Here is a 56,107-nt window from a genome sequence, read left to right as displayed (position 1 = left end):
ATCTCGACGACGGTGCGGATCTCTACATGGAGCTGACCGTCAACACCGGGAAGGGCTATGTCTCTGCCGACAAGAACAAGCCCGAGGACGCTCCCATCGGCCTGATGCCGATCGACGCGATCTATTCGCCGGTGAAAAAGGTCGCTTATGACGTGCAGCCGACCCGTGAGGGCCAGGTTCTCGACTATGACAAGCTGACCATGAAGATCGAAACGGATGGCTCGGTCACCCCCGAGGACGCGATCGCCTATGCTGCGCGCATCCTTCAGGACCAGCTGTCGATCTTCGTCAACTTCGACGAGCCTGAATCGGCGCAGCGTCAGGACGACGACGATGGACTCGAGTTCAACCCGCTCCTTCTCAAGAAGGTCGACGAGCTCGAACTGTCGGTCCGTTCGGCGAACTGCCTGAAGAACGACAACATCGTCTATATCGGCGACCTGATCCAGAAAACCGAAGCCGAGATGCTCCGCACTCCGAACTTCGGCCGCAAGTCGCTGAACGAGATCAAGGAAGTCCTCTCCGGCATGGGTCTGCACCTCGGCATGGATGTCGAGGACTGGCCGCCCGACAATATCGAGGATCTTTCGAAGAAGATGGAAGACCAGTTCTGAGGTCTTGCCTCGTAGCATCTGCCCGGGCGGCATCCCGGCCGGGCAAACAAGCAGGGCACAAAGCCCCAAGGTGAGGGCCTGACACGCATCGGGCCCCGGACAAAGCAAAACCGCCCGTAGAGGGCATGATTGGAGAAAGACAATGCGTCACGCAAAAGGCCACCGCCGCCTCAACCGCACCGCCGAGCACCGCAAGGCGCTCTGGGCCAACATGGCCGGATCGCTGATCGAGCACGAGCAGATCAAGACGACCCTGCCCAAGGCCAAGGAACTGCGCCCCGTCGTCGAGAAGCTCGTCACGCTGGCCAAGCGCGGCGATCTGCACGCCCGCCGTCAGGCCGCGGCACAGCTCAAGCAGGACAAGCACGTCGCCAAGCTCTTCGAAGTGCTTGGCCCCCGCTACGCGGAGCGTCCGGGCGGCTATATCCGCGTCCTGAAGGCCGGCTTCCGCTACGGCGACATGGCACCGATGGCGATCATCGAATTCGTCGATCGCGACACCGACGCGAAAGGCGCCGCCGACAAGGCCCGCCTCGCCGAGGAAGACGCGCTCGAAATGGAATGATCCGCGCGTCTCTCTGACGCCGGACAGCGCCCCGCCGGACCTCCGGCGGGGCGTTTTCGTTGTGGCGCCTCGTCCCGGCCCCCGCTTGCAAAGCCGCGGCCCGCGCGACATATCGGGGCCGGAGGTTCCGCTTGCGATGCTGAGATATCTTGCCCTTGTCCTGATCCTCGCCGCGCATCCCGCGACGGCCGAGGAGCGCGTTCCGCAAAGCCCTGTCGAGATCACGTTGACCTTCGCGCCCTTGGTGCGCGAGGCCGCACCGGCGGTCGTCAATATCTATGCAAGCCGCGTGGTGCAGAGCCGCTCGCCCTTCGCGGACGATCCGCTCTTCGGCCAGTTCTTCCGTGAGTTCGCCCCGGCGCGCCCGCGCGTGCAGAACTCGCTCGGATCGGGCGTGATCCTCTCCGAAGACGGGATCGTCGTCTCGAACTACCACGTCGTCGGCGAGGCCGAGGATATCCGCGTCGTGATGAGCGACCGCCGCGAATACGCCGCGCGCGTGCTTCTGGGCGACGAGGAATCCGATCTTGCGATCCTGAAACTCGAGGGCGCAGAGGACATGCCGCATCTGACCCTGCGCCAGGATGCCCCGGTCGAGGTGGGCGAGCTGGTCCTCGCGATCGGCAACCCGTTCGGGGTCGGTCAAACGGTCTCGTCGGGGATCGTATCTGGCCTTGCGCGCTCGGGCACGGCGACGGGCAATGCACGCGGTTATTTCATCCAGACCGACGCCCCGATCAATCCGGGCAATTCGGGCGGTGCCCTCATTGACGTGGCGGGCCGCCTCATCGGCGTGAACACCTCGATCCTCACGCGCTCCGGCGGGTCGAACGGGATCGGGTTCGCCATTCCCGCAGCCCTCGTCGCCCAGTTCGTGGCGCAGGCCGAGGCCGGGGAGACGCGCTTCCAGCGCCCCTGGGCCGGTCTCACCGGACAGCCCGTTGACCAGGATCTCTCCGACAGTCTCGGCCAGGTGCGTCCCGGCGGCATCCTGATCGCCGATATCCACCCTCGGTCGAGCTTTTCCGAGGCGGGCCTCGAGGTGGGCGATGTCATCCGCGCCATCGACGGTGCGCCCGTGAACAGCCCGCCGGAGATGATCTACCACATGTCCGTCGCCGGTATCGGCGCGGCAGCCGAGATCGAGGTGCTGCGCGCCGGCACGCTCGAGACGCTGAGCGTCACGCTGGCCGCCGCCCCGGACACGCCCGACCGTCAGCCCGTCTCGCTTGGCGAGATGGAGGTGCTGCCGGGGCTCGAGATCGCGCGCATCAATCCCGCGGTCAGCGACGAGATGGGCCTGCCGCTTCGGGCCAGCGGCATCGTGGTCACCGATCCCGGCCGCTGGGGTGCGCGTATCGGCCTGCGTCGCGGGGATATCCTGCGTGGGATCAACGGGTTCGCGCCCGAGGAAACCTCCGATGTCGCGCCCGCCTTGCGCGCGGCCGCGCCGCGCTTCCGTCTCGACGTGGAGCGCGACGGTCGGATCGTCGCACTGAGGTTCCGCAGCTGATGGCGGACCTCTTCGATATTGGCGACGAGCCGTCCGGCCCCGCGCCGCGCCCGCTCGCGGACCGACTGCGACCGCGAACCCTTGCCGAGGTGATCGGCCAGGACCAGCTTCTCGGCCCCGATGGCCCGCTGCGCGTGATGCTCGACGCAGGAAGCCTTGGCTCGATCGTCTTCTGGGGCCCGCCCGGTGTCGGCAAGACCACGATCGCGCGGCTTCTCGCCCACGAGACCGACCTCGAATTCGTGCAGATCAGCGCGATCTTCTCGGGCGTTGCCGACCTCAAGCGCGTCTTCGAGACCGCGAAACAGCGGCGCCGCGCCGGGCAGGGCACCCTGCTGTTCGTCGACGAGATCCACCGCTTCAACAAGGCGCAGCAGGATAGTTTCCTGCCGCATATGGAGGACGGCACGATCCTCCTTGTCGGGGCCACGACCGAAAACCCCAGCTTCGAGCTCAACGCCGCGCTTCTCTCACGCGCGCAGGTGATGGTGCTCACGCGCCTCGGCGAAGACGATCTCGGCGACCTCGTGACCCGCGCCGAAGAGGAGCTTGGCCGCGCCTTGCCGCTCGAGGGCGATGCCCGCCGCGCACTACTGGAAATGGCCGATGGCGACGGGCGCGCGCTTCTGAACCTCATCGAACAGATCGCCGCCTGGAAGATCGATGCGCCGCTCGACCAGAAGGCCCTGTCTCAGCGTCTCATGCGGCGGGCGGCGCAATACGACAAGACCGGCGATGCACATTACAACCTCATATCGGCGCTGCATAAATCCGTGCGCGGCTCCGATCCCGATGCCGCGCTCTACTGGTTTGCCCGAATGCTCGAGGCCGGGGAGGATCCGCGCTATCTCGCGCGCCGTCTCACGCGCATGGCTGTGGAAGATATCTGCCTCGCCGATCCCCAGGCGCAATCGGTGTGCCTCGATGCTTGGCAAAGCTACGAGCGGCTGGGCTCGCCGGAGGGTGACCTCGCGCTTGCGAATGCGGTGATCTACCTCGCCCTCGCACCGAAATCGAACGCCGCTTATGCCGCCTACAAGGCCGCACGCCGGGCTGCGAAGAAAACCGGCTCCGAGCCGCCCCCGAAGCATATCCTGAACGCACCGACAAAGCTGATGGAAGACGAAGGATACGGCGCAGGCTACGCTTACGACCATGACCAGGACGACGCGTTCTCGGGCCAGAACTACTTCCCCGACACAATGGAGCGGCCCGAATTCTACCGGCCGGTGGAGCGCGGCTTCGAACGCGACCTCAAGAAGCGCCTCGACTATTTCGGAAAACTCCGCCGCGAACGGGGCGGCTGATCCCGCTCCTTGGGTTGGCTGAAATACCGCGGGAGCGCGAGGGCAGGGCCCTCGCACCGCGCGATGAGCCAAAAGCTCATCGCGCCAGGGCAGACGCCCGCATCGCGGGCGACCGCAGGATCATCCCAGAAGCTTGCGCTTGCGAACGGGGGCAGGGCGCACGCGCTCCTCGATATGATCGTAAAGCCGCCCGGCGATGTTCTTCCCTGTCGCCGTCTCGATCCCCTCGAGCCCGGGCGAGGAATTCACCTCCAGCACCTTCGGTCCGGCTTCGGAGCGCAGAAGATCGACGCCCGCGAGATTGAGCCGGAAGGCCCGCGCGGCCCGAAGTGCCGTGTCGCGCTCTTCCTTGGAAATCCGCACCACCTGAGCCGAGCCGCCCCGGTGCAGGTTCGAGCGGAAATCGCCCTCCGCCCCGGTGCGCTTCATCGAGGCGATGACCTTGCCCCCGACAACGAGGCAGCGAATATCCTCACCCGCGGCCTCCTTCACGAAATCCTGCACCAGGAAGTTCGCCCGCAGGCCCCGGAAGGCATCGATCACCGATTGCGCGGCCTTTTTGGTCTCGGCAAGAACGACGCCCTTGCCTTGCGTCGATTCCAGGAGCTTCACGATCAGGGGCGCGGTGCCCACAAGCCGCATCAGGCTGTCGGTATCCTTGGGGCTCGCGGCGAAGGCGGTGTTGGGCATCCCGATCTTGTGCCGCGCCATCAGCTGGTGCGCGTAAAGCTTGTCGCGCGAGGCGGTGATGCCTTCCGAGCCGTTCACGCAGAACGTGCCGATCGTCTCGAACTGTCGGATCACCGCGGTCCCGTAGGCGGTCACGCTTGCCCCCACCCGCGGGATCACCGCGTCGTAGCGGGGAAGGCGCTTGCCATCGTAGTGCACTTCGGGCGCCATCGCGTTGATCGCCATGTAGCAGCGCGTGGTGTCGATGACCTCGACCGTATGCCCGCGGCTCTCGCCTTCCTCCACGAGCTTGCGTGTCGAGTAATTATTCTCCCGGCTCAACACCGCGATCCGAAGCGCGCGTTTCGGCGCAGCGGTACGCATCCGCGAAGAGGCATAAACCTCGTAGGAGAGCTGCGGCTGCAGGAACCTGTCGGTGGCGACGATCGCGATATGATCCTTCAGCGCCTCGCGTCCCAGAAGCATCCGGCTCGCCATGCCGCCCCGGTTGGTGAGCGTGATCTCGATGGGCCAGCTTTCCTCGCCGACGGTGATCTGCGAGCCGATCACGTAGCGGCTTTCACCCTCGCCATTCGACGATGTGACGACGCGCCGGTCGACGATCTCGGCCGAGCAGGGGATCGACAATTCGGGACGTTCGGGCACCGGATGCACCATGAAACGCACCTTGGGCTTGGTCGCGGACCCGAAGGTCTCGATCTCGGAGGCGTGCAGCGCCGAGGTCCGCGCGCCGGTATCGACCTTGGCCTTGAGCGCGGGCAGGCCAAGATCGGGCAAGGCGACCCATTCCTCCCATCCGAAACGCATCAGATCGGTGGCGGGATCGGTCTCTTCGGTCATCAGTTTTCCTCTGCGCAAGCTGCGACGTGACCCCGAGACCTAGCAGCCCGGACCGGCCACGGCCAGTACCCGGGCCGCGCCTTGCCAATGACACGGGCACGTTTCGGTCTTGCGACAGCGCGGCGCGCGGGGCATCTCACACCCATGACGCAGTTTTCTTTCAGCCTCGCCGCCCGGTCGGGCAAGGCCCGCACCGGAACCATCTCGACCCCGCGCGGCCAGATCCGCACGCCCGCCTTCATGCCGGTCGGCACGGCGGCGACGGTGAAGGGCATGATGCCCGAAAGCGTGGCCGAGACCGGCGCGGACATCCTGCTCGGCAATACCTACCACCTGATGCTGCGCCCCGGGGCGGAGCGGATCGACAGGCTCGGCGGTCTGCACCACTTCATGAATTGGGAAAAGCCGATCCTCACGGATTCAGGGGGGTTCCAGGTGATGAGCCTCGCGGGGCTGAGAAAGCTCACTGAAGACGGCGTGACCTTCAAAAGCCATATCGACGGCTCGCGGCACGAGCTCACGCCCGAACGTTCGATGGAGATCCAGCGGCTTCTCGGCTCCGACATCGTCATGGCCTTCGACGAATGCCCCGCGCTGCCCGCCCCGAAAGAGCGCATCGCGGCCTCGATGCAGCTTTCGATGCGGTGGGCGGCTCGGTCCCGCGAGGCGTTCGGCGACCGGCCAGGCCACGCGCTGTTCGGCATTCAGCAAGGCGGGCTTGAGCCCGACCTGCGCGAGGAAAGCGCCAAGGCGCTGACCGATATCGGTTTCGAGGGATACGCCATTGGCGGGCTCGCGGTGGGTGAGGGACAGGAGGCGATGTTCGGCTGCCTCGATACCGCGCCTGACATGCTGCCCGAGGACAAGCCGCGCTACCTCATGGGCGTCGGCAAGCCCGATGACATCGTCGGCGCCGTGAAGCGCGGGGTCGACATGATGGATTGCGTTCTGCCCTCGCGCTCGGGGCGCACCGGGCAGGCCTGGACCCGGCGGGGTCAGGTCAACTTGAAGAACGCCCGCCACCAGGATGATCCGCGCCCGCTCGAGGAAGGCTGCTCCTGCCCCGCATGCCGCAACTATTCGCGCGCCTACCTGCACCATGTCTTCCGCTCGAACGAGATGATCTCGGGCATGCTGCTGACCTGGCACAACCTGCATTATTATCAGCTTCTCATGTCCGAGATGCGCGCGGCCATCGCAGACGATACGTTTGCGGCTTTCGAGGAAAAGTTCCACGCGACCCGAGCGCTCGGTGACATTGAGCGGATCTGAGCCGGATCGCCCCCCTCGATTGGCGAGACTTGGCCGGAACCGGCCGCCAGCGACGGCGGTTATCGGATAGCAGCCCCCTGAACTCGTCTGACATGGGGCTCCGCCCTAAGACATCGGGTATCGCGATAGAGAAAAAGGAATCGCTGCTATGAAAAAGACATTCACGGTTTTCGCCATCCTCGCCACCACCGGCCTTTCGGCTTGCGGGAACATGACCCAAGACCAGCGCACGGCAGCCGGCGCGCTTGCGGGCGGCGCGGCAGGCCTTGCCATTGCCGATCGGAACGACTCCAGCGACACCGCGCGCGGCGTGGCGACGCTTGCCGGTGCTGCAGCAGGGGCGACCCTCGCGGCGAATTCCGGCGGTGCGCAGAACAACACGACCACCCGCCGCTGCGTCTACTCGGACGGCACCCCGGCACCCTGCCCGGTAGGCTACTGATCGAAGGACGGGCCCGGCCTATGGCACGGGCCCGCGCTTTCAGCTTGGCAACATCAACGGCAGGTCAGCCCTGAGCCGATCCCAGCCGCCAGGTGTCCAGCCCAAAGCTGCAAGACTCGCGCAATCCAGAACGCTGACGCAGCGCGCGTCCCGGTCCGGCGGCGTAGCCGTCGCTCCGGTCAAAAGCTGCACCTCCGCTAGAAGGTCATGACGGTCGAGGACCAGATCCGAGGCGTGCACCGCGCCCGACACATCCTTTTCGAGACAAAGCCGAACGGCCTCGGCAAGATCGGCCCCGTGAAGTTCGGTGCCCTTGCGCGGAGCGATCTCGCGCCCGCCCAGGTAATCCCGGAAAAGCTGCTGCCACTTGTGCCCCGGTCCCGGTCCGTAAATTCCCGTTGCGCGCAGGGACACCGAGCGCAGGGGCAACCGGAAGAGGTGCTCCTCCGCCTGCGCTTTCACCTTGCCGTAAAGCGAGGTCGGACGCGCGGCGAGGTCTTCGCGAAGATCGGTGCCCGGCGGATAGCCGTCAAAGACCGCGCGGCTCGAAAGAAAAAGCGCGACTTCGACGCCAGAGGAGGCAGCCGCCTCGAATAGGCACGCCGTTCCATCCACATTGGCCGCGATGAACCCTTCGGGATCGTCGCCTTCGCCGCCGCGATAGCGCCCCGGCACATGATCTAAGGCCGCGTGAACGAGCGCATCGATCCTTGACAGATCCGGCGCCGGGCCGAGGAGATACCATTCCCTGTCCCGTCCGCGCCCCAGCGTGACGACGTCATGGCCAGCGCCTCGCAGCCCGTCCGCGATGAAGCGGCCGACCAGCCCCCCTGATCCGGTCAGGGCTATGCGCATGTTGGGCCGGGCAGGGCTGCCAGATCGGGGCTCTCACCGCGTTCATAGGCCTGCCACAGCTCGATGAGCGGACGCAGCTTGTCGGCCTTCGCGTGATCCTGCCAGGGTTTCTCGTATTGGAAATGCAGAACGCGGATCTGCGCCCAATCCCAGAGCTCGGGCAGGTTGAACCAGACATATTGCAGCATGTTGTCGAAGACCGGCAGGCCGTGCCAGTCCGGGAAAAAGTCCTGCAAAAAGGTCTGGTCCGTCCGCCGCCAGAACGCGCCGGGCGCGTCGAGCCGCTTCAGCATCGCCTCGAAGGTCGCCTCGGACGGCCGGGCGGTGAAGACGCCCGAATTCATCCGGTGAAAATCGCGGAGGCCTTCATAGACGTTCGGTGCGGCGCAAAATTCGGGATAGTCGAAAAGCCGGTCGATATTCCGCAGCACGATCGTATCGGCATCAAGGAATACGACACGCTCGTAGCCCGTCTGCCAGAGCCGGAGCTTGGCGAAATTGTCGAGCGGGGTGTGGAAGGGCGGCTTCTCGCCCTTGGTGAACGGGTTTCGCCCGTGAATCTGGTCTTTCGCATGGGCGGCGTTGAATGCATCGCTCGTCGGCAGAAGCTCCGTGCGGATGAGCCGCGCGCCACGCGCACGCAAAGGGGCGAGCGCGGCTTCGTCGACGGCTTCGGTATGCAGGACGACGCGGTCTGCCTCGCTGCGCGTCAGTGCAAGCGAATGCAGAAGCGCCGCGGCCCCCCGCGCGAAATCCGCGTTGGTGACGAGCGTGACGAAGGCCCGGTCCGAGCGGGCGGGGCCTTCGGGAACCAGCGCGCTCACGAGACCGATTTGAGCGACTTGCCCTCCGGGTCGCGCTCCACGCGGCTGCCGAGATCGCGCGTCCATGCGGAGACGGCCGGCACGCGGCTGCGGTCGATCCGGTGGGCGTATTTCTTCGCAACGTCAACCACTTCGGAGAGAAGCCCCTCGGCCAGTGTCGTCGGATCGAGGCCGAGCGCGAGGAACTGATCGTTCTTCACGATGAGATCGTTCTCGGCAGCTTCCTTGCGCGGGTTCGGCAGGTACTTGATCTCCGCGCCGGTCAGCTTGGCGACCAATTCGGCGAGATCGCGTACGCGGTGCGTCTCTGTCATCTGGTTGAAGATCTTTACCCGCTCACCCGCAGCCGGGGCATCCTTCAGTGCGAGCTCGATGCAGCGCACCGAATCCTGGATATGGATGAAAGCGCGGGTCTGACCGCCGGTGCCGTGCACTGTCAGCGGGTAATCGATCGCGGCCTGGATGAGGAAACGGTTCAGGACCGTGCCGTAATCGCCGTCATAGTCGAACCGGTTGATGAGCTGCTCGTGCCGGCGCGTCTGGTCGGTATGGGTGCCCCAGACGATGCCCTGGTGCAGGTCGGTGATCCGAAGCCCGTCATTCTGCGCGTAGAACTGGAAGAGGATCTGATCGAGCGACTTGGTCATGTGATAGACCGAGCCTGGCTTGGTCGGATACAAGATCTCCTGGCCCTTTTTTCCCGTCGGCGTGTCGATCTCTACGTCGAGATAGCCCTCGGGGATCGGCGCGCCGACGCTGGAATAGCCGTAGACGCCCATCGTGCCGAGATGCACCACGTGCGGGTCGATGCCCGACTCCACCACGGCGGCCAGCAAATTGTGCGTCGCGTTGGTGTTGTTGGTGACGGTGTAAACCTTGTGACGATCCGATTTCATCGAGTAGGGCGCGGCGCGTTGCTCGGCGAAATGGACGATGGCGTCGGGTTTGTGGTCGATCAGCCAGGATTTCAGCCGCTCGTATTCCTTGGCGAGATCGAGCAGATGGAAGTGCAGGACTTCGCCCGAAACTTCTTTCCAGATCCGGCAGCGTTCCTGGATCGAATCCATCGGCGTCAGCGACTGGACGCCGAGTTCGGTGTCGATCCAGCGGCGCGAGAGGTTGTCGAGGATGTGGATTTCGTGGCCCTGGGCCGACAGGTGCAGGGCGGTTGGCCAACCGACGAAACCGTCCCCTCCGAGAATGGCGATCTTCATGAGGGCATGTCTCCTTCACGTGAACTTCATGCGCGGCTAGCGCGGCGCTGCCCCTGAGTAAAGCGACAGTTTCACGACAGACCTGCGTCAGCGCACATTCGCACGGGGAACCGCGTGCCTATCTTAAGGCTTCGCTCAAGAACGTCCCGAGCAGGAGACAAGATATGTCACAAGAGACCCTTTTCACGCCGTTGCAGGCCGGAGCCATCAAGCTGAAGAACCGGCTGGTCATGGCGCCGCTGACCCGCAACCGCGCCATGAACGACGACGACGCGCCGATGGACATGCATGTGAAGTACTACACGCAGCGTGCCGCCGATGCGGGCCTTCTCATCACCGAGGCGACCCAGATCAGCCCAGAGGGCAAAGGCTATGCCTGGACGCCCGGCATCCATTCGGACGCGCAGGTCGCCGCATGGAAGCGCGTCACCGACGCCGTGCACGATGCCGAGGGCAAGATCGTCATGCAGCTCTGGCATGTCGGGCGGATCTCGCACACCTCGCTGCAGCCGAGCGGCCAGCAGCCGGTCGCGCCATCGGCGATCCGCGCCAATGCGCCGACCTTCGAGGGGGAGAAGATGGTCGATGTCTCCGAGCCGCGCGCACTCGAGCTCGACGAGCTGCCGCGCATCGTCGAGGATTACCGGATTGCCGCCGAGAATGCTAAGAAGGCGGGCTTTGACGGTGTCGAAGTGCATGGCGCGAATGGCTATCTGCTCGACCAGTTCCTGAAGGACGGCACCAACCACCGCGACGACGCCTATGGCGGATCGCTCGAGAACCGTGCGCGGCTCCTCTTCGAGGTGCTCGACGTGGTCGAGGATGTCTGGGGCGCGGACCGCGTCGGACTTCGGCTGTCGCCCTTCTCTGGCGTGAATGACGCGACAGACAGCGACCCTGCCGCGCTCGCCGACTACCTCATCGACCGGCTGAAGGACCGGGGCCACGCTTATCTGCACATGATCGAAGGTCAGACCGGCGGGCCGCGCGATTGGCCGGACGAGGTGGATATTGGCGCGCTCAAGGCTCGCTATGGTGGCGTCTGGATGGGCAATAACGGTTATGACCGCGATCTCGCCATTTCCCGCGTCGCCGAGGGCAAGGCCGATCTCGTCGCCTTCGGTGTGCCCTACATCGCCAATCCCGATCTCGCCAAGCGGCTCGAACGGAATGCGGAACTGAACGCGCCTGACAAGGACACGTTCTATGGCGGGGGCGAAGCGGGCTACACCGATTACCCGTTCCTCGAGCAGGCCGCGATGAACGCGCATATCGCGTAATCGTCATCCCGTGTGGCGCCCGGCCCGAGCCGGGCGCTGCCGATCCACGCTCGATCCGGACATCGACGGGGCCTGTGTCGCCATATCCTGCGGCCTGGGCCTTCTTATCCACAAACTATTGCGTTTTGTGCGGACGTTGTTGTTGCGCGGCTCCAATGGCCGCGCCATGCTGTCACCAAGGCTTGGTGCGGCTTGAAACACCCCCGCATTCGCACCACGTTATTGGTCCAATGGGGACGAAGCGCGCCGCCGGTATCCGGGGCCGGTTCGTTCTGCCAAGACAAGGAACTCGCATGGAACAGCCTCTCAACACGTCCTATCCGGTGCTGCCGCTGCGCGACATCGTGGTGTTCCCGCACATGATCGTCCCGCTCTTCGTCGGCCGCGAGAAATCGGTCCGCGCCCTCGAAGAGGTGATGTCGGACGACAAGCAGATCTTGCTCGCCAGCCAGATCGACCCGGCCGAGGACGATCCCTCCAGCGACCGCATCTACAATGTCGGTGTGCTCGCCAACGTGCTGCAGCTTCTGAAATTGCCCGACGGCACGGTAAAAGTGCTGGTCGAAGGGCAGACGCGCGTGCGTATCGACAAGTTCACCGACAATGACAGCTTCTTCGAGGCCTCCGCCGAATATCTCGACGAGGTGCCGGGCGACGAGGCCGCTATGGAGGCGCTTGTCCGCACGGTCGCCGAAGAGTTCGAGCGCTATGCAAAGGTCAAGAAGAACATCCCCGAGGAGGCCCTTTCCGCGGTCTCCGAGGCGACCGAAAGCGCCAAGCTCGCAGATCTCGTGGCGGGTCACCTCGGCATCGAGGTGAACCAGAAACAGGAGCTGCTGGAAACGCTGTCGATCTCTGACCGGCTCGAGAAGGTCTATGGCCACATGCAGGGCGAAATGAGCGTTCTGCAGGTCGAGAAGAAGATCAAGACGCGCGTTAAGTCTCAGATGGAGCGCACCCAGCGCGAATATTACCTGAATGAGCAGATGAAGGCCATTCAGAAGGAGCTGGGCGACGGCGAGGACGGCCAGAACGAAGTGGCCGAGCTCGAAAAGCGCGTCTCCGAGACGAAGCTGTCGAAAGAAGCGCGCGACAAGGCCGAGGCCGAGATCAAGAAGCTCAAAAACATGTCGCCGATGTCCGCGGAGGCGACGGTCGTTCGTAACTATCTCGACTGGATGCTGTCTATCCCGTGGGGAGTGAAATCCCGCGTGAAGAAGGATCTTGGCCGCGCGCAGAAGGTTCTCGACGACGACCATTACAGCCTCGAGAAGGTCAAGGAACGCATCGTCGAATACCTCGCGGTTCAGCAGCGCTCGAAGAAGCTGAAGGGGCCGATCATGTGCCTCGTCGGACCTCCGGGCGTGGGCAAGACCTCGCTCGGCCAGTCGGTCGCGAAGGCCACGGGGCGCGAGTTCATTCGCATCTCGCTCGGTGGTGTCCGTGATGAATCCGAGATCCGCGGTCACCGCCGGACCTATATCGGCTCGATGCCGGGCAAGATCATCCAGGCGCTGAAGAAGGCGAAAACCACGAACCCGCTCATCCTCCTGGACGAGATCGACAAGATGGGTCAGGACTTCCGGGGCGATCCGGCGTCCGCGATGCTGGAGGTGCTCGATCCCGAGCAGAACGGAACCTTCGTCGACCACTACCTCGAGGTGGAATACGACCTCTCGAACGTGATGTTCCTGACGACGGCGAACTCCTACAACATGCCCGGCCCGCTTCTGGACCGGATGGAGATCATTCCGCTCGCCGGCTACACCGAGGACGAGAAGGCCGAGATCGCCAAGCGGCATCTGATCGCCAAGTCGACCAAGAACCACGGCCTCAAGAAGGGCGAGTTCGAGATCGAAGATCAGGCGCTGATCGACACCATCCGCTACTACACCCGCGAGGCGGGCGTGCGGAACCTCGAGCGCGAGATCGCCAAGCTCGCGCGGAAAGCGGTGACGAAAATCGTGAAGAAGGAGACCGACAAGGTCGTCATCACGCCGGATAACCTGTCCGACTACCTCGGTGTGCGCCGTCATCGCTACGGTCTGGCCGAGGAGGAGAACCAGATCGGTGTCGTGACGGGACTCGCTTATACCAGCGTCGGCGGCGATCTTCTGCAGATCGAAGCGCTGCGTCTGCCGGGCAAGGGCCGGATGAAGACGACGGGTACGCTGGGCGACGTGATGAAGGAGTCCATCGACGCGGCGTCCTCCTATGTCCGCTCGATCTCTCCTCAGATCGGTGTGAAACCGCCGCGCTTCGAGAAGTGGGATATCCACGTTCACGTGCCGGATGGCGCAACGCCGAAGGACGGTCCCTCGGCAGGTCTCGCGATGGTCACGGGCATCGTCTCCGTGCTGACCGGGATCCCGGTCCGCAACGACATCGCCATGACAGGCGAGGTCACCTTGCGCGGCAATGCCACTGCCATCGGCGGGCTCAAGGAGAAGCTTCTCGCAGCGCTCCGGGGCGGGATCACGACAGTGTTCATCCCCAAGGAGAACGAGAAGGATCTGGCCGAGCTGCCCGACAACGTGAAGGACGGGTTGAAGATCATCCCGGTCGATCACGTCTCGGAGGTGCTCGAACAGGCACTTGTCCGTAAGCCCGAGGCCGTCGACTGGGACGAGGAGGCCGAAGAGGCCGCCGCTCAGGCGCTGGCCAAGAAGGACGGCGAGACGGGCGCGGTCGCGCACTGATCGCAGGCAATTTCCTGAAAAGAAACGTCGCGGGTTCGCCCCGCGGCGTTTTTCTTTGTGGGCATCTCGAGGACCATCGCCGGGCAAAAAATGCGCCTGCGAAGGGCAAACCCGGCTTTTCACTTTGGGAACGGCCAAGTCTCTGGTAACTTCATCGTAATAAAAGACGAAAAGTCACGAGCAGAGAGAACACAGCATGACAGAGAAAAAGACGCCCGCGCGCCGGACATCGCGCAAGACGACCACACGTGCGTCTTCGACCACGACGCGCACGAGTGCAAAAAGCCCGGTCGCGTCAAAACCCGCATCCACGGTGACCATCGATCAGGTCGGTCGAGCCGCCGCTGGACCCGAGAGCGATCTTCAACGCGCCGTCGCCGCGACGCTGGATCCGAGCGTCCTGCCGCCGAGCCAACAGCCCGATCTGAAGAAGCGCGAACTCGTGGACAAGATCGTCAAACGCACTGGCATAAAGAAGAAAGACGTGAAACCCGTCATCGAGGAAGCCTTGCAAATCCTTGGCGATGCGCTGTCCGAGGGACGGGAGCTGAACCTCAAGCCGTTCGGCAAGATGAAGGTGCAGCGGGTAAAGGACGTGCAGAACGGGCAGGTGTTGGTGACCAAGGTGCGCCAACCCGACGAAACGCCGAAAGCCGCCGCAGACCCCCTTGCAGAGCCCGCCGAGTGAGGCTAATGCACCCGGCACCGGGTGATTAGCTCAGTGGTAGAGCGCTTCGTTCACATCGAAGATGTCAGAAGTTCGAATCTTCTATCACCCACCAGGTTTCCGGAAAGGCGCATCCTGATCGCGGGATGCGCTTTTCTTCTTTCCGGGGCGGCGCTTCGCTCTTGATAGAGTCCCGGACCCCGGCTAAGACCGGCGCGGATCAGGGTGATTAGCTCAGTTGGTAGAGCGCTTCGTTTACACCGAAGATGTCGGGAGTTCGAGTCTCTCATCACCCACCACGCCCCATCCCTCATAAATTACTGAAAAATATAGATAATTTTTTCTGCGATTTCTGAAATGTATAGCAGGCAAGCGCAAAATGTATAGCAGGCGCGCCCTCGCAAGCCTCAGTCTTCGTCAGAGCTGGATTCGTCTGTTCCTTCGGTTTTTGAATCAGATGAGGGTGTTGGTCCTCCGTTTCCGGGCGGCAAGCGCGCGTCAGCGCGCTCATACATAGCCCGTTCCATCGCTTCCTTGTCGCTCTTGAGCGCATCGGTTCCGTCTTCGCGGAAACCTGAGGGCGTGAGCCCTCGCTGTTTTCGGATTGCGTTGATCTTGTCTGCGTAAATGCCGAGTCGGCTCATGTCGTTATCCGTTCTTCTGAATTGCGCGCTGCCCTGCGCGGGCCATGTCAGCGCTGATCTGGTCCTTCGACCGGCGGAAACTGTCTGCATCGGGGCTATGGACGGTCCAATTGAAGTTCTGGACCACCCCGGAGCTATGCCCCGCGTCGCTCATTTCGACCGGGACCTTGCGGCCCTTGGTCAGCGGAATGACCGCTTCATTCTCATGCAAAATGGCGGGGATGCCGGACGTGTTCGGGGTGCCTTGCGCGAAGTGAGGAGCGTTGCGGAAGGCCGCAACGGGGGCGTTTGCGAAGTTCGCGGGCTCGGTGGAGATACCGCCCACGTCGAAGGCCCCGAACGCCATTCCGAGAAGGCCCTGCCAGCCGCCCATTCCGCTAAGGAAGCCGCTGCCGCCGCTTGCAGCCATGCCCACGGCTTGCGCGTGTTGCTGTCCGGCGGTGGTGATCGCTGAGCGGACCTGCGTTGCGTGCTGTCCGCCGCTGGTGGTCGTGGCCATGCGGACCTGCTGACCGTGCTGAACACCTGCCATCCGCGCGGCATTTGCGGCTTGCTGTCCGCCCTGCGCGTGGGCCATCTGGACCCGCTGCCCGCCCTGCATCATGGCGGAGCTGATCTGCTGAGAGACCTGACCGCCCGCTTGTACCATGGCCTGAGAAATCGACTGTCCGGCTTGAATACCGCCCTGCGCGACGTCCGCGCCGCCCGAGGGGCCAGTCATGGCGTCGCCTTGTGAAGCGAACAAGCCTCCGAGAACGCCGCCGAGTCCGGTTGCGCCGGGATCGTTCCGGCCTGCGAGCGTCATAAGCTCGGCGACGGCCTTGTCTGCCACGATATCAGCGACTGTCCCGAGGATCGCATCTCCGAGAGATTCCATGTCGAGCTTGCCGGTCTTCATGAAATCGGCGAGCGCGCCTTTAAGGTGGTTGATCGCGCCCATTTCAATCTGCTGACCGGCCTCAATCCAGTTCGGGACGGAGTCCATCCATTCCTTCACCGGGTCCGTCGCGACCTTGCGCAGCTCTTCGTTCAGTTTGGCGGCTGTATCGATCTGACGGATCATTGCGGACGTCTGGGTATCGACTGCGCCGCCGCCTGCCATCATAGCTTCTGCCATGGCCTGCGCGCCCTGCGCCGTTTCCATCTGACCGGACGCGAGAAGCCCCATCTCGATACGCTCAGCCGTGAGGCTATCGAGCCGCGATTTCAGAGACTCGTTCAGCTTTTCGACGGCGGATTGTTCTTCGGAAAGCGCGGCGTTCCGGGCGGAAGAGCCTCCACCGCCCCCGCTTGAGCGCGACGGGCGCGCAGGACGGCGGGACTCGGCAAGTTGATCGCGCAGGGTCTGCGTCCGTTTTGCAGCCTCTTCGAGTGCGTTGATTTCGTTCCATGCGTCCGCGACCTGATCGAAGTTGATCGGCCCGCCGTTTTTGGCTTCGGAAATTACCTGTTCAAGCTGAACGCGCCGGTTCGCGGCGGCGGACGTCATGCCTTCCGAGAGTTGAATCTCAAGCGAACGGTTGGTCGCTTGAATGCTCGCGATCTGATCTGACACACTGCCCTGAATAGCGCTTATCGCCGAAGGCACGGAATTGAGGTTAGCGAGGAGGACGGCGGCTGCATCGGCGGCGGTGCCGATCTCGAACGCCAAGCTGTTCGCAGCGCCTGCCCCGGCGTACGTGGAGTCGGTGGTGCCGTCCTGAGCGGCGCGCAGGCGGAGGGCTGCATCCTCAGACTTGATGAGCTGTACAAGCATGGCCTGCGCCGCACCCGTCGCGCCATCGAGCCCGCCGGTCGTCGACTCCACCTCGCTGCGCATGCGTGTCAGGGCGGCAAGCTGTTCCTCGAAGGTCCGGGCCTGTTTGATCTGGTCCAGCATTGCCAAGAGACTGCGCGCGCGGTCATTCGTGGTATCGAAGGCACGGCGCATGGCGTCGAGTTCGGTGGTGAACAGGTTTCCGTCTGACGTGACAGCGTCTTGAACGGATGCGATCAAATCACGGGTGCTGTTGATCGCCTCGATTTCCGCGATGCGCCGCATCAAATCGAGGTGGCGGCGCAGCTCTTCATTCACCCGTCCGTAGCCGTCTGCCATGTTGCCGAGCGTAGCTCCCGAAAGGGTGTCAGATGCCGCGCTCAGCTCGGAAATCGCGCCGTTCACTTCACCGAGCGCCTCGCCGAATGACTTGGCCTCTTCCCCGGCGGCAAAGAACCACTTAGCGATTGCCGCGCCCGCCGCGACAGCGCCGATAGTGATCAAGGAAAGCGGGTTTACGAGGCTGGTGAACCCGGCAAGCAAAGTGCTGAAAACACTGCCCCCCGAAGCCTTCAAGCTGTTCATTTGAGCGGCGAGCTGGCTGCCCTGTTGAAGCGCGATCATTCCGACCGACTGGAAGCCCATCTGAGAGGTAATCAGGACGTCTGAAAGCTGATGCCCGACCATGACCCCCTGTTGTGTCGCGGCTGCGCCGCGCTGCATGCTTGCCGTGTACTGGTCTGCAGCCGCTGACGCGGCCCCCAGCGTCTGGGCAGCCCGATCACGCGCCTGCGCCGCCATCTGGGCCGACAAGGCCCCTTCGCGTTCGGCAAGGGCGATCTCTTCGAGCGAGGACTCGTAGGCCTTCGAGGCCGAATAGAGCGGATTGTACTTGGCGCGCAGGCGGTCCAGCTCGCGCGCATGGGCCTGAGCTGAGCGAGCCGCATCCTCTTCCGCGCGGGCGTTGGCATTGGCGATTGCGCGCAGGCGTTCAGCTTCGCGGGCGGTGCGATTCATCTCGGATGCGAGGTCCGCGTACTGGGCGCGAGCTTCACGGACGTCGAGGCCCGTGGTGGCGTTTGTCAGGTTCTTCTTGAGCCCCGCAAGAGCGGTTTCTAGCTTGGCGAGGCCCTGCGTGTCCCCCACGGATAGAAGCCTGTCACGGAGTCGTGCCGCTTGATTACTGGAGACGCGGAGCGCGTTAGCGCTGGCGAGGGCGGTGCGACGGATGTTGTCCGCCGCGCGGTCGCTTGCAGCGGTGGCGCTGGTCGTGGCCTTGGTGAGCTTGTCCGTTGCGGAGCGTGCCCGCGTAATGGGGGTCACGTCGATCTCGGGGCGGATGTTGCGAAGCGTCGTGAAGGCCCCGGCGGTATCCTTTTCGAGGTCGCGGATTGCTGCCTTTACGCTCTTAATTGCGGACGTGAACTGACGCGCGCCGGATTGTGCCGCGCCTGCGTCGATCTTGAGCCTCAGCTCATGAGTTTCTGCCATATTTGCCTGCCTGATTGCCTGTCTGGTCTTGGAAAAAGCGGCGGGACCGGGACAGGAACCGGCCCCGCTTGTATTGCGCGCCGAGGGAGAAGAACTGCGCGCGACGTCCTCGCGATAGGACGCTGACTGCGGTATCAGAATACCACAAGTGGAGCGATCTACCTAGGAAATGGCCTCTGAGCGGGTCACGAGGGAAAATCGAGAAATGTGAACTTTTCAGGCCGGTTCCGGCGCTCTATGCAACAACACGACATCAAAAGTTGTCATGTATGCCGACAGCACCTGCGCCGCCGAAATGGGGTAGGGCGCGGGTGGCCGTGGGTCCCATATTAGTTAATAAAAACAATACGTTAGGCGATTTATGGTCTTGCCCGCTAACGCGGGCTTTACCGTTTCGCTGCCGCACTGGCGCGACTATGTCGTGTTATGCCGACTGTCCCTGATAAACGCCCGCCTTCACCAGCATCTGGCGTACGCTGTTCGCCTGATATTCATGACCGGAAGGGGTCGTGAAACCTGCTTTCGCTAGCTCGGTGGCGATCTGCCTGAGGGATCGGCGATTTCCCGTCTTTGGATTGCGTCGATACAGTCGTTTCGCTTCCGTGAGCGCGTCAGCGCTGATCGGTTTCCGCCCCTCTACCCTTCGGCCCAGAGCCTCGCTCTTACGGTCTCTGGCGGCTTTCAGCTTTTCTACCGTGTTCCTACGGTCGAAGGCTGCGACCGCGCCAAGGATGGTGCGTACAAGCTCTGTCGTGGGCGTATCGACCATGAAGTAGTCCGGCGCTGTCGTCGGTATCAGGTCGACTCCCCGATCCTTAAGCAGCCGGTGGCCTAGCTCCTGCACAACAGCGTCGCGGGCGAAGCGATCAGGCGATTCCACAAGGATAGTTCGAGTACCGTTGGACAACACCGCATCGAGTAGTTTCTGCATGCCGGGGCGGGAATCGATAGGGTCGGCACCAGATACCGCAGCGTCATAGAAGGTGTGGACGATCTGGTAACCGTTCGCGTCCGCGTATGCCTCAATAGCTTTCTGCTGGCGCTTGTCGGAATCCTTGTCGCCGCCAACGTTTGTGGCGCTGGACGTGCGCATGTAAGCGAAAGCGGGAGTCTTTGTTTTCGACATGTACCAATACTTTCAGACGGATGCGCTAGGGATTCGTTATCTTACTCAAGATAGATAACACATCCGGGCCGCCGAGTCCGCCTTCATTTCTGGAAACAATCGTTTTCAGCCGCGTTGCGACAATAGCACTTAGCATTTATGTCAGCAGTTCTTACATAAATGTAAATGCAGGTGAATCTAATCGAGGGTTGCGTTCGCGCGTTTCGACGGCGGCTGGAGTAGGATTTCTTGACCATGTCCCAGCCACACGCCACAAGATGATCATGACAATTGAAGAGAGAACTCAACGAATTGGCGAACTCAGGACTGAGTTCAAGCGATTAGTGGAGTACCATGAAGGCAGCTTTCGCGAGATCGACGCCAAAGCGAAATATTGGCTTACCGTCGCTCTTCCATCGTTCGTGGCTCTCGCTGGATATCTTGTTAAGCACGGCGACGTAATTTCTTTGCCGCTATTGGTCAGCGGATGTGCTTTGGCAACTTGCCTTCTTGTCTCTGTATATCTGTTCTCTTCGGTACTATTATCGCTGCGAGTTGAAAGTGGCATCCTAACTCCCGCCAGCCGAAAGTTTAGTGATGCCGAATGCTACATCGGAACGGCCGAAGACTGGGCTGAATTATGCGAGCTTCAGGCCCAAGAATTGCTCAATGCGATTACAAATAACGAGACGCAGAATGCCCAGAAGGGCAGGCGGTTGCGGCGTGGCGAGATATCGCTATTTCGAGCGGTTCCCGCCGCTATTTGTCTGGCTGGAGGCTCCGCCTTTGCTTACGCCGCTGCCAGTCCACGCGGGTTTTCCGCCGCCTTGACTGGAACCACCACCGCCGGAACGGTTGCCGGAATTGCTATTGGCGCTGGAACTGCCGCCGTCCTTATTGCCTTTGACCATTTAAGCACCTGTGGAAGAAACTCAGGATCATCATAGTAGCGTGATGTATGCGACACCACAACCGACGGTAAGTGAGATTGATCTTTTCCCCAAAATATGGCCTGACGCCCTGAGTTTAAGTTTACCAGTTTCGTCTCTCGCGCCGCAGGGAAAGTCACTGACGTCCACCAGCGTCGAACCGCCGCAAGATATGCTGTTTGCAGGGGTTTGCAGGGGTTTGCAGGGGTGACACGGTAACCCCTGCAGCGCTCAAACCCCTTGTTCTCTTGGCCGAAACGGTGCTCTTGCAGGGTTGCAGGGGTTTTCTTCTTCCAAAGATCAAAGAGGAGTAGGACACACACACACCACTCCCGTCTATGTGTGGGTGTGTGTGTGTGTCCGCCGCTGAGAGCGGAGCGCTCGCGCCGAAAACCCCTGCAACCCTGCTCGAAACGTATATAATATATTAAAAACAATAGCTTGAACCCCTGCAGTAACCCTGTGGGAACCCTGCAAACCCCTGCAAACCCCTGCAAACCCCTGCAGACAGCAGGGGTTTTCAAGGGCGAGCCCATCCCGCGAGCGAAAAAGGCCTGCTGACGCAGGCCCTGTCCACATCCCCGGCTCTCGGGCTCCAAGTTCGGCGGAACTAAGTATTGCCAAGACCCTCCGTTTTGTTGGTCTCGATCTCCCGAGCCGTCAGCGTCCAGACTGCCGTACCGTTTGAGACATCCTTTTCCAACGTGTAGCTGAGATCGCCGCGATCCGCCCGAAACGAAGCAGCGAAACGCCCAAAAGCTTTGCCCAACATGGAGGGGTTATCGTACACACCAGAAATGCGGTTGTATCCCGCCTCTTCGATGACGAGCGGTTCGCCTTCATCAAATCCTTCAAGCTCTGCCTTGATCGATACCGCATTGGACGCGCGTTTGTTGCGGCCGGAAACGAACTTCGTCCCGATAGGGAACGAAAGAATGTGTTCCTTCAGCAGTGACTCGGAACTTTCATTAGATGCGTCAGCTTCTTTGAGCTTCTCACGGTTGCCCATAAACCCGCCGAATCCAGCCGCCTTGAGAACGCCGCCGACCGCGCCGGACCAGTTCTCATAGGAGGCAAGAACGGTGTCCTTCTGGTGCACCATGCCCTGCGCCACCCAGTTCTGGATGATCGTCAGGCAGGCCCATACGAGGTCGCCGCGGTTCTTGGTCGCCCAGCCACGGATATCCGAGTGCCGGAAGTCTGTTCGCTTCTCGGGGTTCTCACGCTGCGCATCGAGATCGATCATGATGAGGCGGCGGATCAGCTCACGGGACAGCTCGACGCTGTTGCCTGTAAAGACCCACGCGCAACGTACGTCGACCTCGATGGTCTGGGACTTACCGAGAATACGCGCCTGATAAACGGGCGTCGTCATCGCCGAGGCCAGTTCGCCGGAGTCGACCGAATGGTTGATGTTGTCGAAGAAGACGATGTTCTGACCATTGGACAGCACCGACGTCAGGGTCTTCGACATCTCGTCCTTGTTGCCCGGCATCGCCAATGCGGGCGTCACCTGCCCGGTCGCGATGATCGAGAAGACGTCCGTCAGGAGCGAGGCACCGGTGCCCGGCGCAGGCTTGACCAGCAAGTGACCCGGCGTCGGCCCGTCGACCATCTCTCGCATAAATGGAAGGAGGATCAGCGCCATCATGTTCGTGACAGCGGGGACGCCTTTTCCGTGAAGCGCCTGCTCCACGATCTCAGGCCGCGTCATGGCCCCGAGCGGGAAGTCCGCGAGGATTTCCTCGATCAGGAGCTGCTTGGCGGTCTGGACCTGCTCAGCGCTCGGCTTCTTGGGCACCTCCGGGACGGACAGGGTAATGTCAGGCTTGTAGTAGAGCTTGCTGTTCCAGTCGTATCCCGGCTCGGTCAGGAGGCTCCCGTCCTTCGTGAAGGTCGGAGTAGTCACAAGACCACGCAGGTCCGGGTAAACCCCGTAATCAGAGTTGAACAGGTAGCGCACGACATCGTCTGGCGCAGACACGCCCAGCGCGGTCTTATCCTCACCCACAGTCCGCGCATAGCGCGCCACTGTGTTCAGGTGATGCTCGAAGCCCCCTTTGTCGAGGAACCGCATACGCGCGTGCCCCTCGCTGTTCTCGCGGATGACGCACAGGTTCTCCATGTAGTGGAAGACGTGCGGGTGCTCGTGATTGGTGTCGTGGATGCGGCGCTCACCGTAACCACACAGCTCTTCGAACCCAAATTCATTGACGATGGCGAAACCCGCCTCGGTACTTTTCTCCCTCTCCGCTTCTTGCTTTGCCTTGGCGTGCGCCTTCTTGTGCTCCTTCAGCATAGCCGACCCAGCGGACTTAAGGCGCTTGCGCGCGTTGCCGTCGTAGCCCGCCTCGGTCAGCAGTTCGTCCAGCCGGTCATACGCGGCCTTCTTCCCGCTTGCCCATTCGATGGAGGCGTAGAGCTGGGCGATCTCGTGATCGTCGAGATCGACCTTCTTGAACCGCTTCGAGACGCTCGCTGGTGTGGCGAGACTCGTGATCTCGACCGGACGTTCGATGCCGTAGTGATACTTGGACAGCTCGACCGTCTCCCCGTCGACCTCATCCGGGTAGAATGCCTCATCGCAGAGGACGTCGGAGAGGCTCTCATAGCCGTTAGGGAGCGCGATCTCCCCGTCGACGATGGCCTTGTCGATCAGCCGCACCATGTCCCACGTATGTACGCCTGCGGCGCTGCAGTGGTCATGCAAGCAGTGGATACGGAAACCCTCTTCAGGGTCCTCCTTCATCCAGCAGGCAGTGTCGTCCGGGTCACTGGGGTTCGAATGCTGCGCGTCGTTCGGGCACATGATCTCGCGTTCGTCACCGTCCCCGGTGCGGGTCTCCCAGCCGATCATGTCGAGCACGTCACCGAACATGCAGGCATATCCGAGATCGTTGAACCACGCCCGGACATCGAACCCGTCGCACAGGATTGCTTCTCCGCCTTTGTCTTCGACCGCAGACAGCGAGCCAGAACGTCGTGCGACTTCCTTTCTACCATACTTCCTCGGGTCCCCGTCTGCGACAGAGTCGAGATCAAGGCCAGTACCTGCGATGATGAAGTGCTTAAATTCAGCGTCTTCAGCGGGGCGGCGTGGCGGGCGCTGAAGTCGCGACAGATCCATGCCAGTGCGGTCAAACGTGGTGACGCCGATACTCTCGCAGAAACCGACGTACTTGCGCTTCCAAACGTTCAGCGCCTTACGGCGCTCATCGCCCTCTGCCGGAAGCTCGTAAGGCTCCTTCAGGAAGACAACGATCCTGAAACGATCCTCACCCGGTGCCGCCTTGGTCGTATGGGAGTAAGAAGTGAAAACGACTGAGAGGACGTCGAGAGGCTTCAGCGCTTCGACAACGCGTTCCACGGTTTCACCTTCATCGAGGTCGATGACCAGTGCGGTGATGGCTTCTGCGGAGTTCGCCGTGCGATATGCCAGCGGGAACCGCTGCCCTCCCAACTCGCGAGTTCCGGGGAATTCCCTGCCACGGTTGTACACAAAGGACAGGCCGTCGATACGCTTGCTGACTGGATGCTCTACGAGGCCACAGGCAATGAAGTCGCTAACGCTGGACTTGTACCTAATCCAGCTTGTCTCGCCCTTCTTGCCACCCTTGGCGCGCATGGTTTCAGCCCAGATCAGTTCGATCTCGGTATTGAGAAAATCAGAAACTTCAGGAGTGGTGAGATCGCCGATTACGGTGGCGTCTCCGATCCGGATCACGTCCGAATTTTCGATTACATTGGTGCCATCAGGCATGTGTTTGCTCTCCGATACAGTCAAGGTGCCATAATTTCTCCTTCTGGACTGTTCATTCGGCCTCATCCTGTGAGACGACGGGCGGCAGCAGAAAACAGACAAGCCTGCCGCCCCGTATATTTGTTGTGAAGCCCGCAGCACCGACGGCAGAGCCGTCCCGCTAACGCGGGCCTTCACCGGTCGAGGGAAGTTTACAACTCGGGTAACAGCTCACTCATCTTCCTGAGCATCAGCGTCACGTCCCTGCGGGAATGTCCTGCCGCTTCCAGTTCGTCGGTGATCGCAAAAATCAGGCCTGCCACTGGGCGCGGGTCGAAGCCGTCCCAGTTCATAGCCACAAGGGCAGTGCGAGCGGCTTCGATGGTCGCGTCGTTTTCCATTACGCCACCTCCTTTTCCGCCTGCGTCACCTGCACTTTCGTCGGGTAGACCAGCCGATAATCGGTTTCTTGAGTGCGTTCGACGTCCCAGCGGTGCCCCTGATAGCCCTTGACGTAGGAGTCGACACGGGCCGAAAAGCTGACCTTGCAACCGGGCTGGGCTGCATCCCAACTCTTGCCCTTTTTGAACCAAAGATGATCGGTCAGAGTGTTGCCATCCGCGTCTTGAACGTTCTTGAGCAAGATCGTCGGCTCCGGCCCCTTGTATCCGTTCTTAATCCCGAACCGCGCCACGGTCGCGGTCACGCCGAGACGCGCGCCAAGGTGCTTTCTGAGTTCCTTTCGCTTACCCATTACGCCGCCTCGCTTTCGCCGGTCAGGTCAGCCACTTTTAAAGCCAGCCGGTTCAGTTCGCGCCGCCTTCCTACCGTTTCCCAACGCAGGGCAGTTCGGGACATGAGGTCAGTCAGAAGAATAAGCGCCGTCTCGCGGTCACTATCGTCAAAGTTGAATACGTTCATTTTCTCGCCTCCTTTGTTTGCTGCGATGCCGGGCAATATAGGCACCTGCATGAAAGGAGTCATCTATCTGAAATTAATGAGATTTTAGCACATCTGAGGACAGAAACATTTGCACGTGTCCTTTTCAGCTTGAAGCTGATTTCCCCATCGCGGATGGGGTTCTATATTACCTCTATTCTGCTTCAAGCTGACTTTCGGCCTCTCCACTGTCCCCAAGCCGGAAACAGTGGCTGTGACTCTTCCGCAACACCATCCAAGGGTGGCGCTGGGAAATGTCACATCGCGTAATCGTCCACGATCTCTTCCATCTGCTCGATGAAGCTCTCGGGAAATGTGAACCGACCGGGGCGGGTGTCGCCGTCGCCGATGGCCCACGTTTCCGGGCACCGCCGAAACCCGGCACGCTTCAGGGCGGCGCGAGCGATGCGCGGCCCGAGTGCATCAGCCAGCCAGCCGAACTCGACGCGCATCCCGCGTCCGCCGCCCCGGCGGGCAAGCGCACTGAGCTTATCTGCCAGCTCTTGAATCATGTCGTTATCGAGGGCGGGCTGCCCGTTCGCAAAAGTTTGCATTGTTTGTCCTGTCGTTGGGGTTGGTAATGGCGCAGGCGGCAGCGAGGGACGCTTTCCAAAACAACCCCCATCATCATGTGACGGAAGCCGCCGCCTGTTCTTGACCGGCCCTAGGCCGGGACTTCTTCGGCCAAGATGCGCGCAATTGCGCGCTCGATAGGGCCGATATTGGTGCGGAAGGTCCCATCGTCGTGGCAGGCCTGCCGAGCGTTGGCCCAAAGCTCGCACCGCCGCCGGTATCGGGCCATGGCGAGGCGGGCGTCACGCTGCATCGCGTCGATCCGCCCAAGCTTCGATCTCCGCTCTGAGGCGGGCCTCTTCGGCGGCGAAGTCTTCCGGTGTCCAATCGGCGCGCATCGCCATGGCGCGCTGCCAGCGCTCACGCCGCGCCTGTTCGCGTTTGGCCTTGGCCTTCCGCTCTTTCTTGTCGGCGACGTAGGCGAACATGTTCGCGGAATTAAAGCAGCGCGAGCCCCAGCCGTCTTCGCCCATAACACCGTCTTCAACAAAGTCAGACATTGTTGTTCTCGGCGCGATGACGAAGGGCGTTCCGTTTGCGTTCAGCCGCTGTCAATTCAAGCGACTTCTTTGGGGCGGTCAGGCGAGAGACCAGTTTTTGGTATTCGGCCTCGGTCAGGATATGAGACGGGTACAAGATGCAATGCCACCCTGATCCCGCGCGTCGAAAGAGGGGCTTCCAACTGCCTCGCTGAGCGCGGACAGCCGTTTCGATCTGTTCCAATGTCATTCGATCAGCCCCCAGCGTCTCGCCAGCGACAGCCTTTCGGCGGGGTCTTTGATGTCTTTCAAAGCCTCAAGCCGTTCGTTGCGGGACCGTTCGTCCTGTTCCGGAAGGGGCGTCGCGATGCCGAGTTCGCGTGCCTCGGACAGCGTCCGCGCTGCATGTGCTGTACGGTGCGAATGGTGGACGTCCTTGCCCCGATTCAGGTCCGCGACTGCCGCCGCCCGTGCCTCTTCGTCGCCTTCGGCAATCTGCTTCTTGCGAGCGGCAGTGGACAGCGCGGGCAGGTTCAGAAGCTCCGCCGCGTATTCGTCTTCATCCAGAGGCGCGCCAAGGGCGGCGATCCGGGCCGAACGAAGGTTCAGCACGTCATCAGCTTCAAGCTGGACGCCATGCTGTGCGGCTTCGGTGACGGTGCGCTTTACAAGCGCCGCCCAGCGTTCGCGGACTGCTTCAGAGCCGTCCACAATATTCAGAAAATTGGTGTGGTCGCTCATTATGCGGCCTCCTGCATGGTCATGGGGGTGTGATACTGGTCAAGGGCCGCTTCATTGCTAGAAACGGCGAAGGCGGGCGCGATGTAGTCAATGTCGGGTGCCTCACCCCCGGTCAGTACCCACACGAGGACGGGCGGACACAGAGCGAAAAGCTCGCGAAGAGGACTGAGATTTCGAACGATGGCCGGGGTGCACAGACGGCTATTTGCGACGGCGACAGTGAAAAAATTCTGTGCGGCCCGCAGTCGAGCGCGCATGGTCTCAGACGGAAGCCATTCCGCGAATGAGTGCGCCATAGGAAGCGCTTCGGGCTCGATGTACAGATCATGCCCGAAGAGGTCGCGCGCGGCCTCTGTCAGGGCGTCGACGGCCCCAGAATCCACTTCTTTGCCCTTCAAGGTCATGACCGCGGCAGCGAGCGGAAAATGCTTTCGCCCACGCCCACGCGTCGGGATGCGATAAGGAAGCCCCTTCAGGCGTCGAAATGCGGTCGCATCGGAGACGCTAGCGGCGTCCGCATATTCTTCAGTTGAGATATACACTTGTCTTGCCTCAATTTTCGGGAAATTTTGCTAAATCCGTCACTTTATGGTTGCAAGCTATCACAAATTCTGAAACTGCGCAAATTTGTAGAGGGTCACGGTCTGATTCGGGTGTCCTTGGCTCGGTGGTCGCGAGCCCCGCTGACGCGGGGTTTCAGGCAAGAAAAAAGGCCCGCCGGAAGGGCGGGCCCTTTAAGAATTTGAAGCGATGCGGGCCGGAGTGTCGGGTGCGCGAGGTTAGCCGCTATTCGTGCAAGATCGGTCTATCGTATTGGTCGCTAAGAAGTGGAGTCCGGCTCTTTGTGAGAAAGGTAATGACTGATGTAGCCTGTGCCATGTATCGGTGAACTAGCTGCAGGATTTTTGGCCCCAATTTCCTTGGATTGGCTGATGCAGTCTTGGAAATTGTTTTACAACTCTTCAAAATAAACTTGTCTTTTCTTTGATGGTATTACAATAAATTCTCCCTCCCCGGCACTTGGAAAATATGCCTCAATTTCATTTTTTTCTATTTGGGCGTGCGCTATAAATGCATTTCCATCTTGCTCTGTGCATCTTCTTGAGAACCACTCGGCTTTAGTCTTGCAGATGCTCCAAGAAAAGCCACTCTTAATATATTCTGTAGCTTCGGTCTCTGTCGGAGCATTCACCCCGCGCCAGCCAGTAATCGGGCCTTGTAATTTTCTGAATGTTGCATGATCTTTACCGTTTAGAGTTTCGTGTTTGTTGCTCCGCTGACAGTTGAGCGCTTGAAGTATATAGATTTCTTGTCGAAAATGGTTTGTGCTATTGCGGAATGCTTCGAAAAAGAGTGTCCAATAAATGCGGTCTCCATCTTCATCTCTTGGTATCTTGGGCTCAATTGATTGGATCAAATATTGGAATCTATACCGCCAGCCTTCAACCAGATAAAGAGCTTCTGTCCACTCCATTTCATTGATGGCCATTGAAAACTTGTTCTCTTGTTCGCTTATTTCTGTGAGGATATCTGTTTCGCTGCAGAAGGGAAGGCGGTCAAAGCGAAAAGGATGCATAAATCTGGTGCCCGTACTCCACTCTTCACAGTATTTCCGTAGTTCATTGGGGAGGTCTTTGGGCTGGTAGTAGTATCGCATAAAGGTACTGCTTTCTTGATCAAGGAGAGTGGTGCCATCGAAGCATAGTAGGGTGTATCGTTGCCAAATGCGCGACTACCGAAGCTATGCAGGGGCTTCTCCTTTTACTAATTGGGATTTCGTCCTGAATTTTAAATTCAAATATGTGCGCGCGGTGTGTGGCTGGTGGCTACCAGTATTCGATTGCGTCGAGCGCCTTCTTCATTGCGGCGCGACCGTGTTGTGTTTCGCCGAAAGGTGTCTTGTAGTGCCTCAGTTTGCCTTGTCCTATAACGTGTCCGATGATGCCTCGGATGATATCGTCGGTCATTCCGTCTTGTCGCTGTAGGCGATCCACTAGCGTGTCCTTAAGGCTGTAGAGTACGTGTCGGTCATTCTTGAGACCGGCAGCGCGTATCACCTTAGTGAAGTTGTCGGACATGGTAACGGCGATTGTCTTCGATTCCCGTTCTCGCTCGAAGCCGCCCTTTTCGAGAAAGTCGGGGAGGTCCGATATGTGCTTGGATATGGGTAGCTTGCGCGGCGTGGTTTTCGTCCGCCGGATCATCAAGACGCCGTTCTCGACATCGCCTGTCTTCAGTTGGAATACTTCGGCAGGACGCATCCCGGTGTAGAGCATTACGCGTACGGCCATCAGGAAAGATTTCCGGCGACGGGGCCGAATGCGGCTCTTGCTGTCCGGCCCCCAAGCCTCATTTAGCGCCTTCCAGACCAGCTTTACCTCATCATCATTGAATGCCTGCCATCGAGACTCCTCTACGGTAGTATCGCGCTTGGACAGGCGAACGCGCGGGAATTGAAGCTCCGCCAGTTCGTCGTACTCATCCGCCGCCCACCGCCAGAGCGCTTTAAGCGGGGCAAAATGCTTTTCAACCGACTGCGTGCTTATCGCCGGGTCTGCTTCCAGAGCGTCGCGGTGTTGCCGCAATTTATCGCGGTCATAGACCCTAAGGCCGTGATCTCCGTGAGCGCGCACGAGGCGCTCAACCATGTGTCGATATGAGCGCGCAGTGTTCGGACGTAGTGCTTGCACCTTGATGTATTGTTCAATCAGGGCCGAAATCCGCATCTCTGGCGGTGTGTGATCGGGCAGGGGGGCTAGTTGCTCCAGTCGCTGCGTGAGCATCGCTCGATAAGCGTCGTATTGCATCCGCTCAACAGTCGCCGTTGGCGGGGGAAGCTGAATCGTCTGCCCTCCCGAACGACTATCGTCACCGAAGGCGAGCGCCTGCATCATGACGAGCTGTTTGTACTCATTTGGATCGTCTTGGGCGCTGGTCATTTCATCTGGAATGCGACGCCAAAGAGCGCCAAGTGTCTCTTCTACCGATCCTTCTTCGCCCTCGATAGCTTCCGGCGCGTCCCGGTTTTCTAACTCGGCGATGCGCGCAGAGGTCCGCGCGGTGCCGAGTCGAACCTTCTCATCCCCCGCTGACGCGGGGTCGCGCAGTCGGGCGATGATCCCATCATGTTCTCGGCGGAGGCTCGCCGCCCGCTGTACCGCCGCGTCGTAGTCCCGGCCTAGCGACAGGTTCCACAAGCGCTTCCTCAGAGCCTTCTGGCAGTCATCTGGAACGCGCCGATTGTATCGGTAGAGGCCATCTTTCGCGCGCGTTACATACTTCACTTTTGCCATGGAATCCGCCTTGAAATCTCGCCCACAAAGGGACCTAATTTTGGGCAAATGTATAGCAGGCTCGCTCAAAATGTATAGCAAAAACCCAGCAATGCGCGCTAGATAATTCCAATAATACAATGAAATATGGCGTTCTAGGCTAAAGTGGGTGTTCCGAGTCTCTCATCACCCACCATTCCGCCTCCGCAACGTGAAAGCCGTGAGATGCCGAGCCCGCAGGCCCGGCATTACTGTCAATCGCGTTCGGCGCGGCGATACTTCACCGGATGGACAACCGTACCGATCTCCGTGTCAGGTAGTCGGCCAGCTGCGCGCGACTTGCCATCAGGAAAACGCCCTGATCGCTCGTGCGTGCAACGCCGCCGATCAGCTCCATCGTGCCGCCACGGCGCAGATCGATCGTGAGCATATCGCCCGTCGCTGACTGAACGGTTCCGATGAACGCATCGTCCGCGGTGAAGACCGGCATGCCGATAATACCCGCGATCTCCGGCGGAAGGCCGCGACGCACCGGCGTCGAGCTCTCGTCCATCGAGTTGCGGGTCACGGCGTTGTCCATGTCGGTGTCGTTCTGGCCGCCGCCAGGCGCATCAGAGCCGCCGCCGGAGCCGTCCGAGCCGCCGCCGGACCCACCAGAGCCGTCATCCGGGTCTTCAGAACCGCCTGATCCGCCGATCGATACGCCGACATCCGCATCGGCGACACTGCCGCCCCCGACCGTGGCGTCGGCATCGGCATTCACGCCGTTGCCGCCGCCGACGGAGGCATCGACATCCGCGTCCGCGACGCTGCCGCCTCCGACAGAGGCATCGACGCCGGCATTCACTCCGTTCGAGCCTCCCAAGCCGACATCGACATCCGCCGAGATGCCCTTGTCTCCTCCAAGGCCGACATTGGCTGAAATGCCGAGACCATCGGCGCGGGCCGCACCAGTCGCGCAGAGTGACGCGGCCAAGGCAACGGCAATTCCGGAACTTGTAGATCTCAATCGACTAAGCATGGTTTTTCTCCATGATCTCAGCCCCCACAGTCCAAACCACGAATCTTAAGTTGTGCTAGTTTCAAAAAATCTTCCTAAGGTTGTAATTCTGACTGTTCTTGGGTGTTTAGGCGGTATCCGGCGCACGCGTTCCGATTGCGTCAAGGTTGACTGGTTGTAATGGAACGACGCTTTTCGCGCTTCGTTGTCTTCGTGATCGCAGCGAACCCCAAAGGAGGACTTATGCGTATCAAGACAGGCATCACCGCGCCCGTGACGGCGCTCGCACTCATCTTCTCGACGGCTGCCTACGCGCAGAGCCAGGATGCGACCGGCTCCGACAACGGCACGTCCAGCGAGTTGGAAGACACCGTCGACAATGCCGAAGCACCGGCGACGGACGGGCAGGGCAACGAGGCGTCGAGCAACGGCAGCTCGGACATGGCCCAGTCCGGCGACAACGCGACGGCCGAAGGCGGCAGCGCGGATCCCGAGCGCCTGATCGTGACGGTCGATGACACCGAGATCACGCAAGGCGATGTCATGGCGATGATCGCCGCGATGCCGCAGGAGATGCGCCAGCAACCTCAGGAGCGCCTTGTGCCGATGGCGGTTCAGCAGCTCATCATGCGCCAGATGCTGCTCGATGCGGCTGAAGCCGATGGTCTGTCCGAGGACGAAGACGTTCAGGCGATGACCGAAGAGAACGAGCAGATGCAGAACGAGGACGCGATGGTCCGCGTCTATCTGCAGCGCGAACTCGACTCGGCAGTGACGGATGACGCGGTTCAGAACACCTATGACGAGATCGCGGCCAATTCCGAGACCGAGCTGCCGCCGCTTGAGGACGTCCGCCCGCAAATCGAACAGCAGGTGCGCCAGCAAGCCTATGGCGAGCTGCAGGCTGACCTTCAGGAAGGAACGCGTATCGTCTTCTACGGTCCTGACGGCGAGCCGACCTCGGCCTCGACCGGCGGAACCGAGAATTCCGATAGCTGATCGAGCGTTAACTCGCATAGTTTCAGCAGCGGCCGGCGAGATTCCCGTCGGCCGCTTGTCGTTTGCGACCACGAAATAATCATTTGCGGAGCATAGGCCGGCTGACTAACACTTTCTCTCCATAAGCCATCGCCCGCGCGCATTGAGCGGGACGCAACATGGCAAGGGAGGAGAGAACCATGTTTACCAATCGCCGCCGAATGCTTTCGGTCCTGGGCGCTGCCGCGCTCGGCACGACGCTCGGGATGCCCGCATTCGCCCAGGACGTGACGCTGCGCCTGCACCAGTTCCTGCCGGCACAGGCCAACGTGCCGAAGAACGTGCTCGATGTCTGGGCCGACAGCGTGGAAGAGGATTCCGGTGGGCGGATCACCGTGCAGCGCTTTCCCTCCATGCAGCTTGGCGGCACGCCGCCGGAGCTGATCGACCAGGTGGTCGATGGCGTGGCGGACGTGATCTGGACCGTCGCGGGTTACACGCCCGGTCGCTTTCCACGCGCCGAGGTGTTCGAGCTGCCGTTTACCATGACCGATGCCGGCCCTGTGTCCCGCGCCTATTGGCGGCTCGCCGAAGAAACCATGATGGATCAGGACTTTGCCGATTTCAAAGTGCTGGGGCTCTGGGTCCACGGGCCTGGCGTGATCCATTCCGAAACGCCCGTCGAAACGCTCGATGATCTCAACGGCATGAAGCTGCGCGCGCCGACTCGCCTGACCACGCGGCTCTTTTCCGAACTCGGCGCGACCACGGTCGGTATGCCGGTTCCGGCGATCCCCGAGGCGCTCTCCAAAGGCGTCGTCAATGGCGCGGTGATCCCGTGGGAAGTCACGGGCGCGCTGCGGGTCAACGAGCTGGTCGACAACCATACGACCTTCGGCGACGAGACACTTTACACCACGACCTTCATTTTCGCGATGAACCAGGATCGCTACGATGCACTGCCCGACGATCTCAAAGCGGTGATCGACCAGAATTCCGGACTGGAATTCTCCGGGTTCGCAGGTGCCCAGATGCAGGAAGACGACGCGGGTCCGCGTGATGCCGCGATCGAGGCCGGCGCGAACATCATCGAGATCTCGGGCGAGGAGCTGGAGCGCTGGAAGGAAGCGGGTCAGGCCGTGACCGATGCCTGGGTTGCCGAGATGGACGAGAACGGCATGGATGGCTCGGCACTGCGCGACCGCGCGGCAGAGCTCATCGCCGAGGAAAGCGAGTAAGCCCGACAGGCGGACCGGAGCGCACGGCGCGCGCTCCGGCATCTCGCGGCAGAGGGAGCCTGCATGAAGGCTGGGATCGAACGTCTCGCGCGCGGCACGGCGGTGCTGGGCGGGCTGGTGTTGACGCTGGTCGTCATCCTCGCCTGCCTGAGCATCTTCGGGCGCGGGCTCAACACGCTGGGCCATTCGGGGTTTTTGCCCGGCGGCCTCGGAGATGCGCTCATCGCGAGCGGTGTCGGCCCGATCAACGGCGATTTCGAGCTGGTTGAAGCGGGCGTCGCTTTCGCCATCTTCGCCTTTCTTCCGATCTGCCAGCTCTCCGGGGCGCATGCGGTGGTCGATGTCTTCACCTCCGCTCTGCCGCAAGCGGTCCAGCGCTGGATCGCGGCCTTCTGGGAATGCGCGCTCAGCGCTGCGATCCTGCTCATCACCTGGCGGCTGGGCGTCGGCATGGAGGGCAAGATCGCCAATGGCGAGACGACCTTCATGCTGCAATTCCCGATCTGGTGGTCCTACGCGGCGAGCTTCGCCGCGGCCCTCGTCGCTTCGATCGTTGCGCTCTGGTGCGCCTATGCACGCCTGCGCGAAGCCGCGACGGGCCGCGTTCTGATGACAGACAGCGGAGGGCTCTGAGCTCATGTCGATGCTCGAGCTGGGCTTTGCGTCCTTTCCAATCCTTTTGCTCATGATCTTCTTGCGGGCGCCGATCGGGCTCGCGATGTTTCTCTGCGGGATCGGCGGGCTCTATTTCGCGCTGGGCTCGACGGGCATGTTCCTGTCGCGCCTCAAGACCGAGACCTACACGACCTTTTCGAGCTATTCGCTCTCCATCATCCCGATGTTTCTCTTGATGGGGCAGTTCGCGACCCTCTCGGGCATGTCTTCGGCGCTTTTCAAGGCCGCGGAAAGCTGGCTCGGGCACCGGAAAGGGGGCGTTGCGATGGCGGCGGTCGGGGCCTGCGCGGGGTTCGGTGCGATCTGCGGCTCCTCGCTGGCGACGGCGGCCACGATGAGTCGTGTCGCCTTGCCCGAACTCAAGCGCTACGGCTATTCGGGCGGTTTTTCGACGGCGACGCTGGCGGCAGGCGGCACGCTCGGCATCCTGATCCCGCCCTCGGTGATCCTTGTGATCTACGCGATCCTGACCGAGCAGAACATCGCCAAGCTCTTTGTCGCTGCCTTCATTCCGGGCGTTCTGGCCGCAATCGGCTACATGATCACGATCTCGATCTACGTCCGGCTCAACCCCGACGCGGCGGGCACGCGGCCGGCCGTGCCGATGTCCGACCGTCTGCGCGCCCTCCTGAACGTATGGCCCGTGTTGATCGTGTTCGGCCTCGTGGTGGGCGGCATCTACCTTGGCTGGTTCACCCCGACCGAGGGCGCGGCGGTCGGCGCGGCGGGAACGGGCCTCATCGCGCTCTTTTCGGGCAGCCTGACCTGGCCGGTCTTCCGCGACAGCATCCTGCAGACCGCGCGCAGCACCGCGATGATCTTCTTCATCATCTTGGGCGCGGCGATCTACAACGGCTTTCTTGCGCTCACGCAGGTGCCGCAAGAGCTGTCGAACTGGGTGGTAAGCCAAGGCTACAGCCCGTGGACGGTGCTGGTCATGATCCTCGCCTTCTACCTCGTCTTCGGGTGCCTGATGGACAGCCTGTCGATGATCCTTCTGACCATCCCGATCTTCTTTCCGACGGTCAGCGCGCTCGATTTCGGGATGAGCCCCGAGCATATGGCGATCTGGTTCGGAATCCTTGTTCTGATCGTCGTGGAGGTCGGGCTCATCACGCCGCCCGTCGGCATGAACCTCTTCATCATCAACGGCATGGACCGGGAGACGCCGATGACCGCGACCTATCGCGCGGTCTTGTGGTTCGTTGGCTCCGACATCGTGCGGGTCGCGATCCTCGTGATGTTCCCGGCCATCACCCTGTTCCTCATCCCCGAATAACGGAGGCCTCGATGCAGATCGACAATCAGACAGTGATCGTGACCGGTGGAGGCAGCGGCCTCGGCGAGGCGACGGCGCGCCATTTCGCGAGCCTTGGCGCGCGGGTCGCGATCTTCGATCTGGGAGCCGAGCAGGCTGAGGCGGTCGCGACCGAGATCGGCGGACGCGCCTTCCCGCTGGACGTGACCGACGCCGATGCCGTGGGCCGGGCTGTCGAGACGGTCGCTTCGGAGATGGGCGGCCTGCGCGCTGCGGTGAATTGCGCTGGCATCGCGGGCGCGGCGCGGGTCGTGGGCCGCGAGGGCAAGCTCGCGCTCGATCTCTTCGAAAAGACGATCCGCGTGAACCTTTTCGGCACCTACAACGTGATGAGCCATGCGGCCCGCGCCATGTCCGAGCTCGATCCGCTCGGCGAGGAGCGGGGCGTCGTGATCAACACGGCATCCATCGCCTACGAGGACGGGCAGCTTGGTCAGACGGCTTACGCTGCCTCGAAAGGCGCTATCGCGGCGCTTTGTCTTCCCGCGGCGCGGGATCTCGCAAAGCTCGGCATCCGCGTGGCCGCAATTGCGCCGGGCCTCTTCAACACGCCCATGATGCAGGGTCTGCCGCCCGAGACGACCGAAGCGATCACTTCCAATATCCCGTTCCCCGCGCGGCTCGGCGCGCCCGATGAATATGCGAGGATGGCCGCGCATATCGTCGAGAATTCCTACATCAACGGCACGACGATCCGGCTCGACGGGGCTGTCCGACTGCCGCAGCGATAGGGCGCGGCGGCGCCTGAAAAGGTGCCTCCTGTCATCACGATTTGTCATGGCGGCGTGACAATTCTTGTCCGACAAAGTGGACAGGGACGCCAAGCGCGATAGCTCCTAAGGCGTCACCCCGCCTGATCCGCAGGAGTTCCGATGTCCACATCCTTTCGTCTTTCCGTTGCCGCTGCCGCGATGGCCGGCATTTGCACGCTCGCTCCGAGCGTGTCTCTCGCGCAGTCGGAGGAGGCGAGCGCCGACGCCTCGTCGTCCTCGGACCAGTCCGATCTGGTCGCTCGCGGAGAGTACCTGTCCAACATGGCCGGGTGCCGCCACTGCCACCAGGCGCGCGATGGCGAACCCTATGCGGGTGGCCGCGTGATCCTGACGCCGTTTGGCAGGCTCATGTCTCCGAACATCACCCAGCACGAGCCTTCGGGCATCGGCGGCTGGACGCGGGACGACTTCGAGGGCGCGCTGCGCCGGGGAGTCAACAAGGAGGGCGGGCCGCTCTATCCGGCAATGCCATACAATCGCTACACGCTGATGAGCGACGAGGATATCGATGCGCTCTGGGCTTATTACCAGACGATCGAGCCGGTCTTTAACGAGGTCGAGACGATCCAGCTTCCTTTCCCGTACAACGTGCGCCAAGGCGTGGCGGTCTGGAAGGAGCTCTACTTCGAAGAGGCCCGGTACGAGCCTCGCGAAGAGTGGGATGACCAGCTCAATCGCGGTGCCTACCTGGCCGAGGGTGTCGCGCATTGCGCCGCTTGCCACACGACGCGCAATTCCATTGGCGGACCGGTCGCGGATCAGGCCTATCAGGGCGCGGTGGTCGACGGCTGGTACGCACCGAACATCTCGGGCAGCGTCGACTCGCACCTGAACAAGTTCGACCAGGAAACCCTGACGGCTTACCTTGCGAATGAGCATCCAGATGGCCTCGCTGCCTTCGGCCCGATGTATCAAGTCGCGGATTCCCTATCGAAAGCCGAGCGCTCTGACGTGGAGGCGATCTCCGCTTACATTCTGAAACGCGCCGAGGATGATCCCGAGGGCGAAGCCGACGAGGTCGCGGAACTGAGCGAGGATGCGATGGCGCGCGGCGCAGCGATCTACGAAGGGAATTGCCTCTCCTGTCACGGCGATGACGGCATGGGCCGCGACGGGCTCGCGGCGCGCCTTGTGAACAATGGCGGCGTGAATGGCGACAATCCGGTCAACGTCATCAACGTTCTGCTGCAGGGGATCGAGCCGCGCAACGATTGGGGCCAGATGCCGAGCTTCTACGATAGCCTGTCGGACGAAGAGATCGCGGATGTCACCAATTACGTGCGCGCATCCTGGGGCAACGAAGTGCCGCGCCTGGCCACCGCGCTCGACGTGGAGCGGGCACGCGGGGTGGCGCAGCTCGACATGACCGGAGATACCGACCTCACGGCAGCCTGTCCCGTCGTCTCGCTCGAGGGCGTCTCTGACGGCACACGCGACGCAGTGCGCGCGGTTGCGGACGGTCCGGTTCAGGAAGGCGAGCTGCAAGACGCGGTCGCCTCGCTTGAGAACGATTTGTCGGACGCGGAATATACCCGCAAGCTCACCGTCATGACGTCGCTTTACTGCGACGCTCTGGCCGAGCTCGATGAGGATATCTCCGAAGCGGATTTCCGCGAGCGGCAACTGGCCTTCATGAATGAGCTGAACAACGCGATCGCCAACGACGGCTGACCTCGCGCCAAAGACAAGACCGAGGCCGGGGCGCTATTGCGTTCCGGCCTCGGTCCGTTCGGGGTAGCCCGTCATCTCCAGATATCCGCGGCCCGAATGGCTGCCGCTGACCGTCACGGGGCCTTCCCAGTAGGGGAACAGAGTGCCCATCCAAGCCTGAGCATTTAGCGGCTCGGTGGTCACGTTCAGACCCTCGTCGGGTAGCTCCACACGCCAGCGCACGGGAATATCCCGCCCGGCGACATCCGCCTCCCCAAGCGGCGTCAGCGTTACAGACCCGTCGCCATAGGGGGTCGGCGTGCCGTCAGGCGCGATCCAGGTGGCCGAATTGTAGTGGCCGCCTTCAGTATCCCGCAGCCCGAACGCCATCAGCTTCGCGCCATTGTCGAAATTGAGCGAGAACCAGTCCCAGCCGCTTTGCGTCTCCGACAGAGGTTGCGACGACCATTCGCGGTCAAGCCAGGCACTCCCGGTGACAGCGACAGCGCCCTCGGGCAGGCTGATGTCCCCAGTCACCTCGTAGAAGGGCTGGGAGTAATAGTAACTCGCCTGGCCCTCGGGAGATTTAACCGAATACCCGTCCTCGCCCTGAAGAACGAGCGGACCGGACGCGGTGAGGTCGAGCGCGTAGGAAAAGTCGGAGCCACGCGCAGCGAGCATAACCTCCGACAAAGGATCGGCTCCCTCGGGCGCGGTGGAGCGCAGATGCCAATCGTCGATGAAAGCCTCGAACGGGGCGTCCTCGACACCGGCCTGACCGATCCCGCCGCGCGCCAGCCGCTCCGCCACGAGATGCGTGTCAGCCGAGGTCAGCGCGGCATGACCCATCCAGAGTTGATCCGCTTCCCACCCCTCTGATGTGAGCGGCCGCTGTGCCGACCGGAACAGTGTCCATTGCACACCGTACTCCGTGCCGTCCGCAGCTTCGAGATTGGCGGTGAGATACCACCATTCGATTCGGAAGGCGGGGTGGGGCAGATGGTCCTTCGGAAACTCGAGCGACCGATCCGGCGTAACCCTACCGAAATCGCCGGCCTCGGTTCCGAGCCCAGCGAAGCCTTGGCCATAGGCCGGGGCGGCGAGGAGGAGGGGCAGGATCAGAACTCTAGCGATCATTTGCAAAAACACTCACGAGGCGGGACGGAGGCAGGCGATTGAGGCGGATCACAGGCCAGAGGCAGGCAAGGCAGGCCGCGATCAGGGCGGCCAGCCCCAGCCAGAGCCATTCGCCTGGGAAATAAAGCATCGGCAAGCGCCAGCCGAAGGCTTCGACATTGACGCGGGCCAGCAGCACCCAGGCGAGGCATAGTCCGACAGGAATGGCGAGCAGCCAGGTCAGAAGCGCGAGGAGCGCCGTGCGCGCGACCTCGAGCTTGCCGAGCGTGCCGGGGCGAAGCCCGAGCGCCCAGACCGGCGCGAGCTGCGGCAGACGCAGGGTCGAAAGCGTCAGGAGGCTCGTCAGAATGGCAAAGCCCGCAACACCGAGCGTCAGCACGTTGAGAGCGCCCGTCACAAGGAACGTCTGGTCGAAAACGCGCAGTGACAGCTCTTTCACATCCGCCTGGTTCACAACATTGCCGGGCGGCAGGTCGAACTCGTCGCGGATGGCCTGCACCAGTGCCGGCGCCTCGTCGGGCGCGATCCGTACCGCGAACCGCAGGCGCGGGCGATCCGGGAAGCGCGCGCCAAGCGCCTCGAGCCCGACCATCGCCTGAGGCGCGGGGTTGCCATAATCGGAATAGACCCCCGCGACAGGCAGGGACCAGCCGGGCGCGAGTGCAATGGCGTCACCGAGCGCGATCTCCTCGCGCCGCCAGAGCTGCTCGTTGATGAGCGCGGCCTCGCCCGCGGCGATCCGGTCCCAAACGTCAGGTTCAGCGGTAAGAAGCGGCCAGTTGTCGCGATAGGTCGGGTGGTCCGCGACGCCGAAGACCTCGCCGGGCTGGCCCGCGAGCGTGACATCCACCGACCAGATCGGCAGGACCGCATCCGCGTAGGGCTCAACAAAGGCGCGCAGCTCGTCCGCTTCGGCGGGGGTGCGCGCGGTGACATAGACCTCAGAGGCCAGCCGCTGGTCGAGCCAGACGTCGAAGGTCGTTCGGAAGGAGCCGACCATCGTGCCGACGCCGACATTGGCTGCAAGCGCGAGAAGCAGCGCCATCAGTGCCAGCGACAACGCCGGAACCTGCTGGCGCGCATCGGCCAGAACCCATTCAGAGACCGGGCCGCGCGCCAGCGGATCTGCCGCGCGGAGTGCGCCGATCAGGCAGGCGGGCAGGCCCAGTGCCGCGCCGATCAGGAGCGCTGCAAGACAGGCGAAGGCCGCGATCAGCCCGTCTCCCCAAGCCGCGAGCATCCCGCTTGTCGCCAGCAAGAGCGCTGCGAGCCCGCCCTGAAGGCGCAAGGTTCGCGCGGAGGCCATCGCCCAGGCGCGCGGCTGGGCCGGGGCAAGAAGTGGCATCTTCGCAACCCGCCACAGAGCCTGCGCGCCCGCCAGCCCCGCGCCGATCAGCGCGATGGCGAGCGCGGAGGCCGCCCAAAGCGGATCGAAGCCGAGCTGCCCCGAGACATCCGCGCCGTAAAGCCCGCGCAGCGTGCCGGCAACGCCCGGCAGAAGCGCCGCCGCGATCGCATAGCCGAGCGCGACGCCGACGGCGCCCGCGAGGAGCGCGATCAGGGCCAGCTCGCCCGCCAGAATAGCCATGAGAAGGCGAAGCGGCATTCCGAGCGCCCGCAAGGTGCGGAACGTGCCGCGCCGCTGCTCGAACGCAAGGCCGATGGCGCTTTGCACGATGAAGAGGCCGACCGCGAAGGACAGAAGGCCGAACGCCGTGAGATTGAGGTGAAACGACTCCGTCAGCGCTGCCAGATCGCCTCCGCTTTCTCCCTCGACGAGGCTGAGACCCGTGGCGCCGGCTATCTCCGGCAGACCGAACGGCTGATCCGGGGAGACGGCGAGGGCGGTCAGCGTGTCGATGCCAAGAAGCCGCTGCGCGGTTGCGATGTCGGTCACGACCTGACCGCGCGCGATTCGCAGAACGCCTTGGCGGGGCGGCAGCTCTTCGGCCGCTTCGAGCGCGCGCGCCGTCTCTGGCGAGACCAGCAAGAGCCCGGTCTCGGAGAGAAGTCCGTCGAGCGCGGCCTCATCGCCCGCGATGGACGCCGTGCCGAGGCTCGGCGGGGCGGTCAGCGGATCGAGGCCGCGAATCTCGAGCTGCTGATCCGCGATCTCGATCCATCCTTCGACGAGCGGGCTGACGAGATAACCCAGGCGACGGATGCGGGCGAAATCCTCCAGGTCGAGCGTGTCCGACGAGACGAGCCGGTCCGGCACGTCCTGACCGAGCGTCGCCGCGGCGCGATCGTAGCTGGCCCGCGCCTCGGCATTGATCGCCTGCACGCCCGACCAGAGCGCGGTCGCAAGAGCAAGGCCAATGAGGAGCGTTGCCAATTGAACCGGGTGCCGCCGCCAATGTGCCAGGAGCGCGACCAGACCCGCCCGCGTCATGCGATGCGCCCGCGTTCGAGATGAAGCTGACGGTCCATGCGCGCGGCATGGCGTTCTGAATGTGTGACCATGAGGAAGGCCGCGCCGGTCTCGCGCGCAAGATCGAGCATCAGGTCGAGCACGCGCTCCGCCGTTTCTTCGTCGAGATTGCCCGTGGGCTCGTCGGCCAGCAGCAGTTCCGGCCTGTTGGCGACGGCCCGGCCGATGGCAACGCGCTGTTGCTGACCGCCCGAAAGTTCTTCGGGATAGCGGTCGAGATACTCCTCAAGGCCGAGCCGCGCGGTCAGTTCTTCGATCCAAGCGATATCAAGCCGCCCGGAAAGGCGCGCTTGAAATGCGAGGTTCTGCCGGACGTCGAGCGACGGAATGAGGTTCAGGCTCTGGAAGACAACGCCGATCCGGTCGCGGCGGATCTCGGCGCGTTCGGCTTCGCCGAGGCCGTCGAGCCGGGTGCCGGCGAGCGTCACATCACCGGCGTCGAGGCTGTCGAGGCAGCCTAGACAATGCATGAGAGTGCTCTTGCCCGAGCCGCTTTCCCCGGTGAGGGCCACGGCCTCGCCCGGTTGGACTTCCAGCGAGACGCCGCGCAAGACGTCGATCCGGCCCTCGCGGGTCGCGTATCCTTTTCGGATATCGGTTGCGGATAGCATGTGCCCGGCGGTCTCCTGTCCTTGCAGGGTTCAGCTAGTCGCCTTGCGTTGCGGGGCAACGCGACAGAATGTTCACCTCTGTTCGAGGTGGTCCCCGGCGTGACATTCGATCCAGGCACGGACCGTGTCGAGCCGGGTGCGTGCAATCGGCACGGTCTGGCCGTTCGCCAGCACCATGATGTGCCGCGATCCCTCGCGCCGCACCGTGCCGATGGCGCGGCGAGCCACCCAGAAAGACCGGTGTGGCTGCACGCCCTCATCCTCGCGGGTCTGGGCGATGATGTCGCCAAGCCGGGCGCGCCGCGTCATCGAGCGTCCGTCGAGCGTGATCTCCACGTGGTGTTCGCGCGCCTCCAGCATCAGGATCTCGTGGAGGCCGAAGCGATCGCTGCCGATGATGACCTCGCGGCATTCGGGCGTCGCTGTGATCTCCGGTACCGGGGTTGTCGCAGCTGGTCGTGGTTCAGATGCTTGCGGCCGTGCGAAGTGACGCCGCGCGTAGTCGGGATAGGCGTAGATGAAGAAGAGGCTGTCGTACAGGATCGCAAGTACGAGAAATTGCACGACATTCATCGTCGTGAAGATATTCGTGGGGGAGGCGGCAAAGATCAGGACAATGACCTGCCCGCCAAGCGCCGCGAGCATTGCGATCGGCAAGCTGAGACACAAGGTCGGCAACCGCGGCAAGCTCGGGCCGAAGAGCGCGCGCAATCCCGCGAGGACGAAAAGAAACGTGGCAACTGCCACCGCCGTCATGGCCATATAGAGGACAAGCGCGATTCCAGCGGAGAAAGAGGCTCCGAAGGCCGCAGGGTCCATCAAGTGCAGAAGCAACGCACACAACACGAAGAACGGCATGCCCCTGCGAGACAGGACGACAATAAAGAGCCGATTGATCGTGGTATCTATACGGGAGCCAAAGCTATCGACCAGCCGAATACGTTTATGAACAATGGCGAACACTAAGCAAACCTGGCTGCTGTTTATTTACCAAAAACAATAACTAACGTGATATGGGGATGAACGTTGTCTTTAAAGGATATTCGTTGCGTCATCATACGACTTTAGGACCGCGGTCTGGTAAGGTGAGGGCGCGCGCACCCGTTTCAAACATGACAAAAGCAGGTTTCGGACAGCCTAATGCCTGACCGGAAAAATGCCTCCGTTCTGCTTCCGAAACTGCTTGACGGCATCGCGGCACCCGCCTAGAACGCGCGGCACGCCCGGGGGCACCGGGCGGGCAGCGGGCGGTTGTAGCTCAGTTGGTTAGAGTACCGGCCTGTCACGCCGGGGGTCGCGGGTTCGAGCCCCGTCAACCGCGCCACGCTGTCCCCATGAGTGCCCCGAGGCGCATTGCGCGGTTGTAGCTCAGTTGGTTAGAGTACCGGCCTGTCACGCCGGGGGTCGCGGGTTCGAGCCCCGTCAACCGCGCCACTTTTCTCACGGTACTGACAAGACATGACTGCCTTCGGGGCAGGCTGTCTTTCTGCACTGGCATCTGTGCTTCGGACACGAAAAAGGCACCCGAAGGTGCCTTGTTTCCGACCCGCCTTCGTGAGGACGGGTATGATTGCCGCGCGCTGTCAGCTGCCCCAGCTTCGCACGGGCCCGCAATCCATATGCACGAAGTTCGATCCCGAGTAGCGACCGACACCGCCGGCGCGGCATGCCGCGGCTGCCTTGGCCATCTGGTTCACGGAGCGGGAGTTCAGTCGAAGATCCGCCGCCTCGCCGCGAAGGTGGCGCGAATTCTTCGCCACGCCCGAAGACCGGCTGCGAAGCATCGTGTTGGTTTCGGGGCTGCGGTAGCCGGAGATCAGCAGGTAAGGCTCATCGGCATCGAGCAGGTTGTGCGAAGCGGCCATGATGTCGATCGTGCGCAGATCGATGCCTTTGACCTTGTTGTTCCGCCAGTCCCGCATGAAGAAATTGATCTCGTTCACGGCGTCGGCGATATAATCGCCGTCTACCCAGTAGATCATGTCCAGCCGCTCACCAGTGCGCGCGGAGTACATCTTGATGCGTCGGATATCACCACCGCCCCGCAGGAACCCTGCGGCGTTTGCGAACGTTGGTGCGGCGGTGATGGTCGTCGCGGCGAAGGCCTGCAAAAGGCCGCGGCGGGTGAGCCCGCCAGAGCGTACGTCGTTCATCGGAAAGCCTGTCCCGTTTTCTGTCCTGTAACGCGCACCTCGTTGGGTGCGCCTGCCATCTTCCCCCAGATGTCCTAAGATTTATTGCACAGGGTTCCTTGTGTCGGAAGGCCGGAGTCCGAATTCGTTCCAATCGACAACGGGATTCGGCGAAAAATTGCTCAAAGTCGCCTCCCGTTGCTCATTTGCATCGGTCGTTGCGGCGCGGTGACGGCATCGCAATTGTTACGGAAACTTTCGGGCTCGTGGAGGATTGTGAATAGACATCAACGGGTTTGCGGCATCAACTGTCGCAGTCCGAACCGAGTTCTGTCCGAGGATCGCCCCATGTTTTTCCCTGCCCGCGGCCGTCATCTTCTCGCCTGCGCCGCCCTTGTCGCCGCGATGGGCGCCGGACTTCCCGGACCTGCAAGCGCCCAAGTCACCGCGTTCAAGCAGGCGGTGGCCGAGGAAGTCGCCGAGCGGGATGGTCTCAATGCCTTCTACCGCAACCGCGATTTCGCCCCGGTCTGGACCGGCGCGGACGAGGTGCATCGTCATCGCCGCGCGATGCTTATCGACGCGATGCGAAACGTCTCCTCGCACGGAATTCCGGCCGCGCGCCATGATGCCGATGAACTGTTTGCCATGTTGCGGGCTGCCGATACGCCGCGCGAGCGGGGCGAGGCGGATGTCGCGATGTCGATGGCCTACCTGCGCCTCGCCAACGATTTGCAGAGCGGCATTCTCGATCCGCGCCGCGTGGTCAGCGGGATCAAGCGCGATCCGGCCACGCGCAGCCCCGAAGAGCTTCTCGCGCGGCTCGAAGCGGAAGATCCGCGCACGCTCTTCCGGTCACTGGCTCCGCAAAGCCCCGAATACGTGCGCTTGATGGCGGCACGCGTGAAGCTCGAAGAGCAGCGCGCGCGCGGCGGCTGGGGCGCGCCTGTGCGCGCGTCCAAGCTCGAGCCCGGCATGAGCGGGCAGGCCGTCGTCGATCTGCGGAACCGCCTCGTGGCGATGGGATATCTGGGGCATACCTCGACCGCGATCTACGATGCGGCGATGGAAAAGGCCGTGCGCGACGTGCAGTCCGATCTCGGCCAGACCATCGACGGGATCGCCGGCCCGGAGACGCTCGATGCGATCAACAAGGGCGTCGATGACCGCCTGAAATCGGTCATCGTCGCGATGGAGCGCGAGCGCTGGATCAACATGCCCGGTGGGCTCGGCGAGCGTCACATCAAGGTGAACCTCACCGATTACCACGCACGGATCTATGACAACGACAAGCTCACCTTCGAGACCCGCGCGGTGATCGGATCGCAGGATTCGGACCGGCAGACGCCCGAGTTCTCGGACGTGATGGAGCACATGGAGATCAATCCGAGCTGGTATGTCCCGCGCTCGATCGTCGTGAACGAATACCTGCCGATGCTGCGCCGCAACCCGTACGCGGTCAGCCATCTCGAGATCACGGATCGCAATGGGCGGCAGGTGAACCGCGGCCGGGGCTTTTCGCAATACAGCGCGTCGTCCTTCCCGTTCTCCATGCGCCAGCCACCGGGCCCGAAGAATGCGCTGGGCTCGGTGAAGTTCATGTTCCCGAACCGCTACAACATCTATCTTCACGACACACCTTCGCAGAACCTCTTCTCGCGGACCGTGCGGACCTTTTCGCATGGCTGCGTCCGGCTCGACGACCCGCATGAATTTGCCCATGCGCTTCTGGCGGTGCAGGAAGACGATCCGGTCGGCTTCTTCGAAGCACGCCTGCGGACCGGTTCGACCCAGCGTGTCGTCCTTGAAAAGCAGGTGCCGGTTCATCTGATCTACCGCACGGCCTTCACCGACGCGAAGGGCCGCACGCAATTCCGTGACGACGTCTACGGGCGCGATGCGGCGATCTGGCGGGCGCTCGAGGCGGCAGGGGTTTCGCTGGGCGGTCTTCGCAGCTAAACCTCCGGGCAAGTTTCCGGAGGATCCATGCCCGATTTTACCCTAGCAGAAATCGCCGCCTCCCTTGGTCTGACGGCCGCGGGCGACGGCGACATCCGGATCGCGGGCGTTGCGGAGCCCGAGACATGCCCGGCCGATCACCTCGCGCTGGCGATGAAGCCGGAATATGCCGAGGCGCTCACACGCGGGGACGCGCGCGCCGCGATGATGTGGGACGGCGCGGACTGGCAGAGCTACGGTCTGGACGGGGCGATCCTCGCCAAGCGTCCGCGTTTCGCATTGTCTGGCCTTTCTGCGACGATGGATCCCGGGCAGGGCTACTCGACCGGCATTCACCCGATGAGCGACGTGCATCCCGAGGCGGAACTCGCGCCCGATGTGACGGTCGCCGCTTTCAGCGTGATCGGCCGCGGGGCGAAGATCGGGGCAGGGTCCGTGATCGGCCCGCAGGTGCATATCGGCGCTGACACTGAGATCGGTCCGGGCGCGCTGATCCATGCCGGTGCCCGCATTGGCGCGCGCTGCACGATCGGTGCGCATTTCATCTGCCAGCCCAACGCGGTGATCGGCGGCGACGGCTTCTCCTTCGTCACGCCCGAGCCGTCGACGGCAGAGAAGGCGCGCGCGGCGCTCGGCGAAAGCGGAGAGGCGACAGGTCAGCCCTGGGCGCGGATCCATTCGCTGGGCGGCGTCACGATCGGCGACGATGTGGAGGTCGGGGCGAACAGCACCATCGACCGGGGCACCGTGCGCGACACGCGGATCGGGACCGGCACGAAGATCGACAGCCTCGTTCAGATCGGCCACAATTGCATCATCGGCGAGCATTCCCTTCTGTGCGGCATGGTGGGGATCGGCGGCTCGACCGAGATCGGCTCCTTCGTCGTGCTCGGTGGACAGACGGGCGTCAGCGACAATATCCGCATCGGTGACAATGTTGTCTGTGGCGGTGCCACGGTTGTCTTGTCCTCGATCCCGGCGGGGCGCGTGATGCTGGGCTATCCGGCGACCAAGATGGACAGCCAGATCGAGATCTTCAAAGCCATGCGCCGGCTGCCGCGGCTCGTGCGCGATGTCGCAGAACTCCGAAAGACGGTTTCAAAGGACCGAAAGACCGACTAAATCGCCGATCAGCAAACCGGGACCGGGACTGTGCAGATGGACGTGAAGACACGGGTAATCGAGATCCTTGCCGAACAGGCAGTGCTAGACCCTTCGGATGTGCGCGAGGATATGACGCTCGAGGAGCTCGGGATCGACTCCATGGGGCTCGTTGAATCGATCTTCGCCATCGAGGAGACCTTCGACATCTCGGTGCCCTTCAACGCCAACGAACCCGGCGAGAGCGAGTTCGACATCTCGTCGGTTGCCAAGATCATCGAGGGCGTGAAGCACCTGCGCGAGCAGCAAGCCTCGTGAAACGCGTCGTCATCACCGGGGCGGGCACGATCAACGCGCTTGGGCGCGATGTGCCGGCGACCCTCGAGGCGATGCGGGAGGCCCGCTCGGGTATCGTCCCGCTCATCATGCGGGACCGCGAGCGTCTGGCGGTACAGATCGGCGGGCAGGTGCAGGGCTATGAGCCCGAAGAGCGGTTCAATCGTCAGCAGATCGCGCTTTATGATCGCTATACTCAGTTCACGCTTCTGGCGGCCGAGGAGGCCATCGCGCAATCGGGCCTCAAGTTCGATGGCGAGCTTGCCTCGCGGGCAGGGGTCGTTCTCGGCACGTCCGGCGGCGGTCTGACCACGCAGGACGAGAATTACCGGGCCGTCTACGAAGAGGGCAAGAACCGGGTGCATCCCTTCGTCGTGCCGAAGCTGATGAACAATGCCGCCTGCTCCCATGTCTCGATGCAGTACAATATCAAGGGACCGAGCTTTACCGTCGCCTCGGCCTGCGCGTCGTCCAACCACGCGATGGGCCAGGCGTTCTGGTTCGTTAGGTCAGGCATGGCGCCGGTCATGGTCACGGGCGGCTCGGAATCGATGTTGTGCTTCGGCGGTATCAAGGCCTGGGAAGGGCTGCGGGTGATGTCGAAGGACGGCTGCCGCCCGTTCTCGGCCAATCGCAACGGCATGGTGCAGGGCGAAGGCGCGGGGATCTTCGTCTTCGAAGAGTACGAGCACGCTCGTGCGCGGGGCGCGGAGATCCTGGCCGAGGTCGTCGGGGCGGCGATGTCCGCCGATGCCGCCGATATCGTGATGCCCTCGAAGCAAGGTGCGGCGCGGGCGATCAAGGGCGCGCTGTCGGATGGCCGGGTCAATCCCGCCGAGATCGGCTATATCAACGCCCATGGCACCGGAACGGCTGCCAACGACAAGACCGAATGCGCGGCGGTCGCCGATGTCTTCGGGCCGCATGCGGACGATCTGATGATCTCGTCGACCAAGTCGATGCACGGACATGCCATCGGCGGGACCGGCGCGATCGAGCTTCTCGCCTGCATCATGGCGCTGCGCGACGGCGTGATCGCCCCCACGATCAATTATGAAGAGCCGGATCCTGAATGCGCGCTCGATGTCGTCCCGAACGAGGCGCGCGAGGCCAAGGTGACGGCCGCGCTCTCGAACGCCTTCGCCTTTGGCGGGCTGAACGCAGTGCTGGCGCTTCGGGCCGTGTGAAGATGCGGAGCGGGCGGCGGGGCCGCCCGCGCCTCTCTGGCGGGCTGATCGTGCCGATCACCCCGCGGGCGAGGGGGCTTTCTGCCCCCTCGCGCTCCCCCGCCGGTATTTGGGCCAACCCAAAGAGGAAAGAGGGCGTGGGTTTCGAGTGCTGCGCGTCTCGGCTAGGGTTCGGGCTGTGAGCGGGTTCGGAGGGGTCATGCCGCGAGATCTGACAGGGTTGACGAGGCCGGAGATCGGCGGTGCCGCGCGGCCCGGTCTCTGTACCGATTGCGGGATCAGCCGCATCGGGGATGGCCGCGCCTGCGGACGGGCCTGCCAGTTCATTCAGCCTGATTATCCCGCTCTCGAGGCCGAGGTGCATGGCCGCGCGGCGCAGGGCGAGGGCGACGAGGCCTTCTTCGGCGTGACGCAGGCGATGTGGCGCGCTCGGCTCGACCCGCCTGCCGAGGGCGCGCAATGGACCGGCATCGCCTCGGGCCTGGGCGCGGCCCTCCTTCGGGACGGCGCGGTCGACGCGGTGATTTGCGTGGCGCCCGATCACGAGGACCGCTGGAAGCCTGTCCCCGTCATCGTGACCGATCCCGAGGACATGGCACGGTGCCGGGGCATGCGGATGGGCTATGCGCCGCTCCTCGCGGCGCTCAAGCCCGCGCGCGAGGCCGGGCATCGGCGGGTCGCGGTCATCGGCATTCCCTGCCAGGTCTACGCCTTGCGCGCGCTTGAGGCGGAGTTCGGCTTCGACGAGATCAGCGTCATCGGCACGCCCTGTTCGGACAATACGACGACCGAGAATTTCCACGCGTTTCTCGAGCGGCTCGATCCCTACCCGGAGACGATCAGCTACCTCGAATTCCGTGCCGATTACCGGGTCGAGCTGCGCTTCGATGACGGGCGTCCTGCGCGCACCATCCCGTTCCTGAAGCTGCCGCTCTCGGATCTGCCGGCGGATTTCTTCCCGATGACCTGCAAGACCTGCGTCGATTACACGAACCGGCTGGCGGACGTGACCGTGGGCTACATGGGCGGTGACGGCCAGCAATGGCTGATCGTGCGAAACGCGCGCGGAGCCGCGCTCCTCGAGCGGTTAGGCGACAGGCTGGTGCGAAACGCGCCTTCGTCGAAGGGTAAGCGCCACGCTGCGGTCGAAGGGTTTCGGCAGAATACCGAAGCTGCGGCGGGCGGTCTGCCGCTTCGGCGCATGCCGGGTTGGCTGAGACCCATCGTGGCCTTCCTGCAGCCGCGGATCGGGCCGCGCGGGCTCGAGTTTGCCCGTGCCCGCGTGGACATGAAGGCGATCGAGACGATCCTTCATCTGCGCCGCGCCCATCCCGCGAAGATCAAGAACATGGTGCCGGATCACGTCTGGCGGCTGGCGGCAAGCTACGGGATCGAGCCTCGGGACGGCGAGCGGCGCTGACCCTTTCCTGGCGGCGTTCTATGGCGTAGCGATTGTGCGGATCAGGCGGGGTGAGGGCAGCAGATGATTCCGGTAACCGACATGGCTGGCCAGAAGGTCGGCATTCTGGGCCTCGGGCGTTCGGGTCTTTCGGCCGCGCGCGCGCTGCAGGCTGGCGGCGCCGAGCCCGTGCTTTGGGATGACAACCCCGACGCGCGTGCCCGCGCCGAGGCCGAAGGCTTCGTCGTGGAGCAGCTGGGCTCGGCCCGAGCGATGCAGGAGATCGCGCTTCTCGTCGTCTCGCCGGGCATCCCGCATCTCTATCCCGAGCCCAATCCCGTAATCGCGGCGGCCTGGGAGGCGGGCGTGCCCGTCGATAACGATATCGGGCTGTTTTTCCGTGCGCTGGGCCACGGCGAATGGGCCGCTTTCGACAGCCCGCCGAAGGTCGTGGCGGTGACGGGCTCGAACGGGAAATCGACGACCTCGGCACTGATCCATCACATCCTCGAGGAAGCCGGAAAGCCCGTGGAGCTTGCGGGCAATATCGGCCGCGGAGTGCTCGATCTCGATCCGCCCGAGGACGGCGCGGTGATCGTGCTCGAGCTGTCGTCCTACCAGAGCGAACTTGCCCGTGCGCTGACGCCGGATATCGCGGTTTTCACGAACCTGACGGCGGATCATCTGGATCGGCATGGCGGTCTCGGGGGCTATTTCGCGGCCAAGCGCCGGCTGTTCGCCGAAGGCGGGCCGGACAGGGCGGTGATCGGCGTCGACGAGCCCGAGGGGCGCTTTCTCGCCAACCAGATTGCGACCGCGCCTGGCGATGACCGGCTGATCCGCATCTCTTCGGGCACGAAATTATCGGGGCCGGGCTGGCAGGTCTTCGCGAAAAAGGGGTTCCTGACCGAATGGCGCAAGGGAAAGCAGATTGGCTCCATCGACCTGCGCGAGGTGGCTGGGCTGCCGGGCGCGCATAACCATCAGAACGCTTGCGCGGCCTATGCCGCGACACGCGCCTTGGGGCTCGGTCCGCGGCAGATCGAGGCGGCCATGAAGACCTTCGAGGGGCTGCCGCATCGCAGCCAGATCGTCGCGCGCGAGGGCGGGGTGACATTTGTCAACGACAGCAAGGCGACGAATGTCGATTCTGCTCTGAAGGCGCTCTTGGCCTTTGATCGGATCCGCTGGGTCTGCGGCGGGTTGATGAAGGAAGGGGGCCTTTCGGCATTGGAGCCCGGGCTCGCGCATGTGTCTAAGGCTTACGTGATCGGACGTGAAGCCGCGCAATTCGCGCTGGGTCTCACGGGTACCGAGGTCGAGATCTGCACCGATATGGCGCGTGCCGTCGAGAAGGCCGCGGCGGATGCGGAGCCCGGCGAGACCGTTCTTCTTGCACCTGCGGCGGCGAGCTTCGATCAATACGACAATTTCGAAAAGCGGGGCGAGGATTTCGCGGCTCAGGTCGCCCGCGTGCTCGGGCGCTGACGCAGCCGGTCGAGATGTCCGGCGGCCAATGCCTCGGGATGCACCGCGCCAAGCTGGGCGGGCACGCTCTTCAACTGCAGAAGTCGCGCGATGGCGAAGCGATGCGCGGCGCCGCCAGAGCGCATGAGCGTGCCGTCCCGCGCGATGTGGACGAGAATGCCCCCATGTTCGCGGCGGTAGCGGTCAGGCGTCTCTGAGCGCGGTTTCAGCCCCTCGCGCTTGGCATATTGCCAGAGCTTGTCTAGCCGGGCGTAGCGGGCATCGAGGTCGGTGCGGGAGGTGAGCCCATCGGGTCTCTTGCCTTCGGCGATTTCGCGCAGGAGCCGCGCATAGATCGGGGTTTCCGACCAGGGCACCCCCTCGATGAAGTGCAGACGGCAGGATTGGGCCTTGTCGCTTTCCTTGATCGGGCTGCGGTCGAGATCCCAGTCACCGGCGACGACCTGTCCCGAATTGTGCCGGCGCAGCGACAGGCGCTTGCCGCCGGTATAGGCATGGTTCACCTGCATCGGATCGATCCAGATGCATTCGTCGCTTTGCGGCGCGCCCGCACCGAAGCGCAGCCGGTTCCAGGCGTCGCGCAGGGTTTTCTGCGGCACCTGCGCCTCGATCGCGCGGGAGAGGTCGTGAAACCAGGATTGGTGAGCCAAATCTGCCATGACGACAGATTTGTAACGTGCGGGTGACAAAATCAAGCGCATCGGACTGCGCTCGTCGCAAAGGCGTTACCGTTTCGTCATCTCTGCGATGGCTTGTCCCGCGGCCCAGCCCGAGGACCAGGCCCATTGGAAATTGTACCCGCCGAGCCATCCCGTGACGTCGGTGGCCTCCCCTATGACGTAGAGGCCAGGACGTCGCGCCGATTCCATCGTCTTTGACGAAATCGCATCCGTCGCGACGCCGCCCAGCGTCACTTCGGCCGTGCGATAGCCCTCCGAGCCGCCGGGCGTGACGGCCCAGGCTTTGAGCGCATCGCTCAGCGCTGCGATCCGGGCATCGGAGAGATTCCCTAGGCGCTCTACCAGGCCAAGATCCGGGGCGAGATGCTCGACAAGCCGCTGCGGCATGTGCCGCGCAAGCTCCGTTGCGATCTGCTTCTTGCCATCGCTCCTGCGTTTCTCGGACAGGATCGCGGCGATGTCGGTCTCGGGCAAGAGATCCAGCGTGACCGCATCTCCTTCGCGCCAATAGCTCGAGATCTGAAGGATCGACGGTCCTGAAAGCCCGCGATGTGTGAAGAGCAGTGCCTCGTCGAACGAAGTGTCATTGCAGCTCGCGCGCGCCTGCGTCGCGACACCCGAGAGCGGCTTGAACCGGCCACCCGGAAAGGTAAGCGGGACGAGGGCGGGTCGCGTTTCGGTGATCTCGTGGCCGAACTGGCGGGCGATGTCATAGGCGAGGCCGGTCGCACCCATCTTGGGGATGGATTTGCCGCCCGTGGCAAGCACCAGGTTCTGGGCGCGGCACGTGATCTGCCGGCCCTCGCGCAAGAGCGTCACGACGAAACGCCCATCCACATGATCGACGCTTTTGACCTCGGTTGAGAGCCAGAGCTGTGCGCCAGCCCGCTCCATGTCGGCGCGGAGCATCGCGATGATCTCTTTCGCGCTGCCATCGCAAAAGAGCTGTCCGAGCGTCTTCTCGTGCCAGGCGATCCCGGCCTCCGAGACGCGCGCGATGAAGTCCCATTGCGTGTAGCGCGACAGGGCCGATTTGTGAAAATGCGGGTTTCTGCCGAGAAATCGCTCGAAGCGGATGTCGAGATTGGTGAAATTGCAGCGCCCGCCACCGGAGATGCGGATCTTCTCGCCCGGGGCTTTGGCATGGTCGACGACAAGCGTGCCGGGCCCGGCATGGGCCGCGCACATCATGCCGGCCGCACCGGCTCCGAGGATCAGGGTTCTTGTCTCCATGTCGCGCGGAAAGCACGGAGGGCGGGTTTTCGCAAGTCCGCCTCTCACGGTGCCTTTTCGGCACGGCAGGGTTTGCTAGGCTTTGGATAGAAGCGCCAGCATAGGCGCGCGAGAGCAGGTTCGGTTCCAGGTGAACGTCACGGTTCGCAGCACATCGCCCGTCGAGGCGCTTGTCTTCATTCCGGATCACGGGATGACGTCACGGCTTTTTGCAGCGCAGATCGACGCCCTGTCGCTGGAACGGCCCGTCACGGTGGCTTTGCCGATCGGCGGTGAGCGGATCGAGGAGATCGCAACGCGGCTTCTGCCGCATCTTCCGCAGCGCATGGCGTTGATCGGGCAGGGGCTTGGCGGGGCGCTGGCGCTCGAGCTTCAGCGGCGCGCGCCCGACAGGGTCTCGCGGCTCGGGCTGATCGCGACCTCGCCCTTTTCCGAAACACCGCCCGAGGCGGCCGAGCGCGAGACACGGATGATCGCGCTGCGCGCCCGCCGCGTGGCCGAGTGGCTGTCGCAGGAATACCCGCCCGGCGCGATTGCCGCACCGCAGGCCCGCTCGGCGCTCCGGTCGGAGCTTCTCGCCCAGGCCGAGGCGCTCGGTCCCGAGACGATCCTGGCGCAAGCGCGCGCACTTCAACGCAGGCGCGATCTGCAAGGCAATCTCCGACGCTGCCTTGCGCCCATCGCGATCATCGCAGGCGCTGCAGACCCGCTTTGCTCGACACGGCGTCTGAACGTGATGGAAACGCTGGCCCCCGCGGCAAAGCTGCATCTCGTCGAGGGAGCGGGCCATTTTCCGACACTGGAAGCGCCCGAGACGATGCTGGCGCTGTTCCGCAGCCTTCTCGCCCAGCCTCTCGTTCTGCGCTGACGCGCCGGGGCCATTGACCCCGGCGGCGCCGCCCCCTATCGCAAGCACTCGCGCGGAGGGCCGGACGGTCGCTCCGGTCGGGGAAACCTGGCCGGGGAGGAAAGTCCGGACTCCCCGAAGCAACGGTGCCGGGTAACGCCCGGGCAGGGCAACCTGACGGAAAGCGCCACAGAGAACAGACCACCGCCGGTTCGCCGGCGGCCAGGGTGAAACGGTGGGGTAAGAGCCCACCGGGGCGGTGGCAACACGGCCCGCATGGCAAGCCCCACCGGGAGCAATGCCGCATAGGGACCCCGCGCGGGCTGATCCTTTCGGGGATATCGCCGCAGGGCCGCTTCGGCCCGAGGGGTCCGGGTTGGCAGCAGGAGCCGGATCGCGAGGTCCGGCCAAGATGAATGATCGTCTGGGGCGGGTCCGCCCGCCCGACACAGAATCCGGCTTACAGGCCCTCCGCGCGAGATTTTGGGGCCCGGCCCGGTTGACTTGTCCGCCCGGCTGCGTAATAGGCGGGCCTCAAAGATTTTCACGGGAGCGCCATACCCCGCGCGCCCGTCCGAAGGAGACGACACGATGGCGAAGCCGACGACGATCAAGATCCGCCTGAACTCGACGGCGGGCACGGGCCACTTCTACGTGACCAAGAAGAACGCCCGCACGATGACCGAGAAGATGACGATCCGGAAGTATGACCCGGTCGCGCGCAAGCATGTCGAGTACAAGGAAGGCAAGATCAAGTAATCTGCCTGAATTTTGGAAGTTTGGAACGCCGCGCCTTCGGGACGCGGCGTTTTTCATGATCGGGTCACGGTTCGCTCCCTATCCTTGGGCTCCAGTGAACCGGAATTTTAGTTATGACGTTGCTCGAATCAGTTTCGATCCGGCGGGCGCAGGGCTCTGATTTCCCGGCGGTCGACCGCTTGTTCTCAACCTCCTACCCGATCCTATTGCGCGAAGCCTATGACGAGGAAACCTGTGTGAAGGCGCTGCCGATCATCGGGCGGGCGCAGCCGGACCTCGTGCGGTCGGGATCCTTTTTCCTCGTTCTGCGCGGTGCGCTTCTCGTGGGTGCGGGCGGCTGGACGCTCGAGGCGCCGGGCACCGGGGACATTTCGCCCGAGACGGGCCATGTTCGGCATGTGGTCACCCATCATCGCCACCAGCGGCATGGCGTCGGTCGGCGGCTGCTCGATTACATCATGCTGCATGCGCAGGGGCAGGGCGTCCGGCGTCTGTGCTGCTATTCCACGCTCAACGCGGTGCCGTTCTACGCGGCGATGGGGTTCACGGCGGAGCGTGACGTGACGCTGCCGCTCGCGGGCTCCGTGCCTTTCCCGGCTGTCCGGATGAGCGCGACGCTTTGATTCCAACTCACTCACGAAGAAAAAAAGGCCGCCCCGAGGGGCGGCCTTCCTGTGTCCAGGCTGGCGCTAGAATTATTCGCGCTGGCCGAAGAGCTGCAGCAG

At 62.9% G+C, this 56,107-nt stretch carries 51 protein-coding genes, 4 tRNA genes and 1 other RNA gene (2 of these 56 running past the window's edge); 30 read left to right on the top strand and 26 right to left on the bottom strand.

From position 1 onward, the window contains the following. The 4 genes from BM171_RS14025 to BM171_RS14010 form a co-directional block, all read left to right on the top strand. Positions 1–614 carry the 3' portion of a DNA-directed RNA polymerase subunit alpha gene (locus BM171_RS14025; RefSeq protein WP_093013635.1) on the top strand. 403 nt of this gene lie to the left of the window's left edge, so the window shows 614 of its 1,017 coding nt (coding positions 404–1,017); its start codon lies off the left edge, out of view; the stop codon is at positions 612–614. Between the two features lie 142 nt (positions 615–756). Then, on the top strand, positions 757–1,179 hold the full coding sequence (gene rplQ, locus BM171_RS14020; protein WP_093013632.1) for a 50S ribosomal protein L17: 423 nt from the start codon (positions 757–759) through the stop codon (positions 1,177–1,179). A gap of 136 nt (positions 1,180–1,315) precedes the next feature. Beyond that, entirely contained in the window at positions 1,316–2,692 is a 1,377-nt protein-coding gene (locus tag BM171_RS14015; RefSeq protein WP_093013629.1) for a trypsin-like peptidase domain-containing protein, read from the top strand. After that, entirely contained in the window at positions 2,692–3,999 is a 1,308-nt protein-coding gene (locus tag BM171_RS14010) for a replication-associated recombination protein A (RefSeq protein WP_093013626.1), read from the top strand. The genes BM171_RS14015 and BM171_RS14010 overlap by 1 nt, the downstream gene beginning before the upstream one ends. Positions 4,000–4,119: 120 nt before the next feature. On the opposite strand, the gene rimK is transcribed toward BM171_RS14010, so the two are convergent. Beyond that, complete coding sequence (gene rimK / locus BM171_RS14005; RefSeq protein ID WP_093013623.1) at positions 4,120–5,529, bottom strand: 30S ribosomal protein S6--L-glutamate ligase; 1,410 nt, start codon at positions 5,527–5,529, stop codon at positions 4,120–4,122. 144 nt (positions 5,530–5,673) lie between these two features. Here rimK and tgt point away from each other — a divergent pair, with 144 nt between their 5' ends. Then, positions 5,674–6,801: a tRNA guanosine(34) transglycosylase Tgt gene (gene tgt / locus BM171_RS14000; RefSeq protein ID WP_093013729.1), complete on the top strand. Its 1,128-nt coding sequence runs from the start codon at positions 5,674–5,676 to the stop codon at positions 6,799–6,801. A gap of 148 nt (positions 6,802–6,949) precedes the next feature. Further along, complete coding sequence (locus BM171_RS13995) at positions 6,950–7,243, top strand: hypothetical protein (RefSeq protein ID WP_093013620.1); 294 nt, start codon at positions 6,950–6,952, stop codon at positions 7,241–7,243. Between the two features lie 39 nt (positions 7,244–7,282). Here BM171_RS13995 and BM171_RS13990 read toward each other — a convergent pair whose 3' ends face one another. Genes BM171_RS13990 through BM171_RS13980 form a run of 3 tightly spaced genes read right to left on the bottom strand, consistent with a single transcriptional unit; the run spans position 7,283 to position 10,136 of the window. Further along, the gene (locus BM171_RS13990; protein ID WP_093013617.1) at positions 7,283–8,098 is read right to left on the bottom strand and encodes an NAD-dependent epimerase/dehydratase family protein; all 816 of its coding nucleotides are present in this window, start codon (positions 8,096–8,098) and stop codon (positions 7,283–7,285) included. Continuing rightward, positions 8,089–8,922 carry a glycosyltransferase gene (locus BM171_RS13985; RefSeq protein WP_245760273.1) on the bottom strand — a complete coding sequence of 278 codons (834 nt, stop codon included), beginning with the start codon at positions 8,920–8,922 and terminating at the stop codon, positions 8,089–8,091. Before BM171_RS13985 ends, BM171_RS13990 begins: the two co-directional genes overlap by 10 nt. Continuing rightward, positions 8,919–10,136 carry an NAD-dependent epimerase/dehydratase family protein gene (locus BM171_RS13980; RefSeq protein ID WP_093013611.1) on the bottom strand — a complete coding sequence of 406 codons (1,218 nt, stop codon included), beginning with the start codon at positions 10,134–10,136 and terminating at the stop codon, positions 8,919–8,921. The genes BM171_RS13985 and BM171_RS13980 overlap by 4 nt, the downstream gene beginning before the upstream one ends. 164 nt (positions 10,137–10,300) lie before the next feature. Here BM171_RS13980 and BM171_RS13975 point away from each other — a divergent pair, with 164 nt between their 5' ends. The 5 genes from BM171_RS13975 to BM171_RS13955 all read left to right on the top strand — a co-directional run bounded on the left by BM171_RS13975 (position 10,301) and on the right by BM171_RS13955 (position 15,081). After that, entirely contained in the window at positions 10,301–11,416 is a 1,116-nt protein-coding gene (locus BM171_RS13975) for an alkene reductase (protein ID WP_093013608.1), read from the top strand. A 293-nt stretch (positions 11,417–11,709) separates the two neighbouring features. Further along, complete coding sequence (gene lon / locus BM171_RS13970) at positions 11,710–14,115, top strand: endopeptidase La (protein ID WP_093013605.1); 2,406 nt, start codon at positions 11,710–11,712, stop codon at positions 14,113–14,115. Positions 14,116–14,311: 196 nt separating this feature from the next. After that, positions 14,312–14,803 carry an HU family DNA-binding protein gene (locus tag BM171_RS13965; RefSeq protein WP_093013602.1) on the top strand — a complete coding sequence of 164 codons (492 nt, stop codon included), beginning with the start codon at positions 14,312–14,314 and terminating at the stop codon, positions 14,801–14,803. 19 nt (positions 14,804–14,822) lie between these two features. After that, positions 14,823–14,897 (top strand) — tRNA-Val (locus BM171_RS13960). Positions 14,898–15,005: 108 nt separating this feature from the next. Next, positions 15,006–15,081 (top strand) — tRNA-Val (locus tag BM171_RS13955). Positions 15,082–15,189: 108 nt separating this feature from the next. Here the strand turns inward: BM171_RS13955 and BM171_RS13950 are convergent. From BM171_RS13950 to BM171_RS13940, 3 genes are all read right to left on the bottom strand, one after another. Further along, complete coding sequence (locus tag BM171_RS13950) at positions 15,190–15,426, bottom strand: hypothetical protein (protein ID WP_093013599.1); 237 nt, start codon at positions 15,424–15,426, stop codon at positions 15,190–15,192. Between the two features lie 4 nt (positions 15,427–15,430). Further along, entirely contained in the window at positions 15,431–17,995 is a 2,565-nt protein-coding gene (locus BM171_RS13945) for a phage tail tape measure C-terminal domain-containing protein (protein ID WP_175497562.1), read from the bottom strand. Between the two features lie 1,102 nt (positions 17,996–19,097). Further along, entirely contained in the window at positions 19,098–19,799 is a 702-nt protein-coding gene (locus tag BM171_RS13940) for a recombinase family protein (RefSeq protein WP_093013594.1), read from the bottom strand. 263 nt (positions 19,800–20,062) lie between these two features. Here BM171_RS13940 and BM171_RS18725 point away from each other — a divergent pair, with 263 nt between their 5' ends. Continuing rightward, positions 20,063–20,725, top strand: a complete 663-nt coding sequence (locus BM171_RS18725; RefSeq protein ID WP_139218710.1) for a hypothetical protein — start codon at positions 20,063–20,065, stop codon at positions 20,723–20,725. A 592-nt stretch (positions 20,726–21,317) separates the two neighbouring features. Here BM171_RS18725 and BM171_RS13935 read toward each other — a convergent pair. From BM171_RS13935 to BM171_RS13895, 11 genes are all read right to left on the bottom strand, one after another. Next, a complete protein-coding gene (locus tag BM171_RS13935; RefSeq protein WP_093013592.1) occupies positions 21,318–24,467 on the bottom strand; it encodes a hypothetical protein in 3,150 nt (1,049 codons plus the stop codon). 191 nt (positions 24,468–24,658) lie between these two features. Continuing rightward, on the bottom strand, positions 24,659–24,847 hold the full coding sequence (locus BM171_RS13930; RefSeq protein ID WP_093013588.1) for a hypothetical protein: 189 nt from the start codon (positions 24,845–24,847) through the stop codon (positions 24,659–24,661). Next, positions 24,847–25,200: a hypothetical protein gene (locus BM171_RS13925; protein ID WP_093013585.1), complete on the bottom strand. Its 354-nt coding sequence runs from the start codon at positions 25,198–25,200 to the stop codon at positions 24,847–24,849. Before BM171_RS13925 ends, BM171_RS13930 begins: the two co-directional genes overlap by 1 nt. Continuing rightward, positions 25,200–25,367 (bottom strand): hypothetical protein, encoded by a 168-nt coding sequence (locus tag BM171_RS18990; RefSeq protein WP_175497561.1) that lies wholly within the window; start codon positions 25,365–25,367, stop codon positions 25,200–25,202. The genes BM171_RS13925 and BM171_RS18990 overlap by 1 nt, the downstream gene beginning before the upstream one ends. A 275-nt stretch (positions 25,368–25,642) precedes the next feature. Then, complete coding sequence (locus BM171_RS13920; RefSeq protein ID WP_093013580.1) at positions 25,643–25,939, bottom strand: hypothetical protein; 297 nt, start codon at positions 25,937–25,939, stop codon at positions 25,643–25,645. Positions 25,940–26,200: 261 nt separating this feature from the next. Further along, entirely contained in the window at positions 26,201–26,458 is a 258-nt protein-coding gene (locus BM171_RS13915; protein ID WP_139218709.1) for a hypothetical protein, read from the bottom strand. Between the two features lie 225 nt (positions 26,459–26,683). Continuing rightward, complete coding sequence (locus BM171_RS13910; RefSeq protein ID WP_093013574.1) at positions 26,684–27,178, bottom strand: hypothetical protein; 495 nt, start codon at positions 27,176–27,178, stop codon at positions 26,684–26,686. After that, complete coding sequence (locus tag BM171_RS13905) at positions 27,178–27,720, bottom strand: hypothetical protein (protein WP_139218708.1); 543 nt, start codon at positions 27,718–27,720, stop codon at positions 27,178–27,180. The genes BM171_RS13910 and BM171_RS13905 overlap by 1 nt, the downstream gene beginning before the upstream one ends. 410 nt (positions 27,721–28,130) lie before the next feature. Further along, complete coding sequence (locus tag BM171_RS18720) at positions 28,131–28,835, bottom strand: hypothetical protein (protein WP_139218707.1); 705 nt, start codon at positions 28,833–28,835, stop codon at positions 28,131–28,133. A gap of 169 nt (positions 28,836–29,004) precedes the next feature. Continuing rightward, positions 29,005–30,471 carry a DUF6538 domain-containing protein gene (locus BM171_RS13900; RefSeq protein ID WP_093013568.1) on the bottom strand — a complete coding sequence of 489 codons (1,467 nt, stop codon included), beginning with the start codon at positions 30,469–30,471 and terminating at the stop codon, positions 29,005–29,007. 259 nt (positions 30,472–30,730) lie between these two features. Then, a complete protein-coding gene (locus BM171_RS13895; protein WP_139218706.1) occupies positions 30,731–31,471 on the bottom strand; it encodes a hypothetical protein in 741 nt (246 codons plus the stop codon). Positions 31,472–31,693: 222 nt separating this feature from the next. Here BM171_RS13895 and BM171_RS13890 point away from each other — a divergent pair, with 222 nt between their 5' ends. The 6 genes from BM171_RS13890 (at position 31,694) to BM171_RS13865 (ending at position 38,103) form a co-directional block, all read left to right on the top strand. Further along, positions 31,694–32,449 (top strand): SurA N-terminal domain-containing protein, encoded by a 756-nt coding sequence (locus BM171_RS13890; RefSeq protein WP_093013563.1) that lies wholly within the window; start codon positions 31,694–31,696, stop codon positions 32,447–32,449. Positions 32,450–32,628: 179 nt separating this feature from the next. Then, on the top strand, positions 32,629–33,666 hold the full coding sequence (locus BM171_RS13885) for a TRAP transporter substrate-binding protein (RefSeq protein ID WP_093013560.1): 1,038 nt from the start codon (positions 32,629–32,631) through the stop codon (positions 33,664–33,666). A gap of 63 nt (positions 33,667–33,729) precedes the next feature. Then, positions 33,730–34,299: a TRAP transporter small permease gene (locus BM171_RS13880; protein ID WP_093013557.1), complete on the top strand. Its 570-nt coding sequence runs from the start codon at positions 33,730–33,732 to the stop codon at positions 34,297–34,299. 4 nt (positions 34,300–34,303) lie between these two features. Next, positions 34,304–35,620, top strand: coding sequence for a TRAP transporter large permease (locus tag BM171_RS13875; RefSeq protein WP_093013554.1), 1,317 nt, complete (start codon positions 34,304–34,306; stop codon positions 35,618–35,620). 11 nt (positions 35,621–35,631) lie between these two features. After that, positions 35,632–36,390 (top strand): SDR family oxidoreductase, encoded by a 759-nt coding sequence (locus tag BM171_RS13870; protein WP_093013551.1) that lies wholly within the window; start codon positions 35,632–35,634, stop codon positions 36,388–36,390. A 141-nt stretch (positions 36,391–36,531) separates the two neighbouring features. Next, positions 36,532–38,103: a cytochrome c gene (locus tag BM171_RS13865; protein ID WP_093013548.1), complete on the top strand. Its 1,572-nt coding sequence runs from the start codon at positions 36,532–36,534 to the stop codon at positions 38,101–38,103. 33 nt (positions 38,104–38,136) lie between these two features. On the opposite strand, the gene BM171_RS13860 is transcribed toward BM171_RS13865, so the two are convergent. The 4 genes from BM171_RS13860 to BM171_RS13845 form a co-directional block, all read right to left on the bottom strand. Next, positions 38,137–39,219, bottom strand: coding sequence for a lipocalin-like domain-containing protein (locus tag BM171_RS13860; RefSeq protein ID WP_093013546.1), 1,083 nt, complete (start codon positions 39,217–39,219; stop codon positions 38,137–38,139). Continuing rightward, positions 39,209–41,611, bottom strand: coding sequence for an FtsX-like permease family protein (locus BM171_RS13855; RefSeq protein ID WP_093013543.1), 2,403 nt, complete (start codon positions 41,609–41,611; stop codon positions 39,209–39,211). Before BM171_RS13855 ends, BM171_RS13860 begins: the two co-directional genes overlap by 11 nt. After that, entirely contained in the window at positions 41,608–42,261 is a 654-nt protein-coding gene (locus tag BM171_RS13850; RefSeq protein ID WP_093013541.1) for an ABC transporter ATP-binding protein, read from the bottom strand. Before BM171_RS13850 ends, BM171_RS13855 begins: the two co-directional genes overlap by 4 nt. A gap of 72 nt (positions 42,262–42,333) precedes the next feature. Continuing rightward, positions 42,334–43,119, bottom strand: coding sequence for a LytTR family DNA-binding domain-containing protein (locus BM171_RS13845; RefSeq protein WP_093013538.1), 786 nt, complete (start codon positions 43,117–43,119; stop codon positions 42,334–42,336). A gap of 389 nt (positions 43,120–43,508) precedes the next feature. Here BM171_RS13845 and BM171_RS13840 point away from each other — a divergent pair. Together BM171_RS13840 and BM171_RS13835 are read left to right on the top strand one after the other, a co-directional pair. Further along, positions 43,509–43,585, top strand: a tRNA-Asp gene (locus BM171_RS13840). Positions 43,586–43,618: 33 nt separating this feature from the next. Beyond that, positions 43,619–43,695: transfer RNA gene (locus BM171_RS13835), tRNA-Asp, on the top strand. Positions 43,696–43,844: 149 nt separating this feature from the next. On the opposite strand, the gene mepK is transcribed toward BM171_RS13835, so the two are convergent. Then, positions 43,845–44,414, bottom strand: a complete 570-nt coding sequence (gene mepK, locus BM171_RS13830) for a peptidoglycan L,D-endopeptidase MepK (protein WP_093013535.1) — start codon at positions 44,412–44,414, stop codon at positions 43,845–43,847. Between the two features lie 327 nt (positions 44,415–44,741). Between mepK and BM171_RS13825 the strand changes: the two genes are divergently transcribed. From BM171_RS13825 to murD, 6 genes are all read left to right on the top strand, one after another. Next, the gene (locus BM171_RS13825) at positions 44,742–46,352 is read left to right on the top strand and encodes a L,D-transpeptidase family protein (protein ID WP_093013532.1); all 1,611 of its coding nucleotides are present in this window, start codon (positions 44,742–44,744) and stop codon (positions 46,350–46,352) included. Positions 46,353–46,379: 27 nt separating this feature from the next. After that, positions 46,380–47,474: a UDP-3-O-(3-hydroxymyristoyl)glucosamine N-acyltransferase gene (lpxD, locus tag BM171_RS13820; protein ID WP_093013529.1), complete on the top strand. Its 1,095-nt coding sequence runs from the start codon at positions 46,380–46,382 to the stop codon at positions 47,472–47,474. 36 nt (positions 47,475–47,510) lie between these two features. Next, positions 47,511–47,771, top strand: a complete 261-nt coding sequence (locus BM171_RS13815; protein ID WP_093013526.1) for an acyl carrier protein — start codon at positions 47,511–47,513, stop codon at positions 47,769–47,771. After that, positions 47,768–48,976, top strand: coding sequence for a beta-ketoacyl-[acyl-carrier-protein] synthase family protein (locus BM171_RS13810; RefSeq protein WP_093013524.1), 1,209 nt, complete (start codon positions 47,768–47,770; stop codon positions 48,974–48,976). Before BM171_RS13815 ends, BM171_RS13810 begins: the two co-directional genes overlap by 4 nt. Before the next feature lie 199 nt (positions 48,977–49,175). Next, positions 49,176–50,396, top strand: coding sequence for a Coenzyme F420 hydrogenase/dehydrogenase, beta subunit C-terminal domain (locus BM171_RS13805; RefSeq protein WP_093013521.1), 1,221 nt, complete (start codon positions 49,176–49,178; stop codon positions 50,394–50,396). Between the two features lie 63 nt (positions 50,397–50,459). Then, positions 50,460–51,863: a UDP-N-acetylmuramoyl-L-alanine--D-glutamate ligase gene (murD, locus tag BM171_RS13800; protein WP_093013518.1), complete on the top strand. Its 1,404-nt coding sequence runs from the start codon at positions 50,460–50,462 to the stop codon at positions 51,861–51,863. On the opposite strand, the gene BM171_RS13795 is transcribed toward murD, so the two are convergent. Both BM171_RS13795 and BM171_RS13790 read right to left on the bottom strand, forming a co-directional pair. Then, the gene (locus BM171_RS13795) at positions 51,836–52,522 is read right to left on the bottom strand and encodes a hypothetical protein (RefSeq protein ID WP_093013726.1); all 687 of its coding nucleotides are present in this window, start codon (positions 52,520–52,522) and stop codon (positions 51,836–51,838) included. The two genes, murD and BM171_RS13795, sit on opposite strands and share 28 nt — an antisense overlap. 66 nt (positions 52,523–52,588) lie before the next feature. Next, complete coding sequence (locus tag BM171_RS13790; RefSeq protein WP_093013515.1) at positions 52,589–53,776, bottom strand: BaiN/RdsA family NAD(P)/FAD-dependent oxidoreductase; 1,188 nt, start codon at positions 53,774–53,776, stop codon at positions 52,589–52,591. Positions 53,777–53,906: 130 nt separating this feature from the next. Here BM171_RS13790 and BM171_RS13785 point away from each other — a divergent pair, with 130 nt between their 5' ends. The 4 genes from BM171_RS13785 (at position 53,907) to BM171_RS13770 (ending at position 56,005) form a co-directional block, all read left to right on the top strand. Further along, positions 53,907–54,644 (top strand): alpha/beta fold hydrolase, encoded by a 738-nt coding sequence (locus BM171_RS13785; RefSeq protein ID WP_093013512.1) that lies wholly within the window; start codon positions 53,907–53,909, stop codon positions 54,642–54,644. Between the two features lie 52 nt (positions 54,645–54,696). Next, positions 54,697–55,102, top strand: an RNA gene (rnpB, locus tag BM171_RS13780) — RNase P RNA component class A. A 112-nt stretch (positions 55,103–55,214) separates the two neighbouring features. Next, entirely contained in the window at positions 55,215–55,382 is a 168-nt protein-coding gene (gene rpmG / locus BM171_RS13775; protein ID WP_010441901.1) for a 50S ribosomal protein L33, read from the top strand. 113 nt (positions 55,383–55,495) lie between these two features. Then, entirely contained in the window at positions 55,496–56,005 is a 510-nt protein-coding gene (locus BM171_RS13770; RefSeq protein ID WP_093013510.1) for a GNAT family N-acetyltransferase, read from the top strand. A gap of 72 nt (positions 56,006–56,077) precedes the next feature. Here the strand turns inward: BM171_RS13770 and BM171_RS13765 are convergent, their stop codons facing one another. Next, on the bottom strand, positions 56,078–56,107 hold the end of the coding sequence (locus tag BM171_RS13765) for a Bax inhibitor-1/YccA family protein (protein ID WP_093013507.1). 714 nt of this gene lie beyond the right edge of the window; the window shows 30 of its 744 coding nt (coding positions 715–744); its start codon lies off the right edge, out of view; its stop codon occupies positions 56,078–56,080.

This window comes from Roseivivax halotolerans (assembly GCF_900115815.1).
GTDB classification, from domain to species: Bacteria; Pseudomonadota; Alphaproteobacteria; order Rhodobacterales; family Rhodobacteraceae; genus Roseivivax; species Roseivivax halotolerans.
Note: the sequence above shows the minus strand (reverse complement) of the source record. Positions and strands in the feature narration are given on the sequence as shown.

What these genes read in the sequence shown, in the direction of transcription:
- rplQ (WP_093013632.1), top strand. Translation starts at nt 757, where the DNA reads ATGCGTCACGCAAAAGGCCACCGCCGCCTCAACCGCACCGCCGAGCAC.
- BM171_RS14015 (WP_093013629.1), top strand. Translation starts at nt 1,316, where the DNA reads ATGCTGAGATATCTTGCCCTTGTCCTGATCCTCGCCGCGCATCCCGCG.
- BM171_RS14010 (WP_093013626.1), top strand. Translation starts at nt 2,692, where the DNA reads ATGGCGGACCTCTTCGATATTGGCGACGAGCCGTCCGGCCCCGCGCCG.
- rimK (WP_093013623.1), bottom strand. Translation starts at nt 5,529, where the DNA reads ATGACCGAAGAGACCGATCCCGCCACCGATCTGATGCGTTTCGGATGG.
- tgt (WP_093013729.1), top strand. Translation starts at nt 5,674, where the DNA reads ATGACGCAGTTTTCTTTCAGCCTCGCCGCCCGGTCGGGCAAGGCCCGC.
- BM171_RS13995 (WP_093013620.1), top strand. Translation starts at nt 6,950, where the DNA reads ATGAAAAAGACATTCACGGTTTTCGCCATCCTCGCCACCACCGGCCTT.
- BM171_RS13990 (WP_093013617.1), bottom strand. Translation starts at nt 8,098, where the DNA reads ATGCGCATAGCCCTGACCGGATCAGGGGGGCTGGTCGGCCGCTTCATC.
- BM171_RS13980 (WP_093013611.1), bottom strand. Translation starts at nt 10,136, where the DNA reads ATGAAGATCGCCATTCTCGGAGGGGACGGTTTCGTCGGTTGGCCAACC.
- BM171_RS13975 (WP_093013608.1), top strand. Translation starts at nt 10,301, where the DNA reads ATGTCACAAGAGACCCTTTTCACGCCGTTGCAGGCCGGAGCCATCAAG.
- lon (WP_093013605.1), top strand. Translation starts at nt 11,710, where the DNA reads ATGGAACAGCCTCTCAACACGTCCTATCCGGTGCTGCCGCTGCGCGAC.
- BM171_RS13965 (WP_093013602.1), top strand. Translation starts at nt 14,312, where the DNA reads ATGACAGAGAAAAAGACGCCCGCGCGCCGGACATCGCGCAAGACGACC.
- BM171_RS13950 (WP_093013599.1), bottom strand. Translation starts at nt 15,426, where the DNA reads ATGAGCCGACTCGGCATTTACGCAGACAAGATCAACGCAATCCGAAAA.
- BM171_RS13940 (WP_093013594.1), bottom strand. Translation starts at nt 19,799, where the DNA reads ATGTCGAAAACAAAGACTCCCGCTTTCGCTTACATGCGCACGTCCAGC.
- BM171_RS18725 (WP_139218710.1), top strand. Translation starts at nt 20,063, where the DNA reads ATGACAATTGAAGAGAGAACTCAACGAATTGGCGAACTCAGGACTGAG.
- BM171_RS13935 (WP_093013592.1), bottom strand. Translation starts at nt 24,467, where the DNA reads ATGCCTGATGGCACCAATGTAATCGAAAATTCGGACGTGATCCGGATC.
- BM171_RS13930 (WP_093013588.1), bottom strand. Translation starts at nt 24,847, where the DNA reads ATGGAAAACGACGCGACCATCGAAGCCGCTCGCACTGCCCTTGTGGCT.
- BM171_RS13925 (WP_093013585.1), bottom strand. Translation starts at nt 25,200, where the DNA reads ATGGGTAAGCGAAAGGAACTCAGAAAGCACCTTGGCGCGCGTCTCGGC.
- BM171_RS18990 (WP_175497561.1), bottom strand. Translation starts at nt 25,367, where the DNA reads ATGAACGTATTCAACTTTGACGATAGTGACCGCGAGACGGCGCTTATT.
- BM171_RS13920 (WP_093013580.1), bottom strand. Translation starts at nt 25,939, where the DNA reads ATGCAAACTTTTGCGAACGGGCAGCCCGCCCTCGATAACGACATGATT.
- BM171_RS13915 (WP_139218709.1), bottom strand. Translation starts at nt 26,458, where the DNA reads ATGTCTGACTTTGTTGAAGACGGTGTTATGGGCGAAGACGGCTGGGGC.
- BM171_RS13910 (WP_093013574.1), bottom strand. Translation starts at nt 27,178, where the DNA reads ATGAGCGACCACACCAATTTTCTGAATATTGTGGACGGCTCTGAAGCA.
- BM171_RS18720 (WP_139218707.1), bottom strand. Translation starts at nt 28,835, where the DNA reads ATGCGATACTACTACCAGCCCAAAGACCTCCCCAATGAACTACGGAAA.
- BM171_RS13900 (WP_093013568.1), bottom strand. Translation starts at nt 30,471, where the DNA reads ATGGCAAAAGTGAAGTATGTAACGCGCGCGAAAGATGGCCTCTACCGA.
- BM171_RS13895 (WP_139218706.1), bottom strand. Translation starts at nt 31,471, where the DNA reads ATGCTTAGTCGATTGAGATCTACAAGTTCCGGAATTGCCGTTGCCTTG.
- BM171_RS13890 (WP_093013563.1), top strand. Translation starts at nt 31,694, where the DNA reads ATGCGTATCAAGACAGGCATCACCGCGCCCGTGACGGCGCTCGCACTC.
- BM171_RS13885 (WP_093013560.1), top strand. Translation starts at nt 32,629, where the DNA reads ATGTTTACCAATCGCCGCCGAATGCTTTCGGTCCTGGGCGCTGCCGCG.
- BM171_RS13880 (WP_093013557.1), top strand. Translation starts at nt 33,730, where the DNA reads ATGAAGGCTGGGATCGAACGTCTCGCGCGCGGCACGGCGGTGCTGGGC.
- BM171_RS13875 (WP_093013554.1), top strand. Translation starts at nt 34,304, where the DNA reads ATGTCGATGCTCGAGCTGGGCTTTGCGTCCTTTCCAATCCTTTTGCTC.
- BM171_RS13870 (WP_093013551.1), top strand. Translation starts at nt 35,632, where the DNA reads ATGCAGATCGACAATCAGACAGTGATCGTGACCGGTGGAGGCAGCGGC.
- BM171_RS13865 (WP_093013548.1), top strand. Translation starts at nt 36,532, where the DNA reads ATGTCCACATCCTTTCGTCTTTCCGTTGCCGCTGCCGCGATGGCCGGC.
- BM171_RS13860 (WP_093013546.1), bottom strand. Translation starts at nt 39,219, where the DNA reads ATGATCGCTAGAGTTCTGATCCTGCCCCTCCTCCTCGCCGCCCCGGCC.
- BM171_RS13855 (WP_093013543.1), bottom strand. Translation starts at nt 41,611, where the DNA reads ATGACGCGGGCGGGTCTGGTCGCGCTCCTGGCACATTGGCGGCGGCAC.
- BM171_RS13850 (WP_093013541.1), bottom strand. Translation starts at nt 42,261, where the DNA reads ATGCTATCCGCAACCGATATCCGAAAAGGATACGCGACCCGCGAGGGC.
- BM171_RS13845 (WP_093013538.1), bottom strand. Translation starts at nt 43,119, where the DNA reads ATGCCGTTCTTCGTGTTGTGTGCGTTGCTTCTGCACTTGATGGACCCT.
- mepK (WP_093013535.1), bottom strand. Translation starts at nt 44,414, where the DNA reads ATGAACGACGTACGCTCTGGCGGGCTCACCCGCCGCGGCCTTTTGCAG.
- BM171_RS13825 (WP_093013532.1), top strand. Translation starts at nt 44,742, where the DNA reads ATGTTTTTCCCTGCCCGCGGCCGTCATCTTCTCGCCTGCGCCGCCCTT.
- lpxD (WP_093013529.1), top strand. Translation starts at nt 46,380, where the DNA reads ATGCCCGATTTTACCCTAGCAGAAATCGCCGCCTCCCTTGGTCTGACG.
- BM171_RS13815 (WP_093013526.1), top strand. Translation starts at nt 47,511, where the DNA reads ATGGACGTGAAGACACGGGTAATCGAGATCCTTGCCGAACAGGCAGTG.
- BM171_RS13805 (WP_093013521.1), top strand. Translation starts at nt 49,176, where the DNA reads ATGCCGCGAGATCTGACAGGGTTGACGAGGCCGGAGATCGGCGGTGCC.
- murD (WP_093013518.1), top strand. Translation starts at nt 50,460, where the DNA reads ATGATTCCGGTAACCGACATGGCTGGCCAGAAGGTCGGCATTCTGGGC.
- BM171_RS13795 (WP_093013726.1), bottom strand. Translation starts at nt 52,522, where the DNA reads ATGGCAGATTTGGCTCACCAATCCTGGTTTCACGACCTCTCCCGCGCG.
- BM171_RS13790 (WP_093013515.1), bottom strand. Translation starts at nt 53,776, where the DNA reads ATGGAGACAAGAACCCTGATCCTCGGAGCCGGTGCGGCCGGCATGATG.
- rpmG (WP_010441901.1), top strand. Translation starts at nt 55,215, where the DNA reads ATGGCGAAGCCGACGACGATCAAGATCCGCCTGAACTCGACGGCGGGC.
- BM171_RS13770 (WP_093013510.1), top strand. Translation starts at nt 55,496, where the DNA reads ATGACGTTGCTCGAATCAGTTTCGATCCGGCGGGCGCAGGGCTCTGAT.